General features: G+C 73.4%; 61 protein-coding genes, 1 tRNA gene, 1 pseudogene and 5 riboswitches (1 of these 68 cut by a window edge). Of the genes and pseudogenes, 36 read left to right on the forward strand and 27 right to left on the reverse strand.

Going from position 1 to position 54,631, the window contains the following annotated elements:
- Both LQ327_RS28505 and LQ327_RS28510 read right to left on the reverse strand, forming a co-directional pair.
- A partial coding sequence (locus tag LQ327_RS28505; protein WP_230739319.1) for a TetR family transcriptional regulator occupies window positions 1-253 on the reverse strand: 253 nt, incomplete at its 3' end.
- 526 nt (window positions 254-779) lie between these two features.
- Window positions 780-926, reverse strand: a complete 147-nt coding sequence (locus LQ327_RS28510; RefSeq protein WP_230739321.1) for a hypothetical protein — start codon at window positions 924-926, stop codon at window positions 780-782.
- A 395-nt stretch (window positions 927-1,321) separates the two neighbouring features.
- Here LQ327_RS28510 and LQ327_RS28515 point away from each other — a divergent pair, with 395 nt between their 5' ends.
- Window positions 1,322-1,705, forward strand: coding sequence for a hypothetical protein (locus tag LQ327_RS28515; RefSeq protein WP_230739323.1), 384 nt, complete (start codon window positions 1,322-1,324; stop codon window positions 1,703-1,705).
- A 464-nt stretch (window positions 1,706-2,169) separates the two neighbouring features.
- Here LQ327_RS28515 and LQ327_RS28520 read toward each other — a convergent pair whose 3' ends face one another.
- The 8 genes from LQ327_RS28520 to LQ327_RS28555 all read right to left on the reverse strand — a co-directional run bounded on the left by LQ327_RS28520 (window position 2,170) and on the right by LQ327_RS28555 (window position 8,554).
- A complete protein-coding gene (locus LQ327_RS28520) occupies window positions 2,170-2,493 on the reverse strand; it encodes a hypothetical protein (protein ID WP_230739325.1) in 324 nt (107 codons plus the stop codon).
- Complete coding sequence (locus LQ327_RS28525; RefSeq protein WP_230739327.1) at window positions 2,484-2,885, reverse strand: universal stress protein; 402 nt, start codon at window positions 2,883-2,885, stop codon at window positions 2,484-2,486. The genes LQ327_RS28520 and LQ327_RS28525 overlap by 10 nt, the downstream gene beginning before the upstream one ends.
- A gap of 46 nt (window positions 2,886-2,931) precedes the next feature.
- Window positions 2,932-3,723: a hypothetical protein gene (locus tag LQ327_RS28530; protein WP_230739329.1), complete on the reverse strand. Its 792-nt coding sequence runs from the start codon at window positions 3,721-3,723 to the stop codon at window positions 2,932-2,934.
- A gap of 197 nt (window positions 3,724-3,920) precedes the next feature.
- Entirely contained in the window at window positions 3,921-4,646 is a 726-nt protein-coding gene (locus tag LQ327_RS28535; protein WP_230739330.1) for a hypothetical protein, read from the reverse strand.
- A 245-nt stretch (window positions 4,647-4,891) separates the two neighbouring features.
- Window positions 4,892-5,545 (reverse strand): hypothetical protein, encoded by a 654-nt coding sequence (locus LQ327_RS28540; RefSeq protein WP_230739332.1) that lies wholly within the window; start codon window positions 5,543-5,545, stop codon window positions 4,892-4,894.
- Between the two features lie 295 nt (window positions 5,546-5,840).
- A complete protein-coding gene (locus LQ327_RS28545; protein ID WP_230739334.1) occupies window positions 5,841-6,338 on the reverse strand; it encodes a MarR family winged helix-turn-helix transcriptional regulator in 498 nt (165 codons plus the stop codon).
- A gap of 233 nt (window positions 6,339-6,571) precedes the next feature.
- A complete protein-coding gene (locus LQ327_RS28550) occupies window positions 6,572-7,252 on the reverse strand; it encodes a hypothetical protein (protein ID WP_230739336.1) in 681 nt (226 codons plus the stop codon).
- A gap of 591 nt (window positions 7,253-7,843) precedes the next feature.
- Window positions 7,844-8,554, reverse strand: a complete 711-nt coding sequence (locus LQ327_RS28555; protein ID WP_230739338.1) for a GPR1/FUN34/YaaH family transporter — start codon at window positions 8,552-8,554, stop codon at window positions 7,844-7,846.
- A 354-nt stretch (window positions 8,555-8,908) separates the two neighbouring features.
- Window positions 8,909-8,976: riboswitch (Fluoride riboswitch) on the reverse strand.
- Window positions 8,977-9,272: 296 nt separating this feature from the next.
- Here LQ327_RS28555 and crcB point away from each other — a divergent pair.
- The 15 genes from crcB to LQ327_RS28630 all read left to right on the forward strand — a co-directional run bounded on the left by crcB (window position 9,273) and on the right by LQ327_RS28630 (window position 21,909).
- Window positions 9,273-9,869 (forward strand): fluoride efflux transporter CrcB, encoded by a 597-nt coding sequence (crcB, locus tag LQ327_RS28560; RefSeq protein ID WP_230739339.1) that lies wholly within the window; start codon window positions 9,273-9,275, stop codon window positions 9,867-9,869.
- Complete coding sequence (locus LQ327_RS28565) at window positions 9,866-10,246, forward strand: fluoride efflux transporter FluC (protein ID WP_230739340.1); 381 nt, start codon at window positions 9,866-9,868, stop codon at window positions 10,244-10,246. Before crcB ends, LQ327_RS28565 begins: the two co-directional genes overlap by 4 nt.
- A gap of 457 nt (window positions 10,247-10,703) precedes the next feature.
- Complete coding sequence (locus tag LQ327_RS28570; RefSeq protein WP_230739341.1) at window positions 10,704-10,973, forward strand: hypothetical protein; 270 nt, start codon at window positions 10,704-10,706, stop codon at window positions 10,971-10,973.
- A 262-nt stretch (window positions 10,974-11,235) separates the two neighbouring features.
- Window positions 11,236-12,003 (forward strand): hypothetical protein, encoded by a 768-nt coding sequence (locus LQ327_RS28575; protein ID WP_230739342.1) that lies wholly within the window; start codon window positions 11,236-11,238, stop codon window positions 12,001-12,003.
- Between the two features lie 42 nt (window positions 12,004-12,045).
- Window positions 12,046-12,112, forward strand: a riboswitch (Fluoride riboswitch).
- Window positions 12,113-12,138: 26 nt separating this feature from the next.
- Window positions 12,139-13,002, forward strand: coding sequence for a 2,3-bisphosphoglycerate-dependent phosphoglycerate mutase (locus tag LQ327_RS28580; protein WP_269071145.1), 864 nt, complete (start codon window positions 12,139-12,141; stop codon window positions 13,000-13,002).
- Window positions 12,999-14,330, forward strand: a complete 1,332-nt coding sequence (gene eno / locus LQ327_RS28585; protein WP_230739345.1) for a phosphopyruvate hydratase — start codon at window positions 12,999-13,001, stop codon at window positions 14,328-14,330. Before LQ327_RS28580 ends, eno begins: the two co-directional genes overlap by 4 nt.
- A gap of 240 nt (window positions 14,331-14,570) precedes the next feature.
- A riboswitch (Fluoride riboswitch) is annotated at window positions 14,571-14,635 on the forward strand.
- 121 nt (window positions 14,636-14,756) lie between these two features.
- Window positions 14,757-15,083: a DUF3040 domain-containing protein gene (locus LQ327_RS28590; RefSeq protein WP_230739347.1), complete on the forward strand. Its 327-nt coding sequence runs from the start codon at window positions 14,757-14,759 to the stop codon at window positions 15,081-15,083.
- Complete coding sequence (locus tag LQ327_RS28595; RefSeq protein ID WP_230739349.1) at window positions 15,080-15,823, forward strand: acetate uptake transporter; 744 nt, start codon at window positions 15,080-15,082, stop codon at window positions 15,821-15,823. Before LQ327_RS28590 ends, LQ327_RS28595 begins: the two co-directional genes overlap by 4 nt.
- Before the next feature lie 266 nt (window positions 15,824-16,089).
- Window positions 16,090-16,584 (forward strand): inorganic diphosphatase, encoded by a 495-nt coding sequence (locus tag LQ327_RS28600; protein WP_308286394.1) that lies wholly within the window; start codon window positions 16,090-16,092, stop codon window positions 16,582-16,584.
- A 50-nt stretch (window positions 16,585-16,634) separates the two neighbouring features.
- Complete coding sequence (locus LQ327_RS28605; protein WP_230739351.1) at window positions 16,635-17,180, forward strand: universal stress protein; 546 nt, start codon at window positions 16,635-16,637, stop codon at window positions 17,178-17,180.
- A 48-nt stretch (window positions 17,181-17,228) separates the two neighbouring features.
- Complete coding sequence (locus LQ327_RS28610; RefSeq protein WP_230739352.1) at window positions 17,229-17,834, forward strand: histidine phosphatase family protein; 606 nt, start codon at window positions 17,229-17,231, stop codon at window positions 17,832-17,834.
- Window positions 17,835-18,344: 510 nt separating this feature from the next.
- A riboswitch (Fluoride riboswitch) is annotated at window positions 18,345-18,410 on the reverse strand.
- Window positions 18,411-18,577: 167 nt separating this feature from the next.
- Window positions 18,578-18,641: riboswitch (Fluoride riboswitch) on the forward strand.
- A 21-nt stretch (window positions 18,642-18,662) separates the two neighbouring features.
- Window positions 18,663-19,091 carry a DUF3040 domain-containing protein gene (locus LQ327_RS35345; protein WP_372460773.1) on the forward strand — a complete coding sequence of 143 codons (429 nt, stop codon included), beginning with the start codon at window positions 18,663-18,665 and terminating at the stop codon, window positions 19,089-19,091.
- A gap of 1,047 nt (window positions 19,092-20,138) precedes the next feature.
- Window positions 20,139-20,333 carry a hypothetical protein gene (locus LQ327_RS28620; protein WP_230739354.1) on the forward strand — a complete coding sequence of 65 codons (195 nt, stop codon included), beginning with the start codon at window positions 20,139-20,141 and terminating at the stop codon, window positions 20,331-20,333.
- A gap of 491 nt (window positions 20,334-20,824) precedes the next feature.
- Window positions 20,825-21,502 (forward strand): TetR/AcrR family transcriptional regulator, encoded by a 678-nt coding sequence (locus tag LQ327_RS28625; RefSeq protein ID WP_230739355.1) that lies wholly within the window; start codon window positions 20,825-20,827, stop codon window positions 21,500-21,502.
- Window positions 21,503-21,588: 86 nt separating this feature from the next.
- Entirely contained in the window at window positions 21,589-21,909 is a 321-nt protein-coding gene (locus tag LQ327_RS28630) for a hypothetical protein (protein ID WP_230739356.1), read from the forward strand.
- A gap of 19 nt (window positions 21,910-21,928) precedes the next feature.
- On the opposite strand, the gene LQ327_RS28635 is transcribed toward LQ327_RS28630, so the two are convergent.
- Window positions 21,929-22,001 (reverse strand) — tRNA-Arg (locus LQ327_RS28635).
- Between the two features lie 196 nt (window positions 22,002-22,197).
- Between LQ327_RS28635 and LQ327_RS28640 the strand changes: the two genes are divergently transcribed.
- The gene (locus tag LQ327_RS28640) at window positions 22,198-23,001 is read left to right on the forward strand and encodes an SAM-dependent methyltransferase (protein WP_230739764.1); all 804 of its coding nucleotides are present in this window, start codon (window positions 22,198-22,200) and stop codon (window positions 22,999-23,001) included.
- 33 nt (window positions 23,002-23,034) lie between these two features.
- Here LQ327_RS28640 and LQ327_RS28645 read toward each other — a convergent pair whose 3' ends face one another.
- On the reverse strand, window positions 23,035-23,745 hold the full coding sequence (locus LQ327_RS28645; RefSeq protein ID WP_230739357.1) for an SDR family NAD(P)-dependent oxidoreductase: 711 nt from the start codon (window positions 23,743-23,745) through the stop codon (window positions 23,035-23,037).
- Window positions 23,746-23,770: 25 nt separating this feature from the next.
- Between LQ327_RS28645 and LQ327_RS28650 the strand changes: the two genes are divergently transcribed.
- The 3 genes from LQ327_RS28650 to LQ327_RS28660 all read left to right on the forward strand — a co-directional run bounded on the left by LQ327_RS28650 (window position 23,771) and on the right by LQ327_RS28660 (window position 25,030).
- Window positions 23,771-24,208, forward strand: a complete 438-nt coding sequence (locus tag LQ327_RS28650) for a MerR family transcriptional regulator (protein ID WP_230739359.1) — start codon at window positions 23,771-23,773, stop codon at window positions 24,206-24,208.
- An 82-nt stretch (window positions 24,209-24,290) separates the two neighbouring features.
- Window positions 24,291-24,623 carry a hypothetical protein gene (locus LQ327_RS28655; RefSeq protein ID WP_230739361.1) on the forward strand — a complete coding sequence of 111 codons (333 nt, stop codon included), beginning with the start codon at window positions 24,291-24,293 and terminating at the stop codon, window positions 24,621-24,623.
- Window positions 24,624-24,748: 125 nt separating this feature from the next.
- Window positions 24,749-25,030 (forward strand): hypothetical protein, encoded by a 282-nt coding sequence (locus LQ327_RS28660; RefSeq protein WP_230739363.1) that lies wholly within the window; start codon window positions 24,749-24,751, stop codon window positions 25,028-25,030.
- A gap of 25 nt (window positions 25,031-25,055) precedes the next feature.
- Here the strand turns inward: LQ327_RS28660 and LQ327_RS28665 are convergent, their stop codons facing one another.
- Window positions 25,056-25,481 carry a nuclear transport factor 2 family protein gene (locus LQ327_RS28665; protein ID WP_230739364.1) on the reverse strand — a complete coding sequence of 142 codons (426 nt, stop codon included), beginning with the start codon at window positions 25,479-25,481 and terminating at the stop codon, window positions 25,056-25,058.
- A 29-nt stretch (window positions 25,482-25,510) separates the two neighbouring features.
- Window positions 25,511-26,311: a GntR family transcriptional regulator gene (locus tag LQ327_RS28670; protein WP_230739365.1), complete on the reverse strand. Its 801-nt coding sequence runs from the start codon at window positions 26,309-26,311 to the stop codon at window positions 25,511-25,513.
- A 98-nt stretch (window positions 26,312-26,409) separates the two neighbouring features.
- Here LQ327_RS28670 and LQ327_RS28675 point away from each other — a divergent pair, with 98 nt between their 5' ends.
- The gene (locus tag LQ327_RS28675) at window positions 26,410-27,471 is read left to right on the forward strand and encodes a YeiH family protein (RefSeq protein WP_230739366.1); all 1,062 of its coding nucleotides are present in this window, start codon (window positions 26,410-26,412) and stop codon (window positions 27,469-27,471) included.
- Here LQ327_RS28675 and LQ327_RS28680 read toward each other — a convergent pair.
- Together LQ327_RS28680 and LQ327_RS28685 are read right to left on the reverse strand one after the other, a co-directional pair.
- The gene (locus tag LQ327_RS28680) at window positions 27,455-28,072 is read right to left on the reverse strand and encodes a TIGR03086 family metal-binding protein (protein ID WP_230739367.1); all 618 of its coding nucleotides are present in this window, start codon (window positions 28,070-28,072) and stop codon (window positions 27,455-27,457) included. The genes LQ327_RS28675 and LQ327_RS28680 overlap by 17 nt on opposite strands.
- Complete coding sequence (locus tag LQ327_RS28685) at window positions 28,069-29,025, reverse strand: DNA-3-methyladenine glycosylase family protein (RefSeq protein ID WP_230739368.1); 957 nt, start codon at window positions 29,023-29,025, stop codon at window positions 28,069-28,071. Before LQ327_RS28685 ends, LQ327_RS28680 begins: the two co-directional genes overlap by 4 nt.
- Before the next feature lie 64 nt (window positions 29,026-29,089).
- Here LQ327_RS28685 and LQ327_RS28690 point away from each other — a divergent pair, with 64 nt between their 5' ends.
- The 5 genes from LQ327_RS28690 to LQ327_RS28710 all read left to right on the forward strand — a co-directional run bounded on the left by LQ327_RS28690 (window position 29,090) and on the right by LQ327_RS28710 (window position 33,474).
- Window positions 29,090-30,043 carry a helix-turn-helix transcriptional regulator gene (locus LQ327_RS28690; protein ID WP_230739369.1) on the forward strand — a complete coding sequence of 318 codons (954 nt, stop codon included), beginning with the start codon at window positions 29,090-29,092 and terminating at the stop codon, window positions 30,041-30,043.
- Between the two features lie 61 nt (window positions 30,044-30,104).
- A complete protein-coding gene (locus tag LQ327_RS28695; protein ID WP_230739370.1) occupies window positions 30,105-30,674 on the forward strand; it encodes a hypothetical protein in 570 nt (189 codons plus the stop codon).
- 84 nt (window positions 30,675-30,758) lie between these two features.
- Window positions 30,759-31,451, forward strand: a complete 693-nt coding sequence (locus LQ327_RS28700; protein WP_230739372.1) for a response regulator transcription factor — start codon at window positions 30,759-30,761, stop codon at window positions 31,449-31,451.
- Window positions 31,452-31,459: 8 nt separating this feature from the next.
- Window positions 31,460-32,146, forward strand: coding sequence for a response regulator transcription factor (locus LQ327_RS28705; RefSeq protein WP_230739374.1), 687 nt, complete (start codon window positions 31,460-31,462; stop codon window positions 32,144-32,146).
- Window positions 32,143-33,474 (forward strand): HAMP domain-containing sensor histidine kinase, encoded by a 1,332-nt coding sequence (locus LQ327_RS28710; RefSeq protein WP_230739376.1) that lies wholly within the window; start codon window positions 32,143-32,145, stop codon window positions 33,472-33,474. The genes LQ327_RS28705 and LQ327_RS28710 overlap by 4 nt, the downstream gene beginning before the upstream one ends.
- Window positions 33,475-33,564: 90 nt before the next feature.
- On the opposite strand, the gene LQ327_RS28715 is transcribed toward LQ327_RS28710, so the two are convergent.
- Window positions 33,565-34,464 carry a heparin lyase I family protein gene (locus tag LQ327_RS28715; RefSeq protein ID WP_230739378.1) on the reverse strand — a complete coding sequence of 300 codons (900 nt, stop codon included), beginning with the start codon at window positions 34,462-34,464 and terminating at the stop codon, window positions 33,565-33,567.
- 390 nt (window positions 34,465-34,854) lie between these two features.
- Here LQ327_RS28715 and LQ327_RS28720 point away from each other — a divergent pair, with 390 nt between their 5' ends.
- Complete coding sequence (locus LQ327_RS28720; RefSeq protein WP_230739380.1) at window positions 34,855-35,049, forward strand: hypothetical protein; 195 nt, start codon at window positions 34,855-34,857, stop codon at window positions 35,047-35,049.
- A 70-nt stretch (window positions 35,050-35,119) separates the two neighbouring features.
- Here LQ327_RS28720 and LQ327_RS28725 read toward each other — a convergent pair whose 3' ends face one another.
- Window positions 35,120-36,607 (reverse strand): HAMP domain-containing sensor histidine kinase, encoded by a 1,488-nt coding sequence (locus LQ327_RS28725; protein WP_230739381.1) that lies wholly within the window; start codon window positions 36,605-36,607, stop codon window positions 35,120-35,122.
- Between the two features lie 141 nt (window positions 36,608-36,748).
- On the opposite strand from LQ327_RS28725, the gene LQ327_RS28730 reads away from it, so the two are divergent.
- Entirely contained in the window at window positions 36,749-38,380 is a 1,632-nt protein-coding gene (locus LQ327_RS28730; protein WP_230739383.1) for a trypsin-like peptidase domain-containing protein, read from the forward strand.
- A 49-nt stretch (window positions 38,381-38,429) separates the two neighbouring features.
- Here LQ327_RS28730 and LQ327_RS28735 read toward each other — a convergent pair whose 3' ends face one another.
- The 3 genes from LQ327_RS28735 to LQ327_RS28745 are packed head-to-tail and all read right to left on the reverse strand — an operon-like array spanning window position 38,430 to window position 40,707.
- The gene (locus LQ327_RS28735; RefSeq protein ID WP_230739385.1) at window positions 38,430-39,239 is read right to left on the reverse strand and encodes a methionine biosynthesis protein MetW; all 810 of its coding nucleotides are present in this window, start codon (window positions 39,237-39,239) and stop codon (window positions 38,430-38,432) included.
- Window positions 39,236-39,973 carry a TIGR04282 family arsenosugar biosynthesis glycosyltransferase gene (locus LQ327_RS28740; protein WP_230739766.1) on the reverse strand — a complete coding sequence of 246 codons (738 nt, stop codon included), beginning with the start codon at window positions 39,971-39,973 and terminating at the stop codon, window positions 39,236-39,238. The genes LQ327_RS28735 and LQ327_RS28740 overlap by 4 nt, the downstream gene beginning before the upstream one ends.
- 26 nt (window positions 39,974-39,999) lie before the next feature.
- Entirely contained in the window at window positions 40,000-40,707 is a 708-nt protein-coding gene (locus LQ327_RS28745; RefSeq protein ID WP_230739387.1) for a glycosyltransferase family 2 protein, read from the reverse strand.
- Between the two features lie 160 nt (window positions 40,708-40,867).
- Here LQ327_RS28745 and LQ327_RS28750 point away from each other — a divergent pair, with 160 nt between their 5' ends.
- A complete protein-coding gene (locus LQ327_RS28750; RefSeq protein WP_230739389.1) occupies window positions 40,868-42,325 on the forward strand; it encodes a hypothetical protein in 1,458 nt (485 codons plus the stop codon).
- Window positions 42,326-42,388: 63 nt separating this feature from the next.
- Here LQ327_RS28750 and LQ327_RS28755 read toward each other — a convergent pair whose 3' ends face one another.
- The gene (locus tag LQ327_RS28755) at window positions 42,389-43,456 is read right to left on the reverse strand and encodes an NAD-dependent epimerase/dehydratase family protein (RefSeq protein WP_230739391.1); all 1,068 of its coding nucleotides are present in this window, start codon (window positions 43,454-43,456) and stop codon (window positions 42,389-42,391) included.
- Window positions 43,457-43,547: 91 nt separating this feature from the next.
- Between LQ327_RS28755 and LQ327_RS28760 the strand changes: the two genes are divergently transcribed.
- The 5 genes from LQ327_RS28760 (at window position 43,548) to LQ327_RS28780 (ending at window position 49,219) form a co-directional block, all read left to right on the forward strand.
- On the forward strand, window positions 43,548-44,066 hold the full coding sequence (locus LQ327_RS28760; RefSeq protein ID WP_230739768.1) for a MogA/MoaB family molybdenum cofactor biosynthesis protein: 519 nt from the start codon (window positions 43,548-43,550) through the stop codon (window positions 44,064-44,066).
- Window positions 44,067-44,433: 367 nt separating this feature from the next.
- Entirely contained in the window at window positions 44,434-45,966 is a 1,533-nt protein-coding gene (locus LQ327_RS28765) for an ABC transporter substrate-binding protein (protein ID WP_230739392.1), read from the forward strand.
- 6 nt (window positions 45,967-45,972) lie between these two features.
- Window positions 45,973-46,956, forward strand: coding sequence for an ABC transporter permease (locus LQ327_RS28770; protein ID WP_308286395.1), 984 nt, complete (start codon window positions 45,973-45,975; stop codon window positions 46,954-46,956).
- Window positions 46,953-47,756, forward strand: a complete 804-nt coding sequence (locus LQ327_RS28775) for an ABC transporter permease subunit (RefSeq protein ID WP_230739393.1) — start codon at window positions 46,953-46,955, stop codon at window positions 47,754-47,756. Before LQ327_RS28770 ends, LQ327_RS28775 begins: the two co-directional genes overlap by 4 nt.
- Window positions 47,753-49,219, forward strand: coding sequence for an ABC transporter ATP-binding protein (locus LQ327_RS28780; protein WP_230739394.1), 1,467 nt, complete (start codon window positions 47,753-47,755; stop codon window positions 49,217-49,219). The genes LQ327_RS28775 and LQ327_RS28780 overlap by 4 nt, the downstream gene beginning before the upstream one ends.
- A 5-nt stretch (window positions 49,220-49,224) precedes the next feature.
- Here the strand turns inward: LQ327_RS28780 and LQ327_RS28785 are convergent, their stop codons facing one another.
- From LQ327_RS28785 to LQ327_RS28795, 3 genes are read right to left on the reverse strand one after another with little or no spacing between them, the layout of a single operon-like run.
- The gene (locus LQ327_RS28785; protein ID WP_230739395.1) at window positions 49,225-50,748 is read right to left on the reverse strand and encodes an ABC transporter substrate-binding protein; all 1,524 of its coding nucleotides are present in this window, start codon (window positions 50,746-50,748) and stop codon (window positions 49,225-49,227) included.
- Complete coding sequence (locus LQ327_RS28790; protein WP_230739396.1) at window positions 50,745-51,563, reverse strand: class I SAM-dependent methyltransferase; 819 nt, start codon at window positions 51,561-51,563, stop codon at window positions 50,745-50,747. The genes LQ327_RS28785 and LQ327_RS28790 overlap by 4 nt, the downstream gene beginning before the upstream one ends.
- A gap of 58 nt (window positions 51,564-51,621) precedes the next feature.
- Window positions 51,622-52,317, reverse strand: a complete 696-nt coding sequence (locus tag LQ327_RS28795; protein ID WP_230739398.1) for an SAF domain-containing protein — start codon at window positions 52,315-52,317, stop codon at window positions 51,622-51,624.
- Window positions 52,318-52,453: 136 nt separating this feature from the next.
- Here LQ327_RS28795 and LQ327_RS28800 point away from each other — a divergent pair, with 136 nt between their 5' ends.
- Both LQ327_RS28800 and LQ327_RS28805 read left to right on the forward strand, forming a co-directional pair.
- On the forward strand, window positions 52,454-53,368 hold the full coding sequence (locus tag LQ327_RS28800; RefSeq protein ID WP_230739400.1) for a DMT family transporter: 915 nt from the start codon (window positions 52,454-52,456) through the stop codon (window positions 53,366-53,368).
- 325 nt (window positions 53,369-53,693) lie between these two features.
- On the forward strand, window positions 53,694-54,020 hold the full coding sequence (locus tag LQ327_RS28805) for a hypothetical protein (RefSeq protein WP_230739798.1): 327 nt from the start codon (window positions 53,694-53,696) through the stop codon (window positions 54,018-54,020).
- 14 nt (window positions 54,021-54,034) lie between these two features.
- On the opposite strand, the pseudogene LQ327_RS34320 reads toward LQ327_RS28805, so the two are convergent.
- Window positions 54,035-54,232 (reverse strand): annotated as a pseudogene (locus tag LQ327_RS34320) (FmdB family zinc ribbon protein); the annotation flags it as partial.
- A gap of 32 nt (window positions 54,233-54,264) precedes the next feature.
- Window positions 54,265-54,631, reverse strand: the 3' portion of a protein-coding gene (locus tag LQ327_RS28815; RefSeq protein WP_230739402.1) for a 5-formyltetrahydrofolate cyclo-ligase. 242 nt of this gene lie beyond the right edge of the window; only the last 367 of its 609 coding nucleotides appear in the window; its start codon lies beyond the right edge, outside the window; the stop codon is at window positions 54,265-54,267.

Genomic DNA, 54,631 nt, shown 5'->3' on the forward strand with positions numbered 1-54,631 from the left:
CCAGCGCGGCGGCCACGTCGTGTTTGGAGGGGAAGTGGAAATACAGCGCGCCTTTGCTGCCCGGCGCCTGGCTGAGCAGGTCGTTAAGGCTGGTGCCGTGATACCCCTGCGCGGCAAATTGCTCGCCGGCAGCGACCAGCATGGCGTGGCGGGTCGTCGCGGCGCGCTGCTGTTGCCGGTTCGGGCGACCACGCTCGGGCGGGAGACCGGCCCGGTGGCCGGTTTGGGCGTCGGCGGGGGGCGGGCTGGTCATCGGTGGGGTGCTTTCCATGGGCCGAGCGTGAGACTGGGGCGGTCGAGGGCGGCCTGGCCCGGGCCACGCCGCAGGCGGTGACCGGCGGTTCCGGGCCGGGGTATCGGCAACACTGCAGCGACAATGAGACGGGCACCGGGATCAGGACCGGAGTATATGCGCGGTGGAAGCGTCACCAACCGGTGCCGCGCTGCATCGGGAGGTAGGTCCGCCTGCCCGACCAGACATCGGCTCTGGGTCGAGTAGCAGCGTCCTACCGCTCCCTGCGGTGTTCAATCACTTCGGCGAGGGCGCAGCCGGATCGGGACGCAGCATCCGATCACGCCGAGGGACGGGGCCATACGAAGCAGTCCAATTCAGGTCCGGAGTCCGCCAAGCAGCCGTCACATGATCTGGGGAGGCGGCGGCCCGGGCGGCCCGGGCCAGGCGTGCAGGCCGGTCCGTCGGTTGTCGTGGGCTCGAGTCTGTGGCACCGGCGGCCCGGTGCGCGGCGCCGGTCGCCCGGATCGCGGCGGGCCTGTTCCGCTCAGCCCGAGGCGGTGAGGTCGAGCAGGAGCCAGACGATCGCCGCCGACGCGGCAAGGGCCGCAGAGACCAGCAGCAGCACTGTCGCGATCTCCCACCGCCGCAGCACGGCGTCATCGTCGCCCCGCGCGCTGGGCAGTCCGGTCACGACATGGCAGTCTCGGCCAACCGGGCCCCGAGATCCAGGGCTGCTCGGCCGATCCGCGCCGGGGACACGAAGCCCTGTGATCGCGAGCTCGCCAATCCTCATGGCCGCGCCCCGTTCAGTGGATCAGTCATGGCCCGGTGGCCGGAAACGTCCGCGGTGCTGGTCCAAGGCGCCGCGTCCACCGATGCCGACATCGTTTTCTGTGTTCTCACCGGGCTCCCGCCACCTGTTGGCGGTAGCGGAGCCGCCCGGCCCGATCGGACAAATGGCGCGCCCGGGGCCGAGGCACCGCGGCGAGACCCGCAGTTCCAACATCCACGGTCTTGCGGCAGGATCTTGGCTGGCCACTCCGGCGGCGGGGAACGCTCAGGCGGCGGGGTGCGGAAGGGGGACTGATGCCCGAGGAGATCGACCCGATCGCGGCGGCGGCCTATGCCGATCTGGATACCACCGAGGTCGCGGTCAGCCGGGTGGCGAGCATTCTCACGGTGCGCGACGGGATCGCCGCCGAGCGCCGGGGACGGGTGGACGCGCTGGAGTCCTGGGGATCGACCGCGCCGTGGCCGATCGCCCGCAAGATCGTCGCCAGCCTGCGCAGCGCCGGCTGGCAGCCGCCGGCCCCGGAGCGCGTCGAAGCGGTCGCCGAACGCGCTAACCGGGACCGTGCTCGGTACAAGGCGTGGTTCGACGGCCTCAACGCCGACGACCGGGCCCGTGTCGTTGAGCACTACAGCGAACACGGCGACTATCCAGCCGACCTTCAGCCCCCCGGGCCCTAACCGCCGGGTCGGTATCTGTGGGATCAGGGCACTGTCACGAGGACGGGATCTCTCATTGCTGGGTTCGGTGACAGTCCTGGTGCTCGGTAGGATCCCGGTTGCGCCATGTCGGTAGGTCCCGCCCGGTTCTCGCCCTTGCCGTCTGGGTTGGGAGGGTCATCTGCCGCTAAACGGTGACCGTGCGCGGGTCCCGCGGATGACGGTGAGGCGCAAGAGCGGTCTGGCGCCGCGACGAGCCGAAGGACGTCGCGAAACCCGGCGGCTGGTGGGCGTGCTGGGCCTTCAGCGATCTCGCCGACGAAGCGATCATGCACCCGGCCGGGCATGCCGGTTGAGCGCTGCCGCCCCTGACACCGGGGTTACGGGGCGACGCGGGGCCCGGCGCTCGATCCGCTGGGGTCCGTTCACCTCGCAGACGCCGGGCCGCCGCGTCCCGTCGAGAGTCCTCCGGCCTCGCTCAACGGTCAAACTCGTGCCCCACCGGGACAGTGCAGCCGCTGACCTGGGTCAGCGGCCACGCTGGTCCGCACTGGTCGTTCCACCACCCAGCGCAGCTCGAACGCGGCCGCGGCCAACGCCTCGTGGACGGCATCGGCGTCGGTGGTGAGCGCGCAGACGGTGACACCCAGGCCGGCGTGACGCAGGTAGCGTTCGGCGAACAGGAGCAGGGCCGCGAAGGCGCCGTCCTGGGCTGAGCCCTCGACGTGCTGGTCCGGGGGCAGGGCAAGTACTACGTGGCGCAGCTCGGGGTGAGGTCGCCGGTGGCGGCGGGCCACGGCTACCGGCACCGGGCGTCCTCGAACAGGGTGTGATGCGGCCGGATCCGGGCCCGTAGCCGCCGGTGAGTGCGTCCGATCAGCAGACCCGCATGGCCCACCGTTGCGGCGTGCGGGCCCGCGGCGACCTTGGAGGCCTGCTGCTCGGCGCACCGGGCCCGCACCCCCCCCGTGAGGCCTGCGAGGCCGGTCTCGGCGCAGCGCAGCGCGGCCAGTTCGCGGTCTGCCGCGGCGCGCGACCCGCCGAGGACCACGGGGGTGCGAACGGTGAGTACCTGCACGTCGACGTGCCAGAGCTTGGCCAGGGGTACGGCCAGGGCGAGCGCGTCGCGGGCTCCGGCGCTGCCGTCGTAGCCGACGACGAGCTCGTCTCGACGCGTCCGCGCGGAGCTGGGGCGCCTCACGGGGCACCGCGCCTGGTCATGGTCGGTCGCGAAGTCCGCGTCATCCTCAGACCTCGCTGACCGGCGGTGGGGTAGGGGAGCCGGCGATGAAGTTCTCGGGATGTCCCGCGACGGGGTAGGGGTCGTCGGTGATCCACCGCTGGAATCCTGCTGGGTCCCGTCGGGCCAGCTCATCGAGATACCGGCGCCGGTCGTCGACGACCCGGGCGCGGCCCAGGGCGTCGCTGGTGGCGCGCAGGGCGAGGAAGCTGAGTTTCCACTCGCGGCACAGCGACGCGGTCGGCAACGACTCCAGCGAGACCGCGCGGTGGGACCACTCGCTCACCACCTCGACCGGCCTACGCGCTGGAGCCTCGGAGGGTGGGGGCGCGGGGAGCTGCGCGGCTGCGGCGTGCAGCAACTCCAGCACCGCGAAGGTCAGGATGCTCGCGGCCACGACCAGGGTGACCAGCTCACCGAGCGCACCCGACGCCGAGGTGTGGTGCATGAACGCTGGCGCGGTGCAGCCGATCGCGATCGCCAGGACGAGCAGGATCAGTGCCTGCTGCGAGCTGTGGGGAAGCCGCCCCGCGGGCCGGCTGGAGCCGGGGTCGGCGTGCCCGGTGCTGGCCGGCTCGCACAGACAGACCGCGACGCCGATGAACGTGATCGCCAGCAAGGTGATCGCGACGGCGCCGACGCCGGCCGCCGAGGATGGGAACGCGGCCGCGGCGCACCCGGTGGCGACCGCCACGACAGACACTGACGGTCCCGTCGGAAGCGCCTTGGCCAGCAGGGCCAGCGCCGCGGTCCCACCGGCCGGGCGTCCGCTGGGGCTGTTGGTGCCGTTGATGCTCATCCCACGCGGCCTCCCTGGTCAGACGTGCAACCAGGGACCGTCAGCGGATTCTGCCGCAGTTGAGGTGAGCCCCATCACCTAGCGCGTTAGTTTACAGCCCAGCCGGGCGGGTGCGCCAGCGATGGTGACCCGATTCGGTGGTGTCTGAGCGATGAATGCGATTCCTCGGTGTTCTGCAATTGGTCGTCGGCGCTCCCTCAACCGGGGAACGCTGGATCACTTCGGCGCGCAGCGGGTCGTGTCGGTCCCGCAGTTCGGATTCGTCGCCGGGTAGCCAGGTCTGCGAACCAGAACGTGCTCTTGGCTCGGTAGCGCGGGTACACGGTGATGCCGCGCTCATCGAGGAGCCGCTCGAACTCCGTCGCCCTCGCCGTGGCCTGCTCGGGTCGGCAGCGGGTCGAGAGCTCGACCAGCTCCCGGCCACCGGGGAACCGGAAATGCTCCAGGTCGACCCGGACCTCTCCGGCGCTCTTGACCCGGTGCACGACCAGCGGGCCGTGCACCACCAGGCCCTCGAGGCCCGCGTCGTCGACGATCTCGTGCCCGCCGTGGCACGCCCACCCGCGCTGGGCCGGGCACAGCAGCCGCCCTGGCGGGAGATCGCCACCGATCACGCCCGCCGCGACGCCCGGATCCACGCCGCGCCGGACCTCGATGTCCTGCCACGTCGAGCCGGGCGTCACGTCGATCTCGATCCGCGCGCCGGGTGGGACATCCGCCTCATCGACAGGACCCGCCCGGCGGGCGGAGACCGCCAGGTCGTAGCGCCCCCGGGCCCGACCTCGCAGACGAACCTCGACACCGGCCCGCAGCAGATCCAGCGCCGGGGTGTCCAGCAGATACATCCGACGCTGGCTCCAGGCCAGCGACGAACGTCCGGTTAGCAGTTCGGCCGCCGCGCCCGCCGGGCCGGCCAGCGCCACCTTGAACTCGACACTGCCGGCGTGGGTGACCGCGCCCAGCTTTTCCCGAGTGCCTCGGGTGACCCGAACCTGATCACGTCCCCGCGACCGGCGCGGGCCACGCCGGCTCCCTGTCACGGAGCCGGCTCACCCGCGTCGTCAGTATCGCTGCGGCCCCCACGGCACCTCCGTTCTTGAGACGAGAACAACCCGGGTGGCCATGCCGGAAGCGCCGCGCGCGGCGACCTCGGTCGTCCCCGGTCCGGCTAACCGGAGAGCTGCCCGGCGGTCGCGGCCGGCCCGGGCGCCGGCGGGGTGGGTGTCGACTCGCCGGGGCCGTCCAGGCAGGCGTGCACACTGCGGATAGCGGACCGCATCGTGTGCAGCAGGAACTCGTCGCGCTCGGGCGTCGCGCTCGGCAGCCGCGCTCGCAGTCGCTGGAATGTGCTGGCCAACGTCGCGGGCCCGCATCCCCATCGGGCGATCAGCGATCGCGCCCCGCGCCGCCCTCCGGGACCGCGGCTGCTTCGGTGCTCGAGGCGGCGAGCCTCAGCGGCGAGGCGCCAGAAGAGGGTCTCCTCCGGAGCCAGGAGCAGCCCGGCGTCGGCGAGCGTGACCGCGACCGCGGCCTGCACCAGGTCGCGGCGCGACCGCGAGCGCGTTCCGATCAGTTCGGGGGCGAACAGGGTCAGCTGAGGACGAGTCTGATCGGACAGCGCGTCGTTGATCAGACGGCCCAGCTGCGCCAGGCTTGGATCCACGGCGCGTGGATGGTCCCCGAACCGCTCGCCGCACAGCAGCGAGACGTACTCCAGCAGGCAGGCGCCGTCCCCGGTGTGGTGATGGCGACCCGCCGTGAGCAAAGGCATCGCGGCGCCCGAACGCACCGGATCGGCGTCGCGATAGCGATACACGTACATGAGATTGACCTCCGAACTAGTGAGCCCCGACCGGGGCGACTGGCTATTTCCGTAGCGGCCACAAAGACCGGCGGACCGAATACCACCGGGTCAGCTGACGACGAGATGTTTATGTGGACCGGGACCGCGGGCCCCATCGGGCACCGCGATGACCCTGCGGCGCGAGAGCATGCGGGGCATCGTCCCGGCGCCCGGCCAGGGTCGGGTCGACCGCCCCATTCCAGCCTCCTCTCAGGTACTTGGCGTTGACCCCGCGATCAGGAGCGGCCAATTCGATGAACTCAGAACAGACCTCCTACATGGCGGCGTGAACCGCCCCGTCCGTGTCGTGCGTGTGGCCGATGAGGCGAGTGAGGAGTCGCCGCAGGGTTCGGCCGCTAGCGGCGACCTCGGCGGCGTCGAGGGGGTCGAGGGCGGCGGCTTCGGCGACGGCGGCGTGGGGCGCGGCCTGCTGCAGGGCCTGGTGACCGGCCTCGGTCAGCGTGAGGCCTCCGGGGTGCGATCCCCGGCTCGCGGTGCACTCGATCAGCGCTGCGGTGATGAGCCGGGACACCAGCGGGCTGACGGCCTGCGGTGTGGTGAGCAGGGTGCAGGCCAGCTCACGTCGGCTCAGCCCGGGGCGCTGCGCGATGAGGGTTAACGCCACGAGTTGGCGCAGGGTGAGCCCGGCATCTGCGACGGCGCGGTCGACGCGGCGCTCGAGCAGGTGTGCGAGCTGCGCGATCAGGTGGGTCAACAGCTCGTCGGGCACCACGTCCCGTCGCCGTTCCATCCCGTCCATCTCGTTCGGCATCCTCTTATCCACAGCAGGTCCGACTGGAGTTCGCGCGCCGCGCCTTCGCGGCTCCGGAGCAGACCTCGGTGGGCGTGCACCAGGACTCCGCTCCGGTCGAGCGGGCTTTACTCACCGACACTGTCCGTGCCGCCCCCGCCGAGCTGGCCAGGTAGCTGGGGAAGACGTTCCGGGCGGTGAGCGCGAACGGGGACCCAGTCGCGGGGTCCGGGACGAGGCAGGCGAATCCATGCTCAGTGCGAGGCGGGTCGTGGGCCGCGCTCGCTGTCGAGGCCGGTCGTGATCGGGGGGAGGCCGAGCGTGTCGCGGGTGGTGGTGACTGCGTCGGCGAGGGCGGCGAGCAGCAACCGATCTCCCTCGGGGTGGGGTAGTCGGTCCGCGGCGGCCCAGGCCGTGGCCAGCAGCGCGTGGCGGTCCACGGTCCACAGCGGTTGCCACGGTCGTGCTCGGCGCCACGAGCGGCCGTTCGGACCGGACGCGGTGTGCCAGTCGACGTGGCGGCCGGCGAGTTCAGCGACGTCTTGCAGCATGTGCTCGTCGGGGGCTGCGGTCAGGCCGGCGCGGGCGATCGCTCGGTAGACCGCTGCGGGGATGGCGGGATGAGGGCGCCGGGTTCCGATCAGCGCGGGCGCGAGCACCGCGAGCCGGCCACGGGAGCTCTCGTCGAGGCGGTCGTTGACTCGGCGGGCCAGCCACGCCAGGTGGGGGTGGGTGCAGGCCGGGTGGGCGCTGAACGGGGTTCCGGCCAGCACTGAGACGTACTCCATCACACAGCTGCCCTGCTCCGGACCGTGGTGGCGCCCGCGCGAGAGCACCGGCAACCCGGCCGGCGGCGGGTCGCCCGACCCGCCGGGCCCGAATGTCTCGCCGGGTCGTTCTGCTCGGCGCTCGCGCCGCGCTCCCCACCAGGTCATGGCCGTCCCTTTCTGTCCGGAGCATCGCCGTCAGCCGGCGGCCGGTCTCCTGGTTTCGTTGACCTCGGCGACAGGGCGGCGCCCCACCACCCGACGAGGCCACGAGGCCGCGGGTGGCGCCCACGGCGCCGCGCGGGACGATCGGCGGCAGCTGCCCCTCGGGCGTCGGGTTCTCGGGCGCGTGTCATCGACCTCCGGCCGCTGAGGGCTTTCGCGAGATCGGGATCGTCACGCCGAAGACCATCGGCAATTCGACCCAGCGCCAGCAACTCGACAATGGTCACGGTGCCCACCGCCTCACGCGTCGCTGTCGGGACGGTGACTCGCCGGACGCCTTACCGAGCTCGATGGCGGAGACGCCCGCGGCAGCCGGCTGGCCCCGTCTGCGGTGTAGTGGTGACGCCTCCGCCCCGACCAGCGGCCTCGGGGTGCCCAAACGTGCCTCTTCGGTGTCACGGTGACGATGAGTGCGCATGGGGCAGGTCCCCTCTCTGGGCTTGCGCCGGTTCGGTGGAGGCTGGCCTCGAGCCGCGGGTGCGCCGGGATCGTTGCCGGCCCGGCCCGCGGCCCGAGGTCCTAGTCATGGCCTGGTCAACGCCACAGCGGCGGTCCCAGCGGCGGCAGGCCACCGGTGGCGCCGGTCGCGGTCCAGGCCACGTTGAGGAAGGCGTAGAGCCCGATCGCGCAGAAGATGAGGACCGCGATGCCGGCGGCGACGAACAGGATCGGGAGCGAGAGACCGATCGCGAGCAGGTTCCCCAGGACCGCGAGGTCGACGAAGACCAAGATCAGGATGTAGGCCAGCGGCAGCCGCAGGATGCCCAGCGTCAGCAGCACGAACACGATCGTCCAGGCCAGGAAGAACATGACCTCGGCGGAGCTGGTCGAGGCGGTGGGAATCTTGAACCAGTCGTTGAACAGCCCGGTGACCAGCACGAACAGGCTGAACCAGAACACCCCGAACAGCCCGAAGATCGAGGCGACGATGGAGTTGCCGACGATGATCGCCCACAGCGCGGTGGTGAACTCTCCGAGCCCGGCGGCGAAGGTGGTCTCGGGCAGCACCGACCCGAGCCCGCTGGGGATCGGGACGAAGCCGACCAGGGCGAAGCCCAGGACCAGCGAGCCGGCGACGAACACCGGCAGTCCGAACACCAGCGGGTCGCTGAACCCGCCGACGTGGACCGGGACCGCGGTCCGCCCGAGTTGTAGGTGTTCTCCCTCCTGGATCTCTTCGACGGTCAGGTTGGCGCCGGTTCCGTCGCTTTCTGTGGCGGCGTGGCGCTGAGTCGATTCGGTCATCTCGGAGCACTCCTTCGTGAACGATCACCGAAAATGGGTTGGGTCGCGTCGCGGTCGCGACGCGCGTGGCCTGGCCCGGAAAATGGCGCGGGCCAGCACGAATTGCCATCGCCGGTGCCCGTGATCGGTCGAGGCGATGGTTGGCGGTGACGGTCTCGACCGCCCCATGGAGGAAAGAAGTGGTCGAGCTGCGATTTCCGGTCGGCGGGCGCGGCGCACGTGGCACCGGGCCCGCCCGGGTCACAGGATCGGGCCGTCCCGGATGTGGGTGGCGCGGGATTCAGCGGCCAGATACGGGACGGGCAGATTCACGATCCCGGAGGTCATAGGCCTCACGCTCCCCAGTCGTCAACACCACGACTAGGGACCGTCAGCAGACAGAGTCTGCGGTTAGAGAGGTGAGCCCCATCACCTTTATCCTGTGGAATGTACTCCTCGTCAACGAGTTGTCAGTACTCCATTCGGGGCAACGTAGGGGGAACCAGGTCGGCGGGTGGGGCAGCGATGGCCCGGCGCGGGAGATCGCAGCGCGAGGGTGGGGGCCGCGAGCAACTGCGCCGGGGTTAGCTTGTCGCTGACGGCGGTGGGACTCGCCGAGAACCGCAGCACGGTCGCCGGCCACGGCAGGCGGCGGCCGTACGGCCAATGGTCCCTGGTGCGACCCGAGGGCCGGTCCCGGCGGGACCGGCGACGACGCTGCGCGCTAGGAGACCGCCTCATGAGCGATGACCACCCACCCGCCGGTCGGTCCCGTGCCGAGGACCCACCCGACCCCCCGCCGGCGGTCGAGACCACCGCGGAGCAGACCGCGGCGGTGGGCGCCGCGCACCCTGATGGCCGCGCGGAGCAGCCCGAGATCGCCGAGGACGTCATCGCCGGCCGCGAGCCCGGGGCCGACATTCTGCGCGGGCAGGGCGCCATCGTGGCCGCGGTCGCGCTCGGCGGGGTGATCGGCTCGTTGGCGCGCTGGGCGGTCGGGGTCGCGTGGCCGACCGCGCACGGCGCGTTCCCAAGCGCCACCCTGACGATCAACATCGTCGGCTGCCTGCTGATGGGTGTCCTGGTCGTGCACGTCGCTGAGGCCCGCACCGCGCACCCGATCGTGCGGCCGTTGCTCGGGGTCGGAGTGCTGGGCGGATTCACCACCTTCTCGACGTTCTCGGTCGACACCGAGCAGCTGCTCAGCGGCGGTCACCTCGGCACCGCGCTGGGCTACCTCCTCGCGACCACCGCAGGGTCGGTCGGCGCCGCCGCACTCGGTCTCGCGCTGGCCCGCCGCACCAGCCGCCGCGTACCCCGCCGGAGCGCACCATGAGCCTGGTCGCCGCCCTGTGGGTCTCGCTCGGCGCGCTGTTCGGTGTTCCGGCCCGCTACCTGGCCGATCGGGCGCTGCAGACGACCCACAGCACCTCGTTCCCGTGGGGGACCTTCGCGGTCAACCTGTTCGCCGCGCTGGTCCTCGGGATCGTGCTGGGTGGGCACGCCCCCTCGCCGGTCGTCGCCGCGCTGGGCACCGGGTTCTGCGGCGGGCTCTCGACCTGGTCCACCCTGGCCTACGAGACCGTCCGGCTCGCCGAAGCCGACGAGTCCTCACACGCGATGCTCAACGTGGTCGCCTCGGCGTTCGCCGGTATCGGCGCCGCCTCGATCGGGCTGGTCATCGGCGCCGCCCTGTGGTCCTCGGTGTTGTGAGTCCACCTCTGTCGGCCCGGGTCGCATCGCGGTCACTCGTTCAGAGGATGGCCGGCCGCGCGCTGATGGTGTTCGCTACGCCGCTAGGCGATGGGGCTCGCCTTTGACCGCAGAGTTCTCTGCTGACAGTCCCTGCATCGGTCTTCGACTGTGCAGGAGGCGTCGTGCGGACCCTGTCTTCCCCCGTCAGTAGCTGTGGGGCAGCCCCGCGGACCGGTACCGGTCGCGATCACGGCGTCGTCGATTCCGCCGGACGTGACGACGGCCGGACGTCGGGGGCTCGCGTCGGCGCGCCGGTCGAGGACCCGGCTGGGCCGTCGGCGGCACTCGCGGATCGGGGCCTCGGCGGCCGGGCGGATCGGCACGGTCTGCGCGCGCCCCCGCCACGTCGTGTCAGGTCGCAGAGCCACGGGATCCGGCTCGGGTGTCGGGCGGTGCGCTGCCGGGGACCGCGACGATGACCCACCGCGACAAACCGCTCGCCGACAGCGCCCAAGCGCAGTGGCTGATGCTGGCCGAGCTGGACGCCAACGACGGATTCCCGCTCTCCACCGACCAGCTCGCGGACCGGCTGTGGGAGCGGTTCGGGATCGAACCGCGGGTCGCCGCCGACGCGCTCTGGCATTTGTCGATCCAGGGGGTCATCGGGCTGGCGCGCTGGCCCGGGCCTCGGCCGCGTCATTCCCGGCCGCACTGGGTCATCGTTCCGTCGGCCTGGGCCGAATAGCCCCGCGCGGCCGGTTTGACGATCCGGCCGTCGACGCTGGTCCCACGGCCGGGCGCCGAACACGTTCCGCGAGATTCATGGAAACGCCTTGGTGAGATGTAGGGATCGTGACCTGTTGACCAGCCAGAGCCGAGATACCCCGGGGCGCGGCAGCGCGGGCGGAAGCGCGCAGCGCAACAGCTGCACATCCCCGGGGCGGGCCGGGACTGGATCGTTGCTGGTGCCGTGCGCAGGCGACGACGCCAGCGGCGACGCGTTGGCGTTGGCCGATGAGCTTTCGCGGTGGTGGCGCTGCGGCATCGACGTGATCGGGCTGCACGCCCCGGCCCGGGCAGGAGGCGCCGCGGTGGCGGCGGACCGCGAACTGCGCGCCGCGCAAGCGGCCCGCGCCGCGGCCGCCCGGTTCGGGCCGGCCGAAGCGCGGGTGGTGCGCTCATTCGAGTACGCCGCCCCCTCGATCGGCGCTGCGCTGGGCGAGCTGGCGCGATACGCGCCTCGCGCCGTGGTGGTCGAGACAGCACCGTCCCGGTGGGGTCGGGGCCGCGCGCTTGCTCGGGCGGTGCGGGGACTCACGACCGCGGTCGCCCTCGCGGCGCCAGGGCGGGCCTCGGGGAGCCCGGTCACCCGGCTGGTGATCGACGCGAGCCCGCTGCCGGACGACCCGGCGCCCGAGCCGGTGCTGCCCGACGGTGGGCTGTGCTCCCCGGGGGTTCACGGGCCGCCCGGGGTGGTGCTGCTCGGGCGCGGCGCGCGCGGGGCCGGCCGCACCGCGGAGCACCTGCACAAGGTGCGGCCCGGGGTCAGCGAAGTCCTCGCCGTGGACCTCGCCGATCTCGATCTCGGCCCCGACGACCTCGTGGTACGCCGGGGCCAGCCCTTCGGAGCCCACGGCGGGCTGCAGCTGACCCGGGCCGACCGGCGCATCGTGTCTCGAGCCGGTAGCTCGTTGCTGCTGACCCGACCGGTGGCCCTGGTCGAGCGGATCCGGCAGCTCAACACACCGGGTCGCTCCGCCCGGAGTACCCGCTGAGCGCGTTCGGCGGCGAGGGGAAACCCGCGCACCGCGATACCATTCACAACTGGCGATGGGACTCGCCAACAACCGCGGCCACCAGGCCGCTGATGGTCCCTGGATGCACCGACACCACGCACCCAGGAGACCTCCATGGACACATCCCGCGAACCACCCCGACCCAGAAACCGGCCACTGCGCTCGGTCACCGGCGACGGGGACAGTTCCCCCGCCGCAGTCCGTCGTGAGAGAGGGGAACGGTCCGACCTGCACGGGGCGGCGCTGGTTCTGCTGCGCCATGGAGAGAGCAAGAGCCACGCCGCGGGCATCCTCGCCGGCATGGGCGACCCGGAGCTGACGCACGCGGGCCGCGACGCCGCCCGCCGGGCCGGGGCCATGCTGCGGCGGGCGAATCTGCGCCCCGACCAGATCTGGGCGTCCACCCTGACCCGGGCCCGCGACACCGCCGCCCTGGCCGCCATCGCCGGAGACTTCGCCGACTGCCCGGCCACGGTGGATCACCGGCTCGACGAGCGCCACTACGGGGATTACACCGGCCGCCGCAAGGCCGAGCTCGTCGACGAGCTGGGCTACGAGCAGTATCTGCGGCTGCGCCGCGACGTCGACCTCCGACCGCCCCCGATGACCGCCGCCCAGCGGCAGCGACACCGCACCTTCCCCGCCGCACCGGAATACCTCGCCGGGGCGGAGTCGCTGGCCGACGTCACCCTGCGCGCCGCGGCATTCCACCGCGAACGAATCCTGCCGGCCCTGGCACTGAGCAGCCGCACCGTGCTGGTCGTCGCGCACGGCGACTCGCTGCGCGCGCTGTGCGCGGTGCTCGACGACCTCAGCAGCGCCGAGCTGCGGGAGCTGACGATCCCCGCCGCCACACCGCTGGTCTACCGCTTCGACTGGCTGCTGCGCACCGAGACCCGCGGCGGGCGATACCTCTCAACCCTCGGCAGCGGAGAACCACTTGCACCGATCCCCGGCCAGCACGGAGAACCGCGATGACCCACGACACCCCGAGCACCACCAGCGACACCACAGGCCAGCGACCCTGCGAGATCGCCGACGTGCGCGGCCGCCCGATCCTGGACTCCCGTGGCTACCCCACCATCGAGGTCGACCTGATCCTGGCCGACGGGACCATCGCCCGCGCCAGCGCCCCGGCCGGAGCGTCGACCGGCGCACACGAAGCGGTCGAGCTGCGCGACGAGGGCGCCGCGTTCGAGGGCCGCGGGGTCACCCACGCGCTGCGGATCCTCCACACCGAAATCCGTCCCCTGCTGCGCATGCGGGCCTGGAACGACCTCGACGAGGTCGATCACGCGCTGGCGGCCCTCGACGCCACCCCCCACTTCGCCCGGCTCGGCGCCAACACCGCGGTCGCGACCTCGATCGCGGCCTGCCGCGCCCTCGCTCACACCCAGCAGGTTCCGTTGCACCGCTGGCTCGCCCAGCTGCTCGATACCGCCCCGGCCTTGCCCGTGCCGCACTTCAACATCATCAACGGTGGCGCGCACGGCCGCGGCGAACTGGACTTCCAGGAGTTCATGATCGCCCCGGTGGCCGCCGCGGATCTCGAGGACGCGATCCGCATCGGCGCCGAGGTCTACCACACCCTCGGCCGCCAGCTCCGGCGGCGCCACGGCACCACCGGGCTCGGCGACGAGGGTGGGTTCGCGCCCCCCATCACAGACCCCGAGGTCGTCCTGGACCACCTCGTCGACGCCATCGCCGCCGCGGGCTACGGCTTCGGCTCGGACGGGGTCAGCATCGCCATCGACGCCGCCGCGAACCATTTCCATCACGGCGACGGGAAGTACACCGTCAATGGCACGGATTACGACCGTGACAGCCTGTCGCAGTACTACCAGTCGCTGATCGACGAATATCCCATCCATCTGATCGAGGACCCGTTCGCCGAGGACGACGACCTCGGATGGAAACGATTCCACGCCCGGGCCGGGCACCGGATTCAAATCGTGGGCGATGACCTCTACGTCACCGACGTCGACCGCATCCGCTACGGCGCCGACCACGGCTACAGCAACGCCGTACTGATCAAACCCAACCAGGTCGGCACCGTGACCGGCACCCTGAATGCGCTGCGTCTCGCGCGTGCCAGGTCGATGACCGCGATGGTGTCGCATCGCTCCGGGGAAACGCTGGATACCTTCGTGGCCGACCTCGCCGTGGGCGCGGGCAGCGGCCAGCTCAAGGCCGGAGCCCCGGCCCGGGGGGAACGCATCGCCAAGTACAACCACCTGCTCTACCTCGCCGAGACCGACCCCTCGCTGCCCTACGGCCCGGCACACAGCACCGCGCAGGCCGGATGAACCCCCCGGCTGCGGCCACGGCCGAGGCCCTTCCGGTCCCGCCCGTGGCCGGGTCGGCGGGGCCCGCCGCGCCCGCACCGCCCGTTCCCGCACCCGCCATAGGTGCCGTCGCCCGCGGTCGACGACCCCAGCGCACCACCCGATCGACGACCCCGCCGTCCGGGCGCCCGGCAACCCCCCGTGACCGGCACGAGCCACCCGTTCGGGGGGTTGTCGGGCCCGACGTGAGGTCTACCTTGATGGCCCACAGGCGATGGGGCTCGCCTTCAACCGCAGGTCTCCCTGCTGACGGTCCCTGCTCGGTATCCACCACCGCGCAGGAGACCCCATGCCATCAACCACACCCGCTTTCCCCGCGAGGAGCACGGTCAGCGGCCCGCGTCGGTCCGCCGCCGACCGCACCGCGCACTCAGCAGGGCCGCGGTCATGGCACTGACCCCCACCGAGCACCGCACCCTCACCGAGCTCGCGGAGCATCTCAGCGCCTCCGATCCGCGGCTCTCGGGCCGGTTATCGCAGCCGATGCAGGCCCCGCAGTCAGCAGCGCGCGAGCTGGCCGTGATCACCGTGCTGCTGGCCTGGATGGCGGCCGGGCTGGTGCCGATTGCCCTCGGCGTGGCCTGGATGCAGCCACCACTGCTGCTCGTCGGGGTCATCACCGGCTTCGTCGCCGCCCCAGCCGGCATGTGGGCCACCCTGCGCTGGGTTCGGCGCCACCACTTCGTGGCCTTCCGCGACGGGACCCCGCAGTGATCACCCCGGAGACCGGCACCGCCGCCGCCCCGCTGGAACAACCCCTGCTACCCGTGCCTGCCCACCCCATCGAAGGAGATCCAGATATGGCCACCGCCGAGAGCACCGACGCCCGCGCGAGTCCGGATCTGGAACCGGCCTCGCGACGCCGCGGTTCCGAGCCGGCCGACCCGGGCGGGCGGTCGGCGGACCCCGGCGCCTGGGCGGTCACCGCGTTCGCGACCACCTCCTTCATGCTCGGGATGTACAACACCGGCCTGATCGACAAGGCCGGCGCGGCGATCGTGATCCCCGTCGCGTTCTTCTTCGGCGGCCTGATCCAGATCATCGTGGCCATCCTGGAGATCCAGCGGGGGAACCTGTTCGGGGCCGCGGTGTTCGGCACGTACGGGCCGTTCTGGGTGATCTTCGCGGCCATCCAGACGCTGTTCGCCTCCACCGTCCCCGCGGCCACGCTGTCCTCCGGGCTGTGCCTGTTCCTGGCCATGTTCGCGGTGATCACCGCGTATCTGTTCGTGGCCTCACTGCGCACCGACGCGGTACTGGCGGTGATCCTCGCGCTGATCTTCATCGGGCTGGTGCTGCTGGCGATCGGGGAGGGCACCGGCTCCGGCGCCGCAACCCTCGCGGGAGGCTGGGTGACCCTCGCGTTCGCTGTCCTGGCCTGGTACCACGCCGCCAGCGATATCGTCGCCGGCACCTTCGGGCGCCGGCTGCTGCCGGTGGGGCCGCTGACCTGAAGAACCCTTTCCGCCACCACGGCGACCCGACCGGGTCGCCGCCGATCGTGGCTGTGACGCTCAGGCCCCTTTGATGAGAGTGGCTCGGTTCCCTCCACGTCAGGGTGGCCAGCCCCTGAACGTCACGGTCACCACGGGCTCCCGGTGCCCGGCGCGGTCATGATGCCGCCGCGCCGGCACCGGGAGTTCCTACCCCGGCCCCACCCCCGTTCCAGCCGGGAACCGGCTCAACGACCAGAAAGGCGAGTGCTCCGGTGGATGTGACCGTGGAGATCCCGCAAGGGGGACGGAACAAGTACGAGCTCGACCACCAGACCGGTCGGCTGCGCCTCGACCGGCAGCTATTCACCGCGACCTGCTACCCCACCGAATATGGATTCCTCGACGGCACCCTGGGCCTCGACGGCGACCCGCTCGACGCGCTGGTGCTCACCGAGGCCCCCACCTTCCCCGGCTGCCTCATCGACGCCCGACCCATCGGCGTGTTCGTGATGGCCGACGAGCACGGCTCGGACAACAAGATGCTCACCGTGCCCCGGGGCGATCCCCGCTACGACCACCTGCGCGACATCGACGACCTCGCGGGGCACATCCGCGCCGAGATCGCCCACTTCTTCGAGGTGTACAAACAGCTCGAGCCCGGCAAGCCGGTCACCGGGACCCGATGGGCCGACCGGGAGCAGGCCCGGCTCGAGATCGACGAATCGATCGAGCGCTATCGCCAGCAGCACGCCCGCGGCCACAAAGTCGCGCCGCGCTGACCCGTAGCCAGATCTATCCCCAATCCGGAACAAGGAGGGCGGAACAGATCGTGCCCGACGAGAACACCCCCGAGGTCGACGACGCGGACCTGCCCGGTCCGGTACTGCACACCCAGGGGCCCGACCCCGAGCGAGCGCCGTCAGCGCACATCGTGCTCGGCTACGCCGAAGGCGAGCACAGCGACACCATCCTCGGTCTCGCCGCCGACCTCGCCACCCGCCTCAACGCCACCCTGCACGTGGTCCACATCGTCGACCTCACCGACTATCCGCTCAGCTCCGATGACCCCGACTGGGACCGCAAGGCCGCCGAGCACCTCGCCCAAGAACAGCGCGACGTGCAGACCGCACTGGCCGCGAGCCCGACGAGCTGGACCTACCACGCCGCTCACGGCAGCCCGGTCGCGCTGCTACGCCAGGTCGCCGACGACTGCGACGCGATGATGTTCGTCGTCGGATCCCGCGGGGAGGGGGCGGGCAGCATCGCCAGCCGCCTGCTGGGACGCCCGTCGGTCTCCCACGGGCTGATCGCTCACACCCATCGGCCTGTCCTCGTGGTGCCGCCCCGAGCCCACCGCCCCGCCGCGACGCACTGACCGGTCGCCACCGTTCCGGCATCGACATCAACCACCAAGGTCAACCCCGTGAGCCCGATACCCGAGAACTGCGTGCTACTCCTTAGACACGCCGAAACCGCACTCAACAGCGCCGGACGGCTGCGCGGTCGGCTCGACCCGCCCCTGGACGCCGCCGGGGAGCGGGAGGCCGCCGAACTCGCCCGCACCATCGCTGCCTTCGGCCCCCGGCGGATCGTGTCCAGCCCGCTGCAACGAGCCACCGCCACGGTCGCGCCGTTGGCGGAGCTGACCGGAGTTCCGGTCGCGAACGACCGGCGGCTGATCGACCGGGACTACGGGCAGTGGGCCGGTCAAGCGCAACCCGACGCCGAGGCCCAATGGGGCAGCCTCGATCGGGCGCCGGGCGTCGAACCACGCGACGACGTGACACGGCGGATGCTGGAGGTGCTCAACGAGCAGTGGGACGAGGCACGGGCGGGTCCGGTGGTGCTGATCTCTCACGATGCGACCAACAGCGCCCTGCTCGCAGCGCTCAATCCTGCGCTCGGCGAGCCGCAAACGATCACTCAGCACACCGCCTGCTGGAACATGCTCCACCATCGTCCCGATTCCGGGTGGGTCATCGATCTCGTCAACCAGGTCGCCGGCGCCGCACCCGCGCCGAGCTCGTGACCGGGCGCGAGCGGCTGTCTCCGTGGGCGGGTAGCCGGAGTCTTCCGGCGTCGTCTCCGGTGTGGATGTGGCGGTCAACTCAGCTGATCCGGCTGGTCTCGCTGCGACTTGGCCGGGTGCGGGGAGGCAGCGCCGCCACTCCGCGCACAACGCCCGGAAGGACAGCGTGTCGAGCACCGACACCAGCGGTCGCGGACCCGAAGGACTCGGTTCCTGCAACACCTCCGATGGAAGCTGCATCTCGATCGGCGCGCCGACCGCCGCGCCGAACGGGCACATCAGCATCCAGCCCGCCCTCCGCGGGAGCCCGAGTCCGACGTTCTCCCGCGGTTCGGGCAGCGCCGCGGCCGCCCCGGCCACACCCGCCAACGCGAGCAGCAAAGCCATCACGGCGACCACCGGAGGCGGCGCGACCGCCGCAACGCACATCGTTGCTGCCCCGGCGAGGCACACCAGCACCCAGACCTCGCTGCCGCTGACCGAGAACATTCCTGGCCTCCTAGTCGAGATCTCCGACCAGGGACCATCAGCGGTGCCATTCCGCAGTTGAAGGCGAGTCCCATCACCTGATGCGGAGGTTACCGTAGCCGAGGTCCGACCCGGTTCAACAAGCGCCCAAAGTTCACAGGTTCGTTTCGCAATGCCCTAGGCCGTCCGGTCATCATCGCGAAGCCCGCCGGGGCCAGAACTTCACGGCTGGCCCCTTGCATGCCTTCTATCTCGCCCGCCACCGGGCTAGGCTGTGCCTCACAGGCGATGGGACTCGCCTTCAAGCGCAGGATCCCTGCTGATGGTCCCTGTTCGGTTCAACCGTGCAGGAGGCCGCAGGTGAGATCACGCAGGACGTCAGGGAAAGCCTTCCGCGGCGCCCAGAAGGAACCGAATCCCTCACGCAAGCTCAGCGGGGCCGAGCAGGAAAGCCTCACGCGACTCGCGGAGCAACTCGCCGCCAGCGACCCCAAGCTCGAGCGCATGCTCTCATGGCGAGCCGGGCACCTCCGCCGCCCGAGCAGCGACCTCGTGGTGGCACTCGCATTGCTGGTTTGCATGGCGCTCGCGGTAGCGCCGCTGGTAGCGGGCGCGCTGCTGCACAACTACGACTGGACCGTGCTCGGACTGGTCTGCGCACCGACTCTCGGTCCGACCCTGAGCTGGGCGACCCTTGCCATGCTCGGTCATATCCCCGTCCGCGGGCACCATGACGCACCGCGATGGCCTGGCGGAGCGCAAGCAAGCGGGTCCAGCGTGACCCGATGACTGAGATATTGGTGGCGCGCCCCCGGGCGTAGCCGCCAATACCGAGGAACGCTCCCAACAACGCACAGCGGCCACCACGCCAGCATGGGTCACGTCGTGCACGTGGCGACACCACGGCTCTCCTTGGCGCCAGCGCCTCTGATGTCCCGGCGGGACCTGGTGATGCGGACAGGCCGTGATAATCCGGGATATCACGGCCTGCCGCACTGCCGATTGGTCCGCACCGTTGCGTGGATTGCTGCGTCGTGTCCAAGTCGTGGATCAGCCAGAAGCGTGAGATGTGGGCGGACTCAGGCGACATCGCATCTAGGCCTGGTCTCCGGGCTCGCCACCCTCGACAAGGGGCATCGCGTCGAGCAGTGTCGAGGTCGTGATCGGTGGCCGGGCCGCCCGCGCTGGGTTGACTCCGGAGCAGTACGTGCTGCGGTTCGCGGTCGTGGAGTCGGCGCGCCGCCTCGCACATCCAGCACCGGCTAATTCACTGCCCGGACGCCCCAAACGCCCGTCCAGGTCCGATCGCCGCCCTCGGACACCAACAAGCCCGAGCAACCTGCCAATTGATAACCGGGGAATAGCCAGGATCCCGGGCGGATATTCTCGACGCGTTGGGAACTCCAGGAGGCGTCCATCTCGTTAGCGTTTCTGCTCAGGGAGTCGGTTCAGGCGACTCGCGCGAGAGGACTCGTGTACTCCGTCGAGCCTAAGGAAATTTGTGAAGGACACCAGCCGTTGCGCCTGATTGCACGGCAAGAGTTGGCCGGCCACCCTTCATCGATGAGGCGATCCCTGGCCCCGGGCCGACCGAAGCCGGTTGCTACATGCGCACGTCCGCTCACGATATGAGATAACAGGCGCAGTCGGGCGTCGATCTCGGCGGGTCCGGTTACACGTGCGGGTGGGAAGCCAGCCGTGCTTCACGACGATCAGCCAGGGCGAGTACACAACCGAAGGCAGGACTCAGCCTGACGCCGGATCACCGGAGAGCGGACTCGAACCCGATCCCGCGCCGTCACGAACATCCCGTCGAGATGGATCGAGGCGGTCACCGTGGATCTGGTCGACGAGTTGCCGGAACTGGCAATCGTAGCGAGCGGGGTCTTCGTGGTCGCCGCCCCGACGCCGCTGCAGGTGGTCTGGCTGATCGCGCTCGCTGTCGTCGTGATCGCCCGGCGCCGACTCCGCGGGCTCGGCCTCGGTGACGGGCCTCAGGGTGGCGGCGGAGGCGGTGGGTTGCGCGTCTGAGGGCCGACCCGGGCGACCTGACCAGGACACAGCCCGGCGTCAGGTCGTCGAGGTTGAATCGTCGTCGACGTGACAGGTCCACGTCGGTCTCCTGAGTATCTGAGGAGCGCCGTCCCATCGGCGTCGGTGCCGTCCGAGAGCGGCCTCGAGGTGATGGAGGGCCCCGAGCGAGGGATAATCGAACGGTCGCCTCCGGAAGCCTTCCCGAGGGCCACCGGATGGACGGACTCCGGACGCCGACGCCGTGATAGGCCCATTTATCACGGCCTATGTGGGCCCCGTTTTCGCGGTGTGCGCCGGCCCGGCCCGGCGGGCCCGCTGCCGGCCCCGCCTGCACACCCACCCCACCCCCGACCGGTCAAGAAGATCCTGGCCGGCGCCGACCCCGAGCGAGCTGTGAGTCGAGGAGCGCTGCAGAACCCCGCTGCCCTCGACCAGTTCATTCGGATAGCCGCGTCGCAGCCTGTCGCGAAGTAGGTGGGTGAGGGGGCGTGAGATCTGAATCGTCGAACGAACCTTCTCTCGATACCCGCGAACGCTTTCTTCGAGCCGCCGCCGTGCTGCTCGACGAACGAGGCTACTCCGGTACCCGGCTCGCGGAGATCGCCGAGATCGCCGATGTTCGGACCTCGGCGACCTACCACTACTTCCGATCCCGAGAAGCGCTGATCGAGGAGGTCGTCCTGTTGGGACAGAACGCCATCACGGATCATGTCGCCGACCGGCTCTCGCGGCTCGAGGACAGCGTTGGTTCGCTGGACCGTGTCGCGGTCGCCGTTGCTGCCCATCTCGAGATCGCGCTCTCCACCCCAGGCGCGGCGTCCGCGAGTCTCCGTGTCGCCGGTCAACTGCCGGCTGCGGCGCGTCAGAGCCTCGCCGGCACCCAGCGCTCCTACGGAGAGCTCTGGCGCGGGCTCCTCGCTTCGCTCGCAGACGAGGGACTTCTCGCCCGTGGGATCGACGTGGGAACCGCGTACCTGCTGGTGATCGGCGCCCTGAATTTCGCTCCGCAGTGGAAGGTCTCCGGCGGCTCCGAGAAGTCGGTGGACGTCGAGTCGTTCCAGCGATTCGTCCTGCGGGCGCTGTCCGGGTCTGCCTGCGAGCGCGCCGGGGCCCGGGAGGTCCCGCCGGGGGCAGGCGAACCGGCACCCGGACTCGCCGTGCCTTAATCTGACTTAAAATGCGAGGCGGCGCCGACGGGCTGAATCAGAGTCCGGCCCGGCGCCTCGCATCGAGCCGGGAGAAGAGGAGAGGGATGACCCGGACAGTGCAGCTCGCCTGCGCGTGGAGCGGTCTGGTGGCTCTGGTTGTGGTCCTGGCCGGGTTCACCCTTGCCGGAGTCCTCCCAGTGCCCCCGCGAGCCGACTACTCGGCGGCCCAGACGGTCGCGTTCTACGCGGACAACCTGGCCGGGGCGCGGGCCGGCTTCATGCTCGCGAGTTTCGGACTCGGCCTGGTCGCCCCCCTCGTCGGGGTGATCGCGGTGCAGATGCTGCGCATGGAGGCGCGCACTCCGGTCCTGGCCTTCACGCAGACCGTTCTCGGCGCGGTCACGGTCGCTGGGGTCGAATGGTGAAACCGCTGGTCAACGTGGGCGCCCCCGGCAGGATTCGAACCTGCGGCACCCGCTTTAGGAGAGCGGTGCTCTATCCCCTGAGCTACGGGGGCCCGGGTGCAGCCTAGCTGCACGTTCGTCGTCGCTCGTGGTCCTCCCCGGTCGACCCCCGGCTCACATCCGGTCCACACCGCGTCGTCGGAGCAGTGAACGCCGCCGCCGTACCGAAGGCCCTCGTCGCGGCGTCCCGACCTGGGTCTCGAAGGCCGTTGCGCGGCCCTCCGCGCCTGGCAGGATCGACCTGTGACCATGCCGAACGCCGAGGAGCCACCGCGCTTTCCCCGGTCGTCGGCCTACCACCCCGACTGGATCCTGACCGGCGCCAGCGGGGGCGCGAACGCGCTGTGGTTGACCGAGTGGCTCGCCGAGGCCATGGAGTTGCGGGCGGGCATGCGTGTGCTCGACCTCGGCAGCGGGCGTGGCACCTCGTCGGTGTTCCTGCACCGCGAGTTCGGGGTGCAGGTGTGGTCGGTCGACCTGTGGTTCGACCCCGGCGAGCGTCTCGCCCGGTTCCGGGATGCGGGCGTCGAGGACGCGGTGTTCCCGTTGCGTGCCGATGCGCGGTCGCTGGCGTTCGCCCCGGGTTTCTTCGACGCGGTCGTCAGCGTCGACTCGTTCGTCTACTTCGGTACCGACGACCTCTACGCGAACACTCTCGCCCGCTTCCTCGTCCCCGCCGGCGCGCTCGGCATCGCCGGGGCGGGCCTGGTCGACGAGCTGGACGGTCCGGTGCCGGAGCACCTGAGGTCGTGGTGGGAGCCGAGCCTGGCGTGCCTGCACTCTGCGGCCTGGTGGCGGCGACACTGGGAGCGCAGTGGGCTCCTCGACGTCGAGCGGGCCGACACCATGCCCGACGGATGGCAGCGGTGGCTGGAGTGGCAGCGCGCGGTCAGCCCGGACAACCACGTCGAGATCGACGCCGTGACCGCCGACCGGGGTCGGAACCTCGGCTACGTGCGGGCGGTCGCCCGCCGGCGGGCGGACGTCGAGCCCGACGAGCCGATCACGTCCCTGCCGACCGAATACGTGTCACGGCCCCTCCTGCGGGGTTAGCCGGTCGGGATCGCTCGACGACCCGGTAAGCCGTCACCACGGATCCACAGCACCCTTCCGGCCCCGCATCGTCCCGGTCGGACCACCGGGCGGCAGCGTCGCCAGCGCGACGATCGGATCGGTGCCCTCGGTGACGGTCTGGGTGCCCTGGTGGTCGTTGAGGCCGGTGGCGGTGTAGCCGGGCCACGCGGCGTTGACCAGGATTCCCGGCAGCGACTGCGCGTACTGCAACGTCAGCATCGTCAGCGCTGCCTTGCTCATCGAGTAGATCGGCGGCGCGACGTCCTGGGGCCAGCCGCGCTCGACCTGCCAGGTCAGGCGCCCGGTCCCGCTCGAGACGTTGACGATGCGCGGGTGCGCGGATGCCCGCAGCAGCGGAAGGAACGCGCGGGTGACCCGGACGACGCCGAGCACGTTCGCGTCGAGCACGCCCAGGACGTCGTCGGCGGTGACCTCCGGCAACGGACAGCGAGGCCCGACGATGCCGGCGTTGTTGACCAGGACGTCGAGCCGGCCGAACCGGTCGCGCACCAACGCGAAAGCTTCCGCCACGCTCGCGTCGGACGTGACGTCGAGCGGGACGAACGTGCCCCCGACGTCGGACGCCGCCTCGCGCCCAGCCGAAGGAGACCGCGCCGACACCAGCACCGTGTGACCCGCCTTCACCAGACGGCGGGCCGTCTCCCGCCCGAGACCCTTGTTCGCCCCGGTCACGAGCGTGATCGTCGAATCGACACCGTTCATGACGACCGACGCTACGATCTAGAGCGTGCTCAAGGTCAAGGAAAGCGGCGAACCGATCCCCGCCGCCGGCGTCACGATCGGCGAGGCAGCGAGAAGAACCGGGGTCTCCGTTCACACGCTGCGCTACTACGAGCGGGCCGGGCTCGTCGTCTCCGCCGTCGACCGGACGTCGGGCGGCACGCGGCGCTACCACCGGACCGACCTGAAGTGGATCACGATCTGCAGCAAGCTCCGGGCCACCGGGATGCCGATCCGGACGATGCGGCGCTATGCCGAGCTGGTCGCGGCCGGGCCCGGGAACGAGGACGAGCGGCTGGCGCTGCTCGAGACCCACCACGCGGAGGTGCTCCAGAAGCTCGCCGAGACCCAGGAGCACCTGAAGGAGATCGAGCGGAAGATCGACATCTACCGCGGGCGGATGGCGGCCGGCGACGCGGACACCCTCTGGGCGCCGGCCCGCTGACCCCGTGTTGCCGAGATGTGACATCGGGCATTTTTCGAGCGCTCCCGGGCGTGCCTCGTCGACGCCCGGGTAGCCCTCGCGTGTGGGAGAGAAGTGTGAGACGTCGAGTGCCCGCGAGGCGACCGACGCACTGCGACGGCTGGTGAGCCAGGCGCGGACGCGTCCCCAGGACGCCGACCGCTTCCTCTGGTCCGCGGACGCCCTCGACGAGCTCGCCCGCATCGCGGACGTCGTCGGTCGTGCCGTCGAGGACGTCGCCGGCGAAGAGAGCGGCGCCGTCCGGGAACACGCGGACCAGCTCGCGACGGCGATCGTCGCGCACCGCAACTCGCTGCTCCGGCCCCGGACCACCGACGACGAGCAGGCCGCGCCGTCACCCCGCGACGGCCGGATCGCGGCGAGCGCCCGCCGCTGAGCGAGCCGCCCCGACAGCGACGCCCGCATCCCGGCGACCGCACGCCGCTCGACGCCCGCCGCGTGTGAGCAGCCCACCGCATCGCGTGGTGTCGATCGGGTCGATTCCTCCGGTAGCGTCGGCGCGTGATGGAGGAGGACCGAGCAGGGGAGCAGGCCCGCGTGGCCGCACGCTCGGTGCTGGCGAACATCGAGGACCTCAACAAGGGGGGCCTCGACGGTGGCAGCCGGGACCGCGTCATCGACCTGGCCCAGAAACTCAGCGCCCGAGGTGGCTCCGGTGGTCGGCTCGACCGCGCCGCCGTCACCGGCATGACCGGTCAGCTCCGGGAACTGCTCACGCCGGTCGACGGCCTGACGGCGAGCACCGTCCGGTCGTGGCTCGACGACATCGAACCGGCGCACTGACCCGCCGTCGGGCGGACGGCCCGGATCAGGCGTAGCCGGACAGCTGCGTCCCGACCCGCTCGGCCATCTCCCGCGCGAGGGCCTGCAGGCCCGACCCCGGGCGCACCATGACCTCGAAGGTGACGATCAACCCGTCGTCGTCGAACGCGATCATGTCGACGCCGTGGACGTCGCGGTTGCCCGCCCGCGCCCGGAACTCGAGCACCACGTCGTGACCGCCGGCCGCGGTGAACGTCCGGTGGTAGCTGAAGTCGTAGAACACATCGAGCGCGGTGGTCACGGCCAGGACGACGGCCTCGCGCGACTGGTACGGGATGTGCGCGACGGGGGAGTGGAACACCGCGTCGGGGTGGACGATCTCCGCGAGCCCGGACATGTCCTCGGCCGCGACCATCTCGTGCCAGCGCGCGAGCGACTTCGCCGCCGCCGGGATGAGTGCGGTGTCGGCCATCGGTGTCCTCCAGAGGTCGGGTCGGGCCCTCAGTGTGCGGGACCGGCCGCCGGGCCCGCCTGCTCGAGTGCCCAAGGACTTGCGCCCCCATGGCCGGCCCCGAACGTCGCGGTCAGGCAGAAGCGGTCGGCGCGCACCGTCGTGTGGCGCCATTCGACGGGACGGTCCCCGGACGAGCCGAGTCGGTCGATCTCGAAGATCGGCGCGCCTTCTCCGATGCCGAGCAGGCGGGCGACGGTGGCGTCGGCGACGTCGGCGTGGATGCGCTCCCGGCCGCCGTCGACACGGATGCCCGCGCGGCCGGCGAGCTCGGTGTAGAGCGCGGTGCGGGTGAGGTCGACCCCGACCAGCGGCTCGGCGTCCGACCACGGCAGCCACACGCGATCCCAGGCCAGCGGCTCGTCGTCGGCGAGGCGGAGGCGCTCGAGCAGGAGCAGCGGGGTCGACTCCTCGAGCCCGAGGCGGGTGGCGACGACGCCGTCGGCGATCCGGTCGAGGCGCAGCACGGTGCTCGTCTGCGTGCGGCCGGACTCCTCGACGGAGGCGAACAGGCTGTAGACCTCGTCCACCGGCTGGTCGATCCCCGGCGGTGGTCCGCCTCGCGCGAGCCGCGGCGGCCGCCCGCGCTCCGCGACGACGATGCCGTCCGCGCGCAGCTGCCCCAGCGCCTGACGGACGGTGTGGCGGCTGACCGCGTACTCCTCGGTGAGGGCGAGCTCGCCGGGGAAGGACGCGTCGAACTCGTGCGCGCGGACCCGACGCAGCAGGTCGTCCTGCAGCTGCGCCCACAGCGGCCGCCCGCCCGCCCGCTCCAGTGCCCTCGGCCCCATGCGCCTCCTTCCCGCTTGACCGTACATCGTCCCCCACCTAATGTCCGGACATAAAAGTACGGACATTTACTCGGCGCGACGACGAGCGAGGAGCCCCGATGGCCACTCCGGAGACCGTCACCCGGCCACATCTCGCTCCCGCGTCGGGTCATGGACGAGCGGTCCGCGAGCGCCTCCCCGGCCTCGCCGTCGCGCTCGTCGTCGCCGGGGTGGCGACCGCGGCCGGGACCGAGGTCCCCGTCGTCGGCGGCCCGGTGTTCGGGATCGTGATCGGGGTGCTGGTCGCGGCCGTGCTGCATCCCGGCGAGCGGTGGCGGCCGGGGTTCACGTTCGCCGCGAAGCCGGTGCTGCAGGCCTCGATCGTCGTCCTCGGCGGGACGCTGTCGTTGCGGCAGGTGGCGTCGGTCGGCTCGTCGTCGTTGCCGGTGATGCTCGGGACGCTCGCGGTCGCGCTGGGCGGAGCGTGGCTGGTGGGCCGGCTGCTCGGAATCGAGCGGGACACGACGATGCTGATCGGCGTCGGCACCGCGATCTGCGGCGCCTCGGCGATCGCGGCCACGCAGTCGGTGCTCAAGGCGAAGGAGTCGACCGTCGCCTACGCGATCGGCACGATCTTCGTCTTCAACATCGTCGCGGTGCTGGCCTACCCGCCGCTCGGGCACCTGCTCGGGCTCGACCCGCACGCGTTCGGCCTGTGGGCGGGCACGGCGATCAACGACACCTCCTCGGTGGTCGCCGCCGGGTACGCCTACGGCGGCGATGCCGGTCCGTACTCCGTCGTCGTCAAGCTCACCCGCAGCCTGATGATCATTCCGGTCGTCATGGCGGTGGCGTTCTGGGTGTCCCGACGCCGGGGCGGTGCGGCTGTCCCGGGCGGCAGCCAGCGGCTGCCGTGGCGGCGGCTCGTCCCGCCGTTCCTCATCGGGTTCGTCGTGGCGTCGGCGCTGACGACGGTCGGGGTGGTGCCCACGTCGTGGCACCCGGCCCTGACCGCCGTCGGCACCTTCCTCATCACGACGGCGCTCGCCGGCATCGGCCTCTCGCTGCGGTTCTCCGACCTGCGCCGCGCCGGCGTCCGCCCGCTGCTGCTCGGGGCGTGCCTGTGGGCGCTGGTCGGTGCCTCGAGCCTGGGTCTGCAGGCGCTCAGCGGGTCACTGTGATCGCGGGGTCGCGGCCGAGCCAGCCGACGAGCCGGTCGTAGGGCCCGGCGTCGTCGGGAACCTCGACGACCGGTCCGAACGGGATGTCCCCGCCGCGTGGATCGGCGGGGAGGGTCTCGCGGACCCGGTCGACGACGACGGCGGCGAGCTCCGGGTCGAGGGTGTCGGCCGCGCCGAGCGCGGTGGCGAGGTCCCAGCCGTGGGCGGCGAGCTCACGGACGTAGCCCCACGCCGCGGCGCGGCCCGCGACGACCCCCCAGGGAACGGTCATCTCGCGCTCGAGGATCGCGTCGTCCGCTTCCCAGACCTCGGTGATCTCGCGGCGCCCGTCGGCGAGCGCCGCGACGTAGGCCGCGGCGTCGTCCTGACGGATCTGGTGCGGGAGGTCGAACGGGTGCCCGCCGCGGCCCACGTGCGCGACGCGGCGGTGGACCGTCACGAGGTGGGCGAGCAGGTCGTCGACGGTCCAGCCCTCGCACGGGGTGGGGGCGTCGAGGTCGATGTCCGGTGTGACCAGGTCGCCGATCTGGGCGGCGGCGCGGATCAGGGCGGGGCGGGGGTCGTTCATGAGGGCCTCCTCGTCGATCTGGGTGGTGGTCACTCGCCGGACATCCGCAGCAGGAACGCGACCCACATCCGGAAGGGCGCGAGCGGGGCGGTGGCGGCGGCGAGGGTCGCGGGGTCGTCGTAGTCGTGCGGGTCGCGGCCGTGGATGCGGGCGAGCGCGGCGGTGGCGAGCGGCTCGTCGGGCCACTCGTCGACCACCCCGCAGGCGCGCAGCCAGATCCCGGACGACCAGAACTCGCCGATGCCGCGGATCCGACGCAGCGCGGCGCGGGCACCGTCGGGACCCAGAGCCTGCAGGCGGGCGACGTCGAGCTCGCCGTCGAGCGCCGCGTGGGCGACGCCGTGCAGGCGCCGGACCTTCTCGAGGGGCAGGCCGGGGATCTCGTCGAGGCCGAGCAGCGTGCCCGGGGTCGGGAAGGTCGTGACGCTCTCGCCGGCCACCGTGAGGGTCTCGCCGTGGTCGGCGGCGATCCTCCGCGTGAGTGCGGCGGCCTGCGTCTTGCCGATGCGCGGCGAGATCACGGCCCACGCGGCGGCCTCGTAGGGGCTGGGGAACAGGGTGGGACGGCGGCCGTGGTGGCGGTCGAGGAGCTCCCCGACGGCGGGGTCGCGGGTGGCGACGGCGTCGAGGCCGACCGCGGAGTGGTCGAGCGAGACGATGCGGGCGCACTGCTGCCGGGCCCGGTCCGGGTCTCCGCTGCCGGTGATCTCGACGGTGACCGGCCCGTCGACGGCGTCCTGGGTGAGGGCGAACGCGACGGGGCGCAGGTCGTCGTCGGCGATCGCCGCGAGGGTGAACGGCCGGTCGGTGTCCCGGGCGAAGCGGGAGACCGGGGCCCAGCGCATCACCGCGGTGCGGGCGAGGTCGAGGGAGAACGGGCCCTCGGGGTGGATCACGTGGCGGGTCGTGGCGCGGATCGAGGATGTGGAGTTGCCGACGTCGAGCGTCTGTGACGCCGCATCGCTGACAACTGGGGTGCTGGTCATGCCGAGCACGATGCGCTCGAATACCCGACACGTGCTGTCGCGATTCTGCGAGAATCTCGGAGCTGTGCGCTCCGACCGCCTGCTGGCCACCCTCCTGCTGCTGCAGACCCACGGCCGGTTGCCCGCGCCCGAGCTGGCCCGGCGTCTCGAGGTGTCCACCCGCACCGTCGCGCGGGACGTCGAGGCGCTCTCGTCGGCCGGCGTCCCCGTCTACGTCGAGCGGGGCCGGCGCGGCGGGGTGGTGCTCATGCCGGGGTTCCGGACCGACGTCAGCGGGCTGACCGACGACGAGATGCGGGCGCTGCTCGCGCTCACCGACGGCGAGCAGGGCGGCTCGCTCGGCCGCGCGGTGGCCTCGGCGGTGCGCAAGCTGCTCGCCGCGGTGCCCGAGGCGCGGCGGGGTGGCATCGCCCGGGCGCGGCGCACCGTCGTCGTCGAGCAGCAGGGGTGGCACCGGGCCGGGCAGCGGACCGATGACGACGCGGCGCTCACCGAGCTCGAGCGCGTCGTCGCCGCCGACGAGCGGATCCGGATCCGGTACCGACCGGCGTCCGGCGACCCGGGATGGCGCACCGTCGACCCCTACGGCCTGGTCAGCAAGGCGGGCACCTGGTACCTGATCGCCGCCGCGCGCGGGACGCCGCGGATGTTCCGGGTGAGCCGGGTCGAGGAGGTCGCCGCGACCGGGACGCCCGCGCGCCGTCCCGACGAGCGCGACCTGGAGCAGGTGTGGATCGAGCTGCGCGACCGGCTCGAGCAGGCGCCGGAAGCGGTGACCGTGCGGGTGCGCGTCGACCCAGGACGGCGGGCGATGGTCGAGCGGGTGGTGACGGCGCAGCTGGTGGGCCCTCCGGAACAGGACGATCAACCCGACGTCGTGCGCCTGCCGTTCCGGGCCGCCGGGGCGGCCGTCGGTGCCCTGCTCGGGTTCGGGGTGGTCCTCGAGGTCCTCGGGCCGCCCGAGGTCCGGGCACTGATGGCGGAACGGGCGGCCGACGTCGTCGCGCTCTACGGCTGAACCGATCTTCGGCCGTTCGCGCGCTGACGAGCCGTGGGGTGGAGAACTAGGGTTCCCGACCATGACGACGGTGCTGGTGACCGGTGGCGGCGATCGGCTCGACGAGGTCTCGTCGGCGGTGAAGGCGACGGGGGCCGAGGTCGTCGTCGTGGACACTCCCGACCGGCTCGGCGAGGCGGTCACGGGGAAGACCTTCGACGCGTACGTGCAGCTCCCGGTGGCGATGACCCCGCCCGAGGGAAGCCTCGTCTCGAAGGTCGAGCAGTTCCTCACCCAGGGCCTGCTGTCGCGCTTCCGCGCCGCGGGGACCGTGCTGCCGACCCTCTCGCCCGGCGCGACGGTGATCCTCGTCGGCGGGCAGACCAACATCGACCTGGACGCCCCGGACGACCGCGAGGCCCGCGTCGCCCTGATGCGCGTCCTCGCCCACGCGCTGCGCGCCGAGCGGGCGCCGGAGCGGCTCACGGTGCGGACGGTCGACCACAGCTGGACCGCCGACCAGATCGCGGCGAAGCTGCGCGGGGACGGGCGGTCGGAGACACCGCCGCCGTCGGGGGGCGACGAGGGCATCGGCAAGGCGTACGCCGACTGGCGCGCCGAGGTCGTCGGGCTGATGCGGGTCGAATTCTGATGTGAGTGGATTTGGTCGCCCTGACGACCAAATCCGTTCACATGGGCTCAGCCCCTTCTCAGCACGGCCGTACACACTGTGCCCATGCGGATCCTCGTCGTCGACGACGACCGGGCCGTGCGCGATTCCCTGCGCCGGTCCCTGGCGTTCAACGGGTACCAGGTCGAGCTCGCCACGGACGGCCAGCAGGCCCTCGACTCGATCACGACGGAGCGTCCCGACGCCCTCGTGCTCGACGTGATGATGCCCCGCCTCGACGGCCTCGAGGTGTGCCGGCGGCTGCGCAGCGCCGGGGACGACCTGCCGGTCCTCGTGCTCACCGCGCGCGAGGCCGTCTCCGACCGGGTCGCCGGGCTCGACGCGGGCGCCGACGACTACCTCGCCAAGCCGTTCGCGCTCGAGGAACTGCTCGCCCGGCTGCGGGCCCTGCTGCGGCGGACCTCGCCGGAGGAGGCCGGCCGCGACCAGTACCCGGACCCGCTGACGTTCGCGGACCTCTCGCTCGACCCCGTCACCCGCGACGTCCGTCGCGGCGACCGGCCGATCACACTGACCCGCACCGAGTTCTCGCTGCTCGAACTGCTCATCGCGAACCCGCGCCGGGTGCTGACCCGCAGCCGCATCCTCGAGGAGGTCTGGGGCTACGACTTCCCGACGACGGGCAACGCCCTCGAGGTCTACATCGGCTACCTGCGCCGCAAGACCGAGGCCGAGGGCGAGTCGCGGCTGATCCACACCGTGCGTGGGGTCGGCTACGTCCTGCGTCAGGACAGCTGACCGGGGCCGTGGAACGACCCGCGCGGGTCCTCGTCGTCGAGGACTCCGAACCCATCCTGGCGTCGGTGACGACAGCGCTGACCGGCGTCGGTCACGAGGTCCTGGCCCGCGCCGACGGCGCCCGCCTGGAGGACGACCTCGCCACCTTCACCCCCGACGTGGTGGTCCTCGACGTCATGCTCCCCGGCCGCGACGGCTACGAGCTGCTGCCGGCCGTCCGGGCGACGAGTGCCGGGGTCATCCTGCTGACCGCGCGCAGCGGCGTGGCCGACCGCGTCCGCGGCCTGCGGGCGGGCGCCGACGACTACCTGGTCAAGCCGTTCGCGCTCGCCGAGCTGATCGCGCGGGTCGAGGCGCTGCTGCGGCGCAGCGGTGGGGTCGGGGACGCGGTGGAGGTCGCGGACGTCGTCGTCGACCCCGACGCCGGGCGGGTCACCCGCGCCGGCCGGGAGATCCCGGTGACCGCCACCGAGCTGCGGCTGCTGCACGACCTCGTCGCGCACCGCGGACGGGTGCGCTCGAAGTCGCAGCTGCTCGGCGCGGTGTGGGGCTGGGACGAGTACGACCTCAACGTGGTGGAGGTCCACATCAGCGCGCTGCGGCGCAAGCTCGGCGAGCCGCGGGTGATCCACACCGTGCGTGGCCAGGGGTACGTGGCGCGCGCGGAGGCCACCGAGGAGGCGCCGTCGTCATGACCCCGAACCGGTGGGGCGGCGCCTCGCTGCGTCGGCGGGTGACGGCGACGTCGGTCGCGGTCGTCGCGGTCGTCGTCGTGGTGGTCGTCGTGGTCTCCGACCTGATCTTCGCGGTGCAGACCCGGTCCGAGGCGCTGACGACGTTGAACGGGCGTGCGCTCCAGGCCGTCCAGCTCGGCGACCAGGGGCTGGCGCCGGATCAGATCGTGCGGCGGGTCGAGGTCGGCGGCGGCGTCGCGGTGGTGGTGCGGGGCCCGGACGGCTCGGTCGTGGCCTCCAACCGCGGCGACCCGGGCTCGTCGTCGGCCCGGCGCAGTGTCACCCGCCGGCTCACCAACGGCGACACCGTCACGCTGACCGCCGACCCCTCGCTGGAGGGCGCGGCCGAGCGGCGGCTGCTGCGGGTGCTGCTGCTGGTCGGCGGGATCGCGGTCGTGGTCGCGGCGGGGGCGCTGTTGTTGACGACGCGGCTGGCGCTGGCCCCGCTCGACACCCTGACGTCGCTGGCCCGCTCGATCGCCGGCGGGCGGCGGGGGGAGCGGTTGACGCCGGCGCGCCGCGACACCGAGCTCGGGCGCGCGGCCGCGGCGTTCGACGAGATGCTCGACGCGCTCGAGGGCGCCGAGGCACAGGCGCGGACGTCGGAGGCGAGCACCCGCCGCTTCGTCGCCGACGCCGCGCACGAGCTGCGGACACCGTTGGCGGGGATCGCGGCGACGGCCGAGGCGGGCACCGCACCCGAGCTCGACCCGGAGGCGCGGGAACGGTTGGCGATGCTGCTGGTCCGCGACGCGCGTCGGGCCGGGCGGATCGTCGACGACCTGCTGACCCTGGCGCGCTACGACGCGGGCCTGCGGCCGGAGCGTCTCGAGGTGGACCTGGTGGAGCTGGTGCGCGTGGAGACCGACCGGGACGCGGTGCTGCACCCCGACGATCCGTCGGTGCTCGACGCCTGTGGCGCGGTGCCGGTGTCCGTGGACGCCGAGCTGACCGGGCAGGCGCTGACCAACCTGATCACCAACGCCCGGCGTCATGGGGACGGTCGGGTGACGGTGACCGTGGGGTGTTCGGCCGGCGTCGCGACGGTGGCGGTCCGCGACGAGGGGCCCGGGGTTCCCGACGGCGAGCGGGAGCGGGTCTTCGACCGGATGGTGCGGCTGGACGAGGCGCGGTCCGGGGGCGCGCGGGGTGGGCGCGGCGGTGGAGCGGGGCTGGGGCTCGCGATCGCCCGGGAGGCGGCGCGGGTGCACGGCGGCGACCTGGTGTGCACGGCGCCCGACGACGGCGGGCCGGGGGCGGTGTTCGTGCTGACGCTGCCGGTGGCGTGATCGGGCGCGTCGCCTCATGTCAGGAAGGGTTCATCCTGACGTCACATGTCAGCGAAGGACCATCGCTGACAGCTCCGGCGGGTGGATCTCCTAGCGCGGCGTGATCCCCGTGGCGTTGATCGACGCGTCCGTGGGTCCGACCACCAGCCGCTTCGTCGTCATCGACGAGTCCTGCGTGATCGAGGGGTCGCGGTAGAGGCCGACCTTGAGGTAGTCGCCGGCGTCGATCATGGTGCCGCGCGGCGGGTGGTAGTTCACGACCTTCGGGAGCCCGTCCCGCCAGACGTCCACGACGGACTTCGCCGGGTCGCGGGAGAAGTGGACGTGCACGACGACGTCGATGGTGTCGTTCGGGCCGAGCGCGCCCACGTCCTGCTCGTCCGTACCGACGTTGGCGAGCCGCAGCCGCCCCTTCCCCGCCTCGAGCGCGACCGGGGGTGAGCCGGTGCCGCCGCGCTGGTGCCACTGCAGGACCAGCTGCCAGGTCTGGGTGTCGGTCGGCAGGCCGTGCAGCGTGCTGACGTCGTGCACCCAGAGGTCGTCGCCCTCGTGGTACTCGGGCAGCAGCGGCAGCACCTCGGAGCGCTCGCCGCCGCCCGGGATCGCGAAGGTGATCGCCTTGCCGTCGACGAAGCTCGGGCGCGCGGCCCCGTTGACGAGGCCGTCCCCGCCGCTGTTGTCGAAGTGGCTCGCGACGTCGCCGATCGTCGAGTCCAGGACGCCATTCCCGGTCGCGGGGCGCGAGGCGAGCAGGCGCCCGGCGGCCAGGGGGTCGACCAGGGCGGCGGAGGGCTTCGGCGGCGGTGGAGGCGAGGTCGCGATGGGCGGCGCGTCGGGCCCGCCCGACCCGTGCCCGGTCAGCAGCACCAGCGGCAGCACGATCACCGCACCCGCGAGCACCGCGGCGAGGATGAGCCGCAGCCGCGACGGGTCCGGGCCACCGGGAGGCGGACCACCCTGCGGCGGCGGACGATCGCAGACAGCGGTCACGCGACGCTGCAGGTCATCGTGGTGCTACCTCCGTACGTGGCGACATACCTCGTCCGGCTCAACGACCGGTCGAGCGTCGGGTTGCGACGACGGCGAGAGTGCTTGCGTTGCGGACACAATAGTTCGCGCACGAGTGGACCCTGACGTTCCCCGGACAGCGGTTTTTCCGTCGGACCGACGACGGCGAGTGGCCGGAACGGGCCTCGTCGGCCCGCCGTCACCGCCATTCGCGGGAACGGTTGAACCGCGGCACTCACACGGACCTCTGATGGAAGTCGTTCTCACTCAGCGCGAGCATGGGAGGTGGCCGGCGGGTGTGACACCGCGGACCGGGACGACGGTCCGTGGCGGACCGCGTCCGGTTCCGGCCTTCAGGGGAGGGACGCGCGGATGGCGGACCGGAGCACGACCGCGGGGCGCTGGGCCGCCCTGTCGGGGGTGGAGGACGCACGGCGGGCGGCGAACTGGGCCGCGAGGAGCGTCGTGGACTCCGCCGACCTCCTCGCGCAGGGGGTGACCGCGATCGCGGTGAGCGCCGTCAGAGGTCGTCAGCACCCGCGCCGCACCCGGCTCCACAGCGTGTAGGTGCGCTCCGCGCGTGTGAGCAGTAATTGACGCTCAGACGTCAATTTGTGCTCACAAGGCCGGAGGCCACCTAGGCACGCGGGATCCAGAACCGCAGCAGCGCTCCGCCCGACGGTGCCTCGTGCGCCGAGACGCCGCCGTGGTGGCGGACCGCGGTCTGGGCCACGATCGAGAGGCCGAGCCCGGAGCCGGGCATGGTGCGGGCGTCGGCGGAGCGGAAGAAGCGGTCGAACACCAGGTCGCGCTCCTCGGGAGCGATCCCCGGCCCGGCGTCGGCGACCTCGAGGACCGCGGTCCCCGGCCGCTCCGGGGCGACGCCCTCGCGCAGCACGACCCGCACCGTCCCCTCCGGCGGGCTCCACTTCGCGGCGTTGTCGAGCAGGTTGAGCACCGCCCGTTCCAGGGCGCTGGCGTCGCCGATCACCTCGCAGGGCGCCAGCTGCGCCTCGAACCGCACCCCGGGGGCCCGGGGCCGCGCCCGGTCCAGGGCCCGCTCGACGACCTCCGACAGGTCGAGGTGCTCGGCCGCGACCTCGGGCGGGTCGTCGCGGGCGAGCTCGACGACGTCGCCGACGAGCTGGGCGAGCTCGTCGATCTGGGCCCGGAGGTCGGCGGTCAGCTCCGCGCGGTCGTCGTCGGAGAGCCGCGGCGCGTCCGGGCGTCCCGACGCGGCGCCCTCCTCGGCGGCGACGAGCAGCTCGAGGTTGGTCCGCAACGACGTCAGCGGGGTCCGCAGCTCGTGCCCGGCGTCCGCGACCAGGCGACGTTGCCGCTCGATCGACGACGCCAGCGCCGCCAGCATCGCGTTGAAGCTGCGGGTGAGCCGGGCGATCTCGTCCCCGCCGGTGACCGTGATCGGCTGCAGGGCCCCGGTGCGCGCGACCCGCTCCGTCGCCGAGATCAGCCGCTCCACCGGGCGCAGCCCGGCCCGCGCGATGGCGACGCCGGCCAGCGCGGCGAGCACCACGCCGATCCCGCCGACGACGACGAGCACGATCGCCAGCCGCGAGAGCGTCCGCCGCGTGGGCTCCAGCTCCTGGGCCAGCACCAGCGCGCGGCCCTGCCCGGCCCCCACGGCGACGACGCGGTAGGGCGCGCCGTTGACGAAGCCGGTGCGCGGCGGCTGCGGTATCCCGTTCGCGACCTCGGTCTCCGGCTGGCCCACCGGCGGCTGGCTGCCCTGGATGGCGATCCACCGGCCGTTGGCGGAGACGATCGCGACCCGGAAGTCGCCCGCGGCCAGCGCGTCCGAGGAGACGACCTTGAACAGCAGCGTCGGGTCGGCGAGATCGCTGGAGGAGGCGGCGGTGGCGCGTTCGACGAGGCTCTGGTCGAGCTGGTCGTAGAGCGCGCGGTAGGCCGTGAAGAACACCGCCACCGAGACCAGCGCGACGAGCAGGCCCGCCCCGACCGACACCAGGATCGCGACCCGGCGCCGCAGCGGGATCTCGAGCAGCGTGTGCCAGCCCGACGGCGCGGCGGGGCGCTCGGCCGGCTCGTCCCCGTCCGGGACGGGGTCGTCGCCGCCCGCGTCCCCGGCGGCCGTCGTCGTACTCATCACCCGTGATCCTCCCGGATGACCCGTCGTGTGCGGGTCGGCTCCCCGGTCCGGGCGCCGTCGGGCCGGCCGAGGGCGTTCACTCCGGCGACGGCGTTCCCGGCGGGCGCGGATCGGTCGACATGGGGGAGGCTGGGCGCCATGAGCGAGAGCGACCCGCGCCCGCCGCGCGGCGGCCCGGCGGAGGGCGCCGAGCCGGACGACGCGGGCCGGGGCTCGGGCCAGGATCCGGAGACCGAGCGGTGGTCGCCGGGCGACCCGGCGGACCAGGATCCGGCCGGCGACCGGCAGCACGGCCTCGGCACCGGCTACGCCCGCCCGAGTGGGCCGGGCGTGCGCTGGAGCGACACCGCGGGCGACGACGTGGCGCCGCGGTCCTGGGCGGGAGCGCCCTTCGGTGGGCACGTGCCCTCGAACTCACCGACGACGGAGGCCGCGGCGCAGTACTCGTCCGGCGACGGGGCCGACTACGGCTGGGGACGCACCCCGGCCGGGGGACGGCCGTCGTCGTCGGGCACGACGGCGACCCCACCGGGCGGGTTCCCCTCCGACCCCGGCGCCGGCTGGGGCGGGACCGCCGGCCCGGACCCCGGCGCGGGCTGGGGCGGCACGCCCGCCCCGGACCCCTACGACCCCGGGGACGACCACACCCGCCCGGGACTGCTCGAGCGGGTCCGGGGCGGTGGTCGCGAGGGGGCGGGGGCCGTCGGGCGGACCGGGCTGATCCTGGTCGCGCTCGTCGCCCTGGTCGCCGGGCTGATCGGCGGCGCGATCGCGGGCTCCCTCGCGGCGGGCGGCACCTCCGGGACCTCGCTCGCGTCGAGCGGCTCGTCCGACGACCTGCCCCCGGCACCGGCGGGCTCGGTGGAGTCCATCGCGTCGACGGTGCTGCCGAGCACGGTGCAGATCATCGGCGCGGCGGGCGAGGGCTCGGGCGTCGTGATCTCCCCGGACGGCCTGATCATGACGAACAACCACGTGCTCGCCGCGGGACGGGGCGGCGCCCTGCAGGCGGTCTTCTCCGACGGGCGTGTCGCGCCGGTCTCGCTGGTCGGTACGGCGCCGGCGGCCGACATCGCCGTCGTGCGGGCGACCGGGATGAGTGGACTGCAGCCCGCCGTCCTCGGGGACTCCGACAAGCTCCGCCAGGGGCAGGCCGTCGTCGCGATCGGGTCGCCGCTGGGCCTGCAGGGGACGGTGACCACGGGGATCGTCTCGGCGCTGCAGCGTCCGGTCGCGGCGGGCGGGTCCTCGTCCGGCGCGGACAGCACGATCGACGCGATCCAGACCGACGCCGCGATCAACCCGGGCAACTCCGGCGGGCCGCTCGCCGACTCGGCCGGGCACGTGATCGGCGTCAACACCGCGATCGCGAGCGTGCCCTCGGGCGGCGGCAGCGGGGGCCAGGAGGGCGGCTCGATCGGCCTGGGGTTCGCCATCCCGGTCAACCAGGCGCGGCGGATCGCGACCGAGCTGGTCCAGACCGGCCGGGCGACCCAGGCGATCATCGGCGTCCAGCTCGCGAACGGCGGGCCGCGCGGCGCCACCGTCGCGGTCGTGACGCCGGGCTCGCCCGCCGCGGCCGCCGGGATCGTCCCGGGCGACCTCGTGACGAAGGTCGACAACCGGGTGATCGAGGACGCGAACGCGCTCGTCGCCGCGATCCAGTCCAGCGCGCCGAACCAGGTGGTCACCCTGACCGTGGCCAGCCAGGGCGCGGCGCCCCGGCAGGTCCCGGTGACGCTGGGGAGCCGGGTGATCGGGGGCCGGTAGGTGCCTGCGGCTTGTGAGCAGTAATTGACGTCAGGGCATCAATTAGTGCTCACGAGGCCGTAGGCCACCTAGAAAGCACCACGAACGACCGCCCCGTCGCGTCCATCTCCTCGGGCGCCGAGCGCTCGGTGACCCACAGCCCCGCGGCCGCCGCCACCTCGTCGACGGCGGCCGGCCCGAGCACCGCCCACGGGAACCAGGTGCCGGTCGGGCCCGCGGCCTCGTCGCGCGGGCCCTCCTCGCTGACCAGGTGCGCGGCGCCCTGCCAGAACTCCGCGCCGGGCTCCACCTCGAGCAGCACGGTGCCGTTCTCGGCGAGCAGGTCCCGGCAGCGGCACAGCAGGGCGACCGGATCGCCGCCGATGCCGATGTTGCCGTCGGCGAGCACGACGTGCTCCCAGCGGCCCTCGCCGGGCAGCCGCTCGAACGCGTCCCGGTGCAGCACCGCGGCCCCGCGCTGCAGGCAGCGCTCGACGGCCTGCACGGAGACGTCGACGCCGAGGGCGGGCACCCCGCGGTCGGCCAGCGCGACGACGAGCCGGCCCGGCCCGCAGCCGAGATCGAGGGTGGCGCCGAGACATCGCTCGAGCAGCCACCCGTCGTCGCCGTCGGCCTCGTCCTGCCAGCGCTGCACGGCCAGCGGGAGCACGACCCCGTCGGCGCGGACGAGGCGGTGGCTGCGTCCGGCGAGGGCCGCGTCGAACACGGTGGCGCCGCCGGGCACGACCGCCGGGCACTGGGTCTGCTGCGTCTCGGACACGGGGTACTCCAGGGCCGCGACGGCCGTCGGCGGGACCGGGCGTTCGCGGGCCGCGTCGACCACGGCGAACGGCTGCGTCATCGGCGACAGGGACGTCACGGGCTGACACCTCCGGGCACGGGCAGGAGGTCGCCGACCGCGCGGGCGAAACGACCGTGGGGAACGAGTTCGGACACGCGGACGGCGTCGTCGGCGGTGTCCACGTCCGACAGCAGCGGCAGCTCGATCACCGCGTCGTGACCCAGGCCCGCCCGCAGCGCCGCGAGCGTCAGCCGGCCGGTGTCGTCGTTGGAGGTCGGGACGTCGGTGATGAGCGCGGCGTGCCGCGGGTCGGCGAGCGCGAGCGCCCACCAGCCGCCGTCGAGGGCCGGGCCGAGCGTAGCGGTCGCCCGCGACTCGACCGTGCGCAACGCGTCGTCGAGCAGTCCGGCGTCGAGCTGCGGGGTGTCCATGCCGATCTGCACGGTGACGGCGCCCGGGAAGGCCTCGGCGACGTCCGCGTGGGCGGCGGCGATGCGCTCACCGAGGGAGTCCCCGCGCTGGGGCACGACGGTGTGCCCGGCCAGCGCGGTGGTGATCTCGTCGGCGCGCACGGCGTCGGGGATCGAGCCCTCCAGGGCGACGACGACCCGCGCGCCCGGCGTCGCGGCCGCGGCCTCGAGGGTGTCCAGCAGCGCGGCGGCGGCCAGTCCGGCGGCACCCTCGGGGGTCGCCGGCGGACTCAGCCGCGTCTTGGCCCGGCCCGGGACCGGCGCCTTGGCGAGCACCAGCACGACGCGACGGACGGCCGCGTCGCCGCCGGACCCGCGAGATCCTGCCTGGTCGGCCTGCATGATCGTCGCGTTCGCGGCGGGGGTGGTCATCGGTTCGCCCGTCGCCCGTCCGCGTCGGCGGGCGGTGCGCCGGGCCTCGTGCGTGCCAGCGCTCTGGTCATGTCGCGGACCGCGCGGAACGTGCCGCGCACCGAACCGGACACCTTCGATCTCCCCCCTGCCCGCGGCCGGTAGGCCACGTCCACCTCACGGATCCGCCACCCGGCGGCGCCGGCGCGGATGAGCAGCTCGAGCGGGTAGCCGAAGGCCCGATCGGTGATCCCGAGATCGAGCAACGCCTGCCGGCGTGCCACCCGCACGGGCGCGATGTCGCGGACCCCCACGCCGCGCACCCGCATGAGCCCGGAGAGCACGAGATTGCTCAGCCGGGCGTGCCACGGCCACACCCCACGTGCGGCCGGGACGCGTCGCCCGACGACGAGGTCGACGCCGGTGTCGCGCAGCATCCTCACCATCGCCGGGAGCTCCGCCGGGTCCAGTGAACCGTCGGCGTCGATGACCGCGACCACCTCGGTGCGGGTCGCCTCCAGGCCCGCGTGCACCGCGGCGCCGTAGCCCTTGCGGGTCTCGTGCACCACGAGTGCCCCGCGCCCGGCCGCGAGGTCCGGCGTGCCGTCCGTCGACCCGTTGTCGGCGACGACGGCGTCGAACCCCTCGGGGAGCGCGTCCAGCACCGCGGGCAGCGCTTCGACCTCGTTCAGGCACGGGAGCACGACATCGACACGGTCGCTCACCGCGGTCACGCTATGAGGTCGCCGTCCGGTCCGCGCACCCGGGTCCCGTCCATCACGCTCGCGTGTGTCCCGGGTGAAGTCCGCCCATCCGGAGGACCTGCCACGTCCGGGTGGGCCCGGCTCACCGGGCCGCCACGTCCGGTTCGTACTCTCCGTGGCCGTGACGACCGTGCTCGGAGCCACCCGCTCCCACGACGACGACGGCGGCTCGGTCACGCCCGGTGGTCCCGAGACCGGCCGCCGGCGTGGGCCACGGCTGCCGGGCGACCTCGTCGCGGCGCTGCTGGGCGCCGGCCTGGTCGTGGCCGCCTCGCTGGTCGGGTGGGCCGACATCCACGAGGGCCAGAAGATTCTCGTCGGCTGGCCGCCGCTGCTCGCGGACTGGCTGCCGCACTTCTCGCCGGGCGGGATCACCGCGGTCCTCGTCGCCCTGCTCGTGGCGCTCGCCGGGCCCGCCGTGGCCGCGCGGATGCGTTGGGGCCCGCTGCTGGGCCTCGCCTACGTGGCGTCCGCCGGGTGGACCCTCGGGCTGGCGCTGATCGACGGCTACCAGGTCGGCGTGATCAACCGGCTCACGACTCCGACCGAGTACCTCGTCGAGGTGGCGCGCTTCCCGGGCCTCGGCCCGTTCCTCGAGACCTTCGCGGGCCGCATCGTCGGGATGACCCCGGGCACCCTGGTCACGCACGCGTCGGGCCACCCGCCGTTGGCGACGATCTTCTACGTCTGGGTCGCCGACCTGTTCGGCCCCGGCGGGGAGCCGGCCGGGCTGGCGACGCTGCTGCTGGGAGCGTCGGCGCCGGTGGCGGTCGCCGTGGCGGTGGGCTCGCTCGGCGGGTTGCGTGCCCGCCGGGGCGAGTTCGGACTCCCGACGGAGACCGTGACCGCCGGCCGGGACGTCGCGCGGCGCTACCTGCCGTTCGGGGTGCTCTTCCCGGGCGCGGTCTGGGTCGGGGTGTCCGCCGACGGGATGTTCGCCGCCGTGTTCGCCTGGGGCGTCGCGTTCCTGGCGCTCGGGGCGGTGCGCCGCGGGGTGCTCGGCGCGGTGCTGTGCCTGCTCGGCGGGGTCGTGCTCGGTGGGGCGCTGTTCCTGTCGTACGGGCTGGTCACCGGCGGTCTGGTCCCTATCGTGGTCGCGATCCTGGTGCGGCGCTGGTCCCCGCTGATCGCGGGTGCGGTCGGGGCGGCCGTCGTCGTCGGGCTGTTCGCCTGGGGCGGGTTCTGGTGGCTCGACGGGTACGACCAGGTCCAGCTGCGCTACTACCAGGTCGGCGAGTACGGGCTGCTGCGGCCGTACGACTACTGGGTGTGGGGGAACCTCGCGGCGTTCGCGCTGACGATCGGGCCCGCGGCGTTCGCCGGGGTGCGCCGGCTCGCGTGGTGGCCGCGGCGGGCGCCGCTCGCGGTGGTGCTGCTGGTCGGCGCGGTCCTGGTGGCGGTCACCGCCGCGGACGTCTCGGGGCTGTCGAAGGCCGAGGTGGAGCGGATCTGGCTGCCGTTCGCGACGTGGACGGTGCTCGCCTGCGCGATGCTCCCGCCGCGCTCGGCGCGCTGGTGGCTGCTCGTCCAGGCCGCGGTGGCGATCGCCGTCAACAGCCTGCTGCTCACGACGTGGTGACTTCGTCCTGACGGACATGTGCGTGTGTTTCCGTGCCAGGGCACGGAAACACACGCACATGCGTCAGCGAACGGCGGCGCGCAGCGGGTCGGTGGCGAACCGCGTGATGCCGTCGGCGAACGACGTCGCGGCCCGGAAGCCCAGCACCTCGGTGGCGCGGGCGGGGTCGGCGGTGACGTGCCGGACGTCGCCCGGCCGTGCCCCGCCGACGACCTGCGGTGCCGGCCCGTCCATCGCGCTCGCCAGCTGGGTCGCGAGGTCGGAGATCGTGCGGACCTCGCCGGAGCACACGTTCAGCGGGGTGCAGGTCCCCTCGGGGGTGGTGTCGACCGCGGCCTCGAGCGCGGCGACGTTGATGCCCGCGACGTCGCTGACGTGCACGAAGTCGCGCCGCTGCCGGCCGTCCTCCATCACCCGCGGGGCCTCGCCGCGCTCGAGCGCCGACCGGAAGATCGACGCGACGCCCGCGTACGGCGTGTTCTGCGGCATCCGCGGGCCGTAGACGTTGTGGTAGCGCATCGCGAACACCCGGCCGCCGGTCGCGCGGGCCCACGCGACCGCGAGGTGCTCCTGCGCGAGCTTGGTCGCGGCGTAGGTCGAGCGCGGTTCGAGGGCGGCGTCCTCGGGCACCAGCTCGCCCTGGAGATCCCGGCCGCAGACCGGGCAGGGCAGGTCGTAGCGCCCGGCGTCGACGTCGGCCTGCGTGCGCGCGGGCGGCGGCTGCACGCCGTGCTCCGGGCACGAGTAGCGGCCCTCGCCGTAGACGACCATCGAGCTCGCCATGACCAGCCTGGTGTGCTTCGCGCGGTACATCGCGGCGAGCAGCACGGCGGTGGCGACGTCGTTGTTCTCGGCGTAGTCCGGCGCGTCGTTGGGGTCCACGCCGTGCCCGACCATCGCCGCCTGGTGGCACACCGCGTCCACCTCGGGCAGCAGCCGGTCGAGCAGGCCGGCGTCGCGGACGTCGCCGTGGACCAGGTCGAAGCGGTCGGTCCACTCCGGGGCCTTGCCGTCGGCGTGCGCCTGCGGGAGGAGCGCGTCGAGCAGGACGGGGGTGTGCCCGCGGTCGGCGAGCTGGTCGGCGATGGCCGACCCGATGAACCCGGCACCGCCGGTGAGGAGGACGCGCACGTCGCTCACGGTAACGTCGGGCAATCCGGCGGCGGGGTCCGCGGGGGGCTCGCTAGGGTCTGCGGGTATGGAGCACCCCCGGTCGACGGCGATGCAGGACGAGTCCCTCGGAGGGGGCGACGACGACCTGCTGGGCCGCGCCCTCGTCGTGATCGTCGACGACCGCATCTCGACCGGGGAGGTCGCCGACACCACCGGTCCGCTCGTGACCGAACTGCTCGGTGAGGCGGGCCTCGTCGTCGACGGCACGATCGTGGTGCCGGGCGAGTCGGTGGCGATCCGCAACGCGCTGAACACCGCCGTGATCGGCGGCGTCGACCTCGTCGTCACCGTCGGCGGCACCGGGGTCTCCCCGCGCGCGGTCACGGCTGACGCGACCGCCGGGGTGCTCGACCGGCCGATCCCCGGCATCGCCGAGGCCATCCGCGCGTCGGGACTGGCGGCGGGTGCCGTGGACGCGGGGCTGTCGCGCGGGCTGGTCGGGGTGTCGGGGTCGACGCTGGTGGTCAACCTCGCCGCCTCGCGAGCTGCCGTGCGCGACGGGATGGCCACGCTGACGCCGCTGATCTCGCACGTCGTCGCCGAGCTGTCGGGGCTGGAGGAGAACTGACCCCGGAGGGTTCCGACGACGACGCTGGGGCGGCGGCCGCCCGTCGTCGGGCTCGTGAGGCGCTCTTCGGGGAGGACCCCGGGGCGAGTGCCGACGAGCGCGACGACGCTGATCGCGCGCGCGGGGACGCCGAGCGCGACCGCCGCTGGTACGACGACCAGCGCCCGCCCCACCACGGCTGAGCTGCCGACGAGGGGCACGTCAGGCAGGTCCGCGGCGCGGTCGGGCTGCGCTGTGTGCTGTTGATCAGTCGGCGCTGAGTCGGCGCGGAACGGTGCCGAGCGTCACTCCACGACACGAACCGGACGCGGGGAGCCACGTTACCCTCACTTCATCACATGTTGAGGTGTCGCACTCAGGAGGTGTGATGTCGGAGGGCCGGCCCACTCGGCGGACCGTGCTGGCGGGAGCGCTCGGGACAGGGGTGGCCCTGGGCGCGGCGTCGTTGCTCTCCGGGTGCGGGTCGGCGGCGTCCGACGACCGGCTGCGGGTCGCGTTCGCCGGGGGCGGCTCGCGCGAGAACCTCGACCCGCACGTCGTGCTGAACTACGTCGACCAGGCCCGCGCCAAGGCGTGCTTCGACACGCTGAGCTGCTGGTCCGAGGACATGGGGGCGGTGCCGCGGCTCGCCGAGTCGTGGGAGGTGGACCCGACCGGCACGCGCTGGCGCATCCACCTGCGCGACGCCCGCTTCCACGACGGCCGGCCGCTCACGCCCGACGACGTCCTCTACACGTTCCGGCGCATCGCCGACCCCGCGACCGGCGCGACCGCGGCCAAGCTCTTCACCACCGTCGACCTCACCGCGAGCCGCGCCCTCGGCCCCCGCGACGTCGAGGTCGTCCTCACCGCGCCGAACTTTCTGTTCCCGCTCGCCTGGGCCGCACCCGGCGCCGAGATCGTCCCGCGAGGCACGACGAGCTTCGAACGCCCGGTCGGGACCGGCCCCTTCCGATGGGTCTCGTTCAGCCCGGGCGGGCCGGCGCTCTACAGCGCGAACCCGGACCACTGGGGCGGCGCGCCGCCGAGCCGGGAACTGGAGTTCGTCCCCGTCGACGAGGAGCAGGGCCGGGTCGGGGCGCTGCTGTCCGGGCAGGTCGCGTACGCCTTCGACCTGCGCGCCTCGAGCGCGGTCTCGCTCGGCACCGACTCGCGCGCGAAGGTGCTCTCCGCACCGGGCTCGGCGTCGCAGTTCCTCTACCTGCGGGTCGACCGGCCGCCCTTCGTCGACCCCCGGCTCCGCGAGGCCGTCCGCCTGGGTCTCGACCGGCAGGCGCTGGTGCGGGTCGTGCTGCTGGGGAAGGGGCAGGTCGGGAACGACCTCTTCGGGCAGGGCGCGCAGTACTACGACACCGCCCCGCCGCAGGTGACCCGCGACGTCGAGCAGGCCACGGCCCTCGTCGCGCAGGCCGGGGCGACCGGGTCGCGGATCGAGCTCCAGACCAGCACGGCCGACCCGATCTACCAGGCCGCGGCGGGCGTGATCGCGCAGCAGTTGGGGGAGATCGGCCTGCAGGTCGTCCCCCGTACCCTGCCGCCCGACAGCTACTACGCCACGATCCGGTCGCAGGGGGTCTCCTCGGTGAGCAGCGTGGGCTCACTTCCGCTGCCCGACTACATCGGGCGGCGGATGGTCTCGAGCGCCACCGCCCGCAACTTCACCGGCTACCGGGACCCGCAGATCGACGCGCTCTCCGCCGCGGCCGTCGCGACGCCGAACGAGGCCGACCGGGTCGCCAGCTACTCCCGCGCCCAGGAGCTCATCCGCGCCTCGTCGGGGATGCTGGTGTGGGCCGCCGCGGACATGCACGTCGGGATCGCGGCCGACCTCGGTGGCGTCGAGGTCGCCCGTCCGAACACCGACCGGTGGGCGCGGTTCGACCGGGCCCGCCTGGGCTGACCGCCCGTGACGACGACCGCCCCGGCCCCCGGGACCGTCGACCGGCCGCGCACGCTCCCGCGGCGGCTGGTCGGACGCGTCGCGGTCGCCGCCGGACAGCTCGTCGCGGTCTCGGTGATCGTGTTCGCGCTGACCGCCGCGCTGCCCGGCGACACCGCGGAGGTCGTCCTCGGCCAGCAGGCCACCCCCGAGCAGGTGGCGGCCCTGCGCGCCCAGCTCGGCCTCGACCGTCCGGTGCTGCTGCGCTTCGCCGACTGGGTCGGCGGCGTGCTGACCGGCGACCCCGGCCGCTCGCTGGTCACCGGGGTCCCGGTGGCCGACGAGCTCGCGGGCCGGTTGGCGAGCACCGCGAGCGTGGCCGGGCTGGCGCTCCTCGTGATCGTGCCGGTCGCGCTCGCCGCGGGTGTGACGGCGGGGCGCCGGCCGGGGTCGGTGACCGACCGGGTGATCACGGCGGTCGCGACGGCGGGCCAGGCGATCCCCGAGTTCGCGTCGGGCCTCGTGCTGGTCGCGGTCTTCGCCGTCACCCTGGGCTGGCTCCCCGCGACGGCGGGCGGCGGCAGCTTCACCGGACCGGCCGTGCTCGTGCTGCCGGTGGTCGTGCTCGCGCTGAACCAGGTCGGCCGGCTCGCGCGCCAGATCCGGATCGGGGTCGTCGAGACCGAGCGGGCCGAGTACGTGGTGCACCTGCGCCGCCTCGGGATGGGCGAGCGGACGCTGCTCCTGCGTCACGTCCTGCCCGGGGCGCTCCCCCCGACGGTGCAGCAGCTCGCCCGGGTCGTCGACGGGCTGCTCGGCGGCGTCGTCGTGGTCGAGGCGCTCTTCGCGCTGCCCGGCGTGGGCGCGGGCTTCGTCGAGGCCGTCCAGGGGCGGGACCTCCCACTGGTGCAGGGGTACGCCCTGCTGTTCGCGACGACGACGGTGGTGGTCAACCTGCTCGCGGACCTCGTGTCCGACCGCCTCGCGCCGCACCGCGAGGCCCTCCGGTGACCCGCCGTCCGGACGCCACCCTCGTCGTCGGGAGCCTGCTGGCGGGCATCCCGCTGCTGGCCGCGCTCGTCGGTCCCCTCGTCGCGCCGCAGACCCCGCCGGGCACGACGCCGCTGCTGCCGCCCGGCACCGAGGGCACCGTGCTCGGCACCGACGTCTACGGCCGCGACGTCCTGGGGCTCGCGCTCACGGGCGGCCTGTCGGTCGTCGGCCTGACCGTCGGCGCGCTGGCCCTCGCCTACGCGGTGGGCACCCCGCTGGGCCTGCTGCTCGCCGCGACCCGCCGCCGGTGGCTGGACACCGCCGGGCTGCGCCTCGTCGACGTGGCCCTGGTGCTGCCGCCGCTGCTGGTCCTGCTGGTGCTCGCGGCCACCGGGCGGCGCGGGGTGCTCTGGCTGATCGTCGGCGCCGCGTTCGTGCAGCTGCCCGCGCTGGTGCGCCTGGTCCGCAGCGCCGCGCGCGCCCCCGGCCGGCTGGCCGTGCAGGAGGCCCAGATCCAGGCGGGCGAGCCGTGGTGGCGCTCCCATCTCCTCGAACCCGCCCGGGCGGCCGTGGGGGCGCTCGCGGTGGACGCCGGGACCAGGGTCGTGCTCGTCGTGACCGTCCTGACCAGCGCGAACTTCCTCGGCGCCGGCCTGGAACCGACGTCGCCGGACTGGGGCGTGGTGATCCAGCAGAACGGCGACTCGCTCTTCCTGGCGCCGGAGACGCTCGTCGTGCCCGCCGTGCTGGTGGTCGCGCTCTGCGCGGGCACCAACCTGCTGACCGACCGGCTGCTCGACCGCCGGGAGTACGTGTGACCGGCCCGGTGCTGTCCGTCCGTTCGCTGGCCGCGCGGGCCGGGGACGCCGAGCTGGTCGCCGGGGTCGATCTCGACCTGCACACCGGCGGGGTGCTCGCCGTCGTCGGGCCGTCCGGGTCGGGGAAGAGCACCCTCGGGCTGGCGCTGCTCGGGGAGGCGGCCCCGGGGGTGGCGCTCACCGGGAGCGTGCGCGTCGGCGGGACGGAGCTGGTGGGGACGGCCGGAAGGGGCCGGGTCGGCCACCTGCCCCAGCACCCCGGCGCGGTACTCGACCCGCTGCGCCGGGTCGGGGCGGTGCTCGACGAGATGGCCGCCGTCGTCCACGGCGCCGATCGCGCGGCGCGCTCGGAGGCGGTCGGCGCGGCGCTGCGGGCCGCGCAGCTGCCCACCGGCGAGCTCTCCCGACGGTTCCCGCACCAGCTCTCCGGGGGCCAGCAGCAACGGATGGCGCTCGCGCTGGCGCTGGTGACCGGGCCGGACGTCGTCGTCCTCGACGAGCCGACGACGGGCCTGGACGCGGACACGACGCGGGCGCTGGTCGAGAGCCTCGCCGGGCTGGCGGAGTCCGGGGTCGCCCTGGTCCTGCTGACCCACGACCACGACGTGGCCCGCGCGCTCGCCCACGAGGCACTGGCGGTCCGCGGCGGGCAGGTCGACGCGCAGGGGCCGGCGGCCGAGGTGCTGGACGCCCTCGCGGCGCCGACCGTGGCGGAGCCCGGGCCGGAGACGGACCATCCGCGGCTGCGGGCGCAGGGCCTCACCGTGGTGACCGCCGACGGCCGGGCGATCCTCGACGGCGTCGATCTCGACGCCGCGGCCGGCGCGGCAGTGGCGGTGGTCGGACCCTCGGGCGCGGGCAAGACGACGCTCGCCCGGGCGCTGGCCGGGCTCGCGGTGCCGCGGTCCGGGACGGTCGAGGTCGACGGGACGGTGCTGCGCCCCGACGCCCTCGACCGCACCCACGACGGGCGCCGCGCGGTGCAGTACGTCCACCAGGACCCCCGCGCGACGTTCGCGCCGCGCCGGGCGGTGCTCGAGCAGGTGGCGCGCCCGGCGGTGCGGCTGCGCGGCCTCGGGAGCGAGGCGGCGCGGGCCGAGGCCGTCGCGGTCCTCGGCACGCTCGGGGTCGACGAGACCACGGCCCGACGGCGGCCGCGGGCCCTGTCCGGCGGGCAGCTCCAGCGCACGGCGGTGGCCCGTGCCCTGCTCGCGCGGCCCGACGTCATCGTCGCCGACGAGGCGACCTCGGCGCTCGACGCCGACCACCAGGCCGGCCTCGTCGAGGTCTTCGACCAGGTGCGCCGGGCGCACGGTACGGCGCTGGTGCTGGTGAGCCACGACCTCGAGCTCGTCGGGCAGGTGGCGGGCACGACGGTCGTGCTCGCGGCGGGACGGGTGGTCGACCGCGGGCCGACCGGCGAGGTGCTCGAGCGGACCGCGCCCCGGGTGGCGCCGAGGTAGGGCTCTCAGGCCGCGACGGCGCGGTCGAACATCCCCCAGCGGTCGGTGTTGGGCTCGTCGGCCTCCACGCCGCGCACGTCCGCGGCGACCCCGACGTTCCACCCGGCGATGCCCCACACGAGGTTGCCGGACTCGCCGTGGAAGAGCTGCTGGACCGCGGAGAAGGCACGGACGCGTTCGGCCTCGTCGGGCGTCGCGACGGCCTGCGCGTAGAGCGCGTCGATCTGCGGGTTGCGGTAGCCGGTGTAGTTCGGCGTGCCGTTCGTGACCAGCTTGCGGCCGACGTAGTCCGGGATCGGGAGCGGTCCGCCGCTGGTCATGGCGGCCACACCGGTCCTGCGGACCTGCGAGAAGTAGCTGTCCGGCGGGATGGTGCGTGGTTGCGCGTCCAGGCCGGTCTCGGTCAGCTGCCGCGCGATCTCGGTGGCGGCCGGGACGAACGTCGGGTCCGTGGTGCTGGTGAGGATCTCGACGGGGGTCCCGCGGGCGCCGGCCTCGGTGACCAGCGCGGTGGCGCGCGGGAGGTCGCGGGTGATCTGCGGGATCGTCGTGTCGTAGTACTGGACGCCGGGCCCGCGCAGGTCGTTGCCGATCTCGCCGCGGCCGAGCAGCACGACCCGGACCAGGGCCGCGCGGTCGATCCCGACCTGGACCGCCGTGCGCAGCCGGGGATCCGAGAACGGCGGCCGGTCGACCTTGAGGCACAGGTACTGGCTGGTGCCCTGGGGCGAGGACAGCACGTGGGCCCGCTCGTCGTCGGTGAGCCGCAGGACGCTGGTCGGCTGCAGGTCGTAGGCGCAGTGCACCTGGCCGGAGAGCAGCGCGCCGGCGCGGGCGTTCTCCTGGTCGACCGGCACGATCTCGAGCTCGGTGCTGGGCGGCCTGCCCTCCCGGTAGGCCTCGAACGCGCGGTAGAGCGCGGGTCCGCCGGGGGAGAAGGAGACGAAGCGGAAGGGTCCGGAGCCGACCGGGTGCGTGGGGTCGGGCCGGCCGCCGGGGACGATCGCGGTGCCGGTCGCGCCCCAGGAGATCGGGAAGAGGCGGTTCGGGGAGCGGAGCACGATCTCGGCCTCGGTGTCGGAGACCGCGCGGCTCGCGGCGAAGTCGACGTCGGTGAAGAGCTGCGCGGCGCTCGCGCCGGTGGCCGGGTCGGCGATCCGGCGGAACGAGGCGATCACGTCGGTGGCGGTGACCGGGCGCCCGTCGTGGAACCGGGCCGGGCGCAGCCGGATCCGCCAGCGGGTGCCGGTCGCGTCGGACTCCCAGGACTCCGCGAGCCGCGGCACCGGGGTCATCGCCGGGCTGTAGCCGACCAGGGTGTCGTAGCAGGCCTTGGCCCGAACCTGGTCCACGACCTGCGGCAGCACGTGCGGGTCGAGCTGCTCGCGGCTGCCTCCCCCGGCGATCGCGACCCGGAACCGCCCGGGCGGGCCCGACGAGAAACCGCCCGCGCACCCCGCGAGGCCCAGGGCCCCGGCGGCGGCGAGCGCTCCCGTGAGGACCCGTCGTCGGGAGAGGGCAGGGCTCACCGCACCGCCGCCAGCAGGCGACGGTCGAGGAGCTGGGTCACGGTGTCGACCTCGGCGAACCCGGCGGCGCGCAGCGCGTCCGTCCAGGTCACGAGCGAGCTGCCGCCGTGGCCGCCCGCGGGCCGGTTCGCCTCCCGCTCGGCGAACTGCGGCGCCAGCCCCGGGTCAGCGGCCGCGGCCTCCCACCAGGCGGCGAAGTCCTCGAAGCCCGGCGCGCCGGTGCGCACGTCGGTCCGCTCGCGGCGCAGCTCGGCGGTCATCGCGGCGAGGCGCGGCGTGGCCCGGTCGTCGGCGAGCAGGGTGTCGAAGTCGAGGAACACCCCGCCCGGGCGCAGCAGCCCGGCGAGGGTCCGGGTGAGCCCGCCGAGCCGGTCGGCCGGGAGCCAGTGCAGGGCCGTCGACGAGACCACGGCGTCGACCCCCGACGCCGGCGTGCCCACGCCGTCGGCCCACCCGTCCTCGGACAGGTCGGCCTGCACCCAGCGCACCCGGTCGCCGAGGGTCCGGCGGCCGAGCTCGAGCATCACCGGGTCGGCGTCGACCCCGACCACCTCGGCGTCCGGGAACCGGTGCGCCACCCGACCGGCGAGCGACCCGGGGCCGCAGCCGAGGTCGAGGACCCGGGCGGGCTCGCCGACGAGCCGCTCGACGACGTCGAGCATGAGCGCGAAGACCTCCTCCCGCCCCGGGACGTGGCCCGCCTGCTGGGTCTCCCACCGCTGCGTCCACGCCGGCGCGTTGTCCACCGCGTTCGTGACACCGACCGTCACCGTCTCCACCGCCTGCTGTCCGGGTTCCAGGGCGTCGACGATCATCGGTGGTGTCCGGGCTCTCTGCAACTAGTCTGCAACAGCGAGTCAGGGGCGACGATCGTCACCGCAGGGTCAGCGTCACCTCCTGCCCGACCGTCGCGGCGGCGACCCGCGCCGCCTCCTTCCCCGGCAGCGCCACGAGCACGAGCGGCGCGGACGCCGAGCGCTCCTCGCCCGGCAGCACCGTCAGCACCCGCGCGCCGGTGGCGACCACCACGCCGTCCCCGCCGCCCACGCCGGCGCCCCCGACGACGTCGACCAGGGCGCCGGGCCGCACGAGCGCCGCCACCGCCGGGTCGGCCAGGCGCAACGGGACGCCCGCCGCGTCCGGCGTCCCCGCGGACGCCCGGGCCGACTCCGGCCCGACCAGCCGCACGTCGGTGAGCACCTCGCCGGCGCGCACCGGTCCGACCGGTCGGCGCCCGACGGCGTCGGCCACATCGGTCAGCGCTGCGACCGGCACCGCCTCCGGTGGCCGCGGGACCACCCCGACGTCGCCGGGTCCCACCGCCGCCCCGGGCGGCAGATCCCGCCGGGCGACGACCACCGGCGCCCCGGCCACCGACGGCGACGCGGCCCCGGCGACCGCCAGCACCACGGCCAGGGCGAGGAGCATCCCGGCGGCGAGGCGGCGCAGCGCGACCCCGCGCCGCCAGCCGTGCGGTACCCGGGCCCGGCGGGGCCGGACGCGGCGCCGCGGGGCGCGGCCGGCGCGTGGCTCGGGGCCTGCCGGCGGCGGCCGTCCGGTGATCTGCACGAACCGGACGGTAGGGCGATGACCGTACCCGTGCGGCAATCCGATCACCGCCTGTGGACAATGGCGGGGGACCCAGAGGTGCTGTGGACAGCCGGGGGTCACGAGATCGTCCGGACGCGAGGAGAGGCGCACCCGTATGGCCGTGGTGCTGGTGCTCCTGGCGTGCCTCGGGAACGCACTCGCGCTCACCCTGCAGCGCAAGGCCGCCCAGGACAGCGCCCGACAGCGTGGCCGCTCCGCCGGCTCGTTCCGGGACATGGTCCGTCGGCCGCCCTGGCTGTTCGGCATCCTGATCTTCGCGCTGGCGATCATCTGCCAGATCTCCGCGCTGCGCCTCGGGTCGGTCTCGCTGGTCCAGCCGGTGCTCGTGATGGAACTGCCGTTCACGCTGCTCGTCGGCTGGTGGATCCTCGGCGGGGCGCTCCGGCCCTACGAGTGGGCCGCCGTCGCGACCATGAGCGTCGGCCTCGTCGTCATGCTGGCCTCGCTGCGCCCGCACGGCGGCGACGCGCTCGCGGCGGGGAACGTCCGCTGGATCCTCGGGGTCCTGGTGACCTCCGCCGTCCTCGCGATCACCGTGGGGATCGCGACGAGGTCGCGGGCGGCGGGCAAGGCCGCGTTCTTCGGGATCGCGGCGGGCATCGGCTCGGGGTTCGTCGCGGTGATCTTCAAGGCGATGACCGACGCGCTCGCCATCGGCGGGCTCTGGATGGTCCTCACGACGTGGCAGACCTACCTGCTGATCCCGGTCGCGCCGATCGCGTTCTGGACGCTGCAGAGCGGTCTGCGGGCCGGGCGGCTGCTGGCCTCCCAGCCGGGCCTCACGCTGGGGAACCCGCTGCTGGCGTTCCTGTGGGGGACGGTGCTGCTGGGGGAGCAGGTCGCGGGCGGCGCGTGGCTCTGGGGCGGTTTCCTGGGCGCCGTGCTGCTCACCGTCGGTGTCTTCCTGCTCGCCCGGTCGCCGGTGCTGGCCGCGCAGGAGGGAAGTCCTCGCGACCGGCCCACCACCAAGGCCGCCAGTGGTGGCGCAGAGCGACGGCGTCCGCAGTAGTCGTTGGTTCGAACGGGTGCGACGGGAAAGTCAAACCTGATTCATGGCAACGCGAGACGAGTGCAAGCGTCTCTCGTTGTACGAGGCACGGAGCCACCGACCGCTGGGGAGCGGGTCGGGCGCCGTGCGGGTCCGGGTCGGCGACTCGGGGTTGCCGACCCGGACCATCCCCTCGGTCTTCCTCTCCGCGTTTCGATCAGGGGCACATCACGCCGATGTGCGCCCGCTTCGTGCTGCCTGGTGTGCCCGTGATCGTGGAGCCGGTCGGGGCCGGCTCCACGAGGGGCACGGTGCGCAGGTCTGCGCGCCTCCGGGGCTGCGCTACGTGCTGCTGATCTTCGGTCGGGCCGGTCTCACCCGGCCCGACGACGCTCAGGCGCTCTTCGCCGCCGTCGTGCTCGACGACCCGGACGACGACCCGCTGCCCGAGCTGCTCGAGCCGCTCGACGAGGAACCGTTCGAGGACGAGCCACCGGACGACGAGCCACCGGACGACGAGCCCCCGGACGACGACGAGTCGCCCGACGAGGAGCCGCTCGACGAGCCCGACCCGGCGTCCGAGGACGACGACCCCGACGACTCGCCCGCCGACGATCCGGACTCCGACGACGACGAGGAGCTCGACGAGCTCGAACGGCTGTCGTTGCGGTAGAAGCCGCTGCCCTTGAACACGATGCCGACCGACGAGAACACCTTGCGCAGCCGGCCCCCGCACTCGGGGCACTCGGTCAGCGACGGGTCGGTGAACGCCTGGACCTGCTCGAACCGGTGGTCACACACGGTGCAGGCGTAGGGGTAGGTGGGCACGCTCGCTCCTGTCGTCACCCGAGGGGACTCGTAGATCGGGGGCAGTGTATCTGGCACTCACCCCACGTGAGTGCCAACACGGACGGACATCACGGTGTTCCGGGCGCGCCGGTGCGCAGCAGGCCCGCCGTGGGGCGCCAGACGGCGTGGACCAGGACGTCGTGGGGCTCGGCGGGCAGCTCCGCCACCAGCTCGTCGTCCCCGACGAGCGCCACCAGCAGCGTCGTCGGCGAGGCCAGCGGCAGGCTCCGGTCGTAGTGCCCGCCACCGCGCCCGAGCCGGACCCCGGCCGCCGTCGCCGCCAGCGCGGGTACGACGACGACCGTCGCCTCGCCGATCGCGGCGGGGCCGCGGCGCGCGCCACCGGGTTCGAGCAGCCCGTGCGGGCCGGGGACCAGGTCGGCCCGGCCCCCGAAGACGGCCCAGTCCAGGGGCGCCTCACCCACCGTCACCGGG

Source organism: Actinomycetospora endophytica (assembly GCF_021026375.1).
GTDB classification, from domain to species: Bacteria; Actinomycetota; Actinomycetes; order Mycobacteriales; family Pseudonocardiaceae; genus Actinomycetospora; species Actinomycetospora endophytica.

Bases quoted from the DNA above. Each gene is read 5' to 3' on its own strand.
- LQ327_RS28675 (WP_230739366.1), top strand. From the start codon at position 26,410: ATGGCCACTCCGGAGACCGTCACCCGGCCACATCTCGCTCCCGCGTCG.
- LQ327_RS28710 (WP_230739376.1), top strand. From the start codon at position 32,143: ATGACCCCGAACCGGTGGGGCGGCGCCTCGCTGCGTCGGCGGGTGACG.
- LQ327_RS28645 (WP_230739357.1), bottom strand. From the start codon at position 23,745: ATGAACGGTGTCGATTCGACGATCACGCTCGTGACCGGGGCGAACAAG.
- LQ327_RS28540 (WP_230739332.1), bottom strand. From the start codon at position 5,545: ATGTACGTGTATCGCTATCGCGACGCCGATCCGGTGCGTTCGGGCGCC.
- LQ327_RS28580 (WP_269071145.1), top strand. From the start codon at position 12,139: ATGGACACATCCCGCGAACCACCCCGACCCAGAAACCGGCCACTGCGC.
- LQ327_RS28545 (WP_230739334.1), bottom strand. From the start codon at position 6,338: ATGCCGAACGAGATGGACGGGATGGAACGGCGACGGGACGTGGTGCCC.
- LQ327_RS28725 (WP_230739381.1), bottom strand. From the start codon at position 36,607: ATGAGTACGACGACGGCCGCCGGGGACGCGGGCGGCGACGACCCCGTC.
- LQ327_RS28565 (WP_230739340.1), top strand. From the start codon at position 9,866: ATGAGCCTGGTCGCCGCCCTGTGGGTCTCGCTCGGCGCGCTGTTCGGT.
- LQ327_RS28760 (WP_230739768.1), top strand. From the start codon at position 43,548: ATGCAGGACGAGTCCCTCGGAGGGGGCGACGACGACCTGCTGGGCCGC.
- LQ327_RS28700 (WP_230739372.1), top strand. From the start codon at position 30,759: ATGCGGATCCTCGTCGTCGACGACGACCGGGCCGTGCGCGATTCCCTG.
- LQ327_RS28550 (WP_230739336.1), bottom strand. From the start codon at position 7,252: ATGACCTGGTGGGGAGCGCGGCGCGAGCGCCGAGCAGAACGACCCGGC.
- LQ327_RS28590 (WP_230739347.1), top strand. From the start codon at position 14,757: ATGGCACTGACCCCCACCGAGCACCGCACCCTCACCGAGCTCGCGGAG.
- LQ327_RS28515 (WP_230739323.1), top strand. From the start codon at position 1,322: ATGCCCGAGGAGATCGACCCGATCGCGGCGGCGGCCTATGCCGATCTG.
- LQ327_RS28800 (WP_230739400.1), top strand. From the start codon at position 52,454: ATGGCCGTGGTGCTGGTGCTCCTGGCGTGCCTCGGGAACGCACTCGCG.
- LQ327_RS28790 (WP_230739396.1), bottom strand. From the start codon at position 51,563: ATGATCGTCGACGCCCTGGAACCCGGACAGCAGGCGGTGGAGACGGTG.
- crcB (WP_230739339.1), top strand. From the start codon at position 9,273: ATGAGCGATGACCACCCACCCGCCGGTCGGTCCCGTGCCGAGGACCCA.
- LQ327_RS28685 (WP_230739368.1), bottom strand. From the start codon at position 29,025: ATGACCAGCACCCCAGTTGTCAGCGATGCGGCGTCACAGACGCTCGAC.
- LQ327_RS28630 (WP_230739356.1), top strand. From the start codon at position 21,589: ATGACCCGGACAGTGCAGCTCGCCTGCGCGTGGAGCGGTCTGGTGGCT.
- LQ327_RS28765 (WP_230739392.1), top strand. From the start codon at position 44,434: ATGTCGGAGGGCCGGCCCACTCGGCGGACCGTGCTGGCGGGAGCGCTC.
- LQ327_RS28740 (WP_230739766.1), bottom strand. From the start codon at position 39,973: ATGCAGGCCGACCAGGCAGGATCTCGCGGGTCCGGCGGCGACGCGGCC.
- LQ327_RS28695 (WP_230739370.1), top strand. From the start codon at position 30,105: ATGACGACGGTGCTGGTGACCGGTGGCGGCGATCGGCTCGACGAGGTC.
- LQ327_RS28665 (WP_230739364.1), bottom strand. From the start codon at position 25,481: ATGGCCGACACCGCACTCATCCCGGCGGCGGCGAAGTCGCTCGCGCGC.
- LQ327_RS28670 (WP_230739365.1), bottom strand. From the start codon at position 26,311: ATGGGGCCGAGGGCACTGGAGCGGGCGGGCGGGCGGCCGCTGTGGGCG.
- LQ327_RS28570 (WP_230739341.1), top strand. From the start codon at position 10,704: ATGACCCACCGCGACAAACCGCTCGCCGACAGCGCCCAAGCGCAGTGG.
- LQ327_RS28555 (WP_230739338.1), bottom strand. From the start codon at position 8,554: ATGACCGAATCGACTCAGCGCCACGCCGCCACAGAAAGCGACGGAACC.
- LQ327_RS28640 (WP_230739764.1), top strand. From the start codon at position 22,198: ATGCCGAACGCCGAGGAGCCACCGCGCTTTCCCCGGTCGTCGGCCTAC.
- LQ327_RS28730 (WP_230739383.1), top strand. From the start codon at position 36,749: ATGAGCGAGAGCGACCCGCGCCCGCCGCGCGGCGGCCCGGCGGAGGGC.
- eno (WP_230739345.1), top strand. From the start codon at position 12,999: ATGACCCACGACACCCCGAGCACCACCAGCGACACCACAGGCCAGCGA.
- LQ327_RS28530 (WP_230739329.1), bottom strand. From the start codon at position 3,723: ATGAGCATCAACGGCACCAACAGCCCCAGCGGACGCCCGGCCGGTGGG.
- LQ327_RS28720 (WP_230739380.1), top strand. From the start codon at position 34,855: ATGGCGGACCGGAGCACGACCGCGGGGCGCTGGGCCGCCCTGTCGGGG.